Origin of the sequence: Streptomyces sp. 3N207, from assembly GCF_052246355.1 — a bacterium.
GTDB lineage: Bacteria > Actinomycetota > Actinomycetes > Streptomycetales > Streptomycetaceae > Streptomyces.
In genome coordinates this window covers 228,183-285,853 of the sequence record NZ_JBQQBV010000004.1, presented here as the reverse complement: position 1 = coordinate 285,853, position 57,671 = coordinate 228,183, and the positions used below count along the sequence as shown (strand labels likewise).

The following is a 57,671-nucleotide window of genomic DNA, read 5'->3' as shown; positions in this document are numbered from 1 at the left end:
GCCGTGCTCTACGAGCTGCACATCGGCACCTTCACAGCCGAGGGCACCTTCGAGGCGGCGAGCGAACACCTCGGCCACCTGGCGGAGCTGGGCATCACCCACGTCGAACTGATGCCCGTCTGCCCGTTCCCCGGCACTCACGGCTGGGGCTACGACGGTGTGGCGCTGTGGGCGGTGCACGAGCCCTACGGCGGGCCGGACGGGCTGAAGGCGTTCGTGGACGCCGCGCACGGACACGGGCTCGGGGTCGTTCTCGATGTCGTCCACAACCATCTGGGCCCGTGGGGGAACCAACTGCCCGCGTTCGGGCCTTACTTCACCGACCGCCACCAGACGCCCTGGGGTGCGGCCGTCAACCTGGATGCGCCCGGCTCGGACGAGGTACGCGCCCACCTCATCGGCAGCGCTCTCGCCTTTCTGCGCGACTACCACCTCGACGGGCTGCGGCTGGACGCCGTCCACGCACTGGCCGACAACCGCGCCGAGCACTTCCTGGCCCAGCTGTCCGAAGCGGTCGACACCCTCGCCGCGCACACCGGGCGCCCGCTGTTCCTGATCGCCGAGTCCGAGCTGAACGACCCCCGCACCACAGCGCCGCGCAGCGCCAACGGCCACGGCATGCACGCCCAGTGGAACGACGACTTCCATCACGCCCTGCACACCGCGCTCACCGGCGAAACCCACGGCTACTACGCCGACTTCGCCCACGCCCCGCTCGCCGCCCTCGCCAAGACCCTGACCGGCGCGTTCTTCCACGACGGTACGTACTCCAGCTTCCGCGGCCGCAGCCACGGCCGGCCCGTACGCCGCCCCGGCGCAGCGCAGACCCCGGCACACCGCTTCCTGGCCTACGCACAGACCCACGACCAGATCGGCAACCGCGCGCTGGGCGACCGGCTCTCCGCGCTCGCCTCTCCCGGGCTGCTGGCCTGCGCCGCCGCGTTGGTGCTGCTCGCACCCGGGACGCCGATGCTGTTCATGGGCGAGGAATGGGGCGCCCGCACCCCCTGGCAGTACTTCACCGACCACCAGGACGCCGCGCTGGCCGAGGCCGTACGGCAGGGGCGACGACGGGAGTTCGCGCGCCATGGGTGGGACGCCGATGACATCCCCGACCCGCAGGATCCGGCCACACGTGGGCGCTCGTGCCTGGACTGGGACGAGCCCTCCGAGACGCCGCACGCCCGGCTCCTCGACTGGCACCGCACGCTGCTCGGGATACGCCACGCGCACCCCGTGCTGGCCCACTTGCCACTGGGCGAGGCCGACGTCCGCTACGCGGAAGGCGACAGCAACCGGTGGCTACTGCTGCGCAACGGGCCCCTGTACATCGCGGTGAACCTCTCCGCCGACGGTACGGCGCGGGTCCCGCTACCCACGGCCCAGCCCGCCCCGCTCGCCGCCTGGGACTCGGAGACCCGGGTGGTGGAGGGTGCGTTACGGCTGCCGCCGGAGTCAGCGGCGGTGCTGCGCTAGGTTCTGCCCTGTCCGGAGAGGGGGTGGCTCTGCGCGAAGTATGCGGGCTGCATGAATGAGTTGTCTGATGTCTTCAGTGGTCGATAGGCGATCAGGGATCGTTTGACGTTGGCGTTGGCGTGGGTGGTCCAGTTGCGCCAGATACCGGCGGCCAGGGGCGAGGAGCCGTTGGCCGACGCGGGCGAAGACCCCGGCCGGTTTCGACCGCCGTGTTGTTCGAGGGTCAGCCGGCCTTTGAGGGTGCCGAAGACGGCTTCGATCCACTGACGGCAGCGAGCACGGCGCCCGTGCCGGACAGGTTCGTCCTTGCGGTCGGCCGCACCAGGTGCACTCCCGGCCGTTGTGTACGGAACTCCCCGAACTCCCGGCCGGCGAAGCCCATGTCGGCCAGGATCACCTGGCCCGCATGTACCAGGTGGTGGTCGCGTTCCAGCAGTGCGGTCACCACCTCCCGCTCGCCGAGTTCCGGGGTCGCCCGATCCGGCGACGAAGGGCCACATGGTCGTCGGTGAACACGTACCGTGCCGCCAGGAGGGCGTCCAGGTCGGAAGTCACACTCAGGCCACCGGGCGCCCTTCGCATGGCCGCGGCCGGCCCAAATACCGGACTCATTCATCCAGGACCGCAGTCCTGGGCTGCTGTGGTCATGCCGTGGCTCTGGAGGAGATCGCCATCGACTGATCGATGCCGCGACCATGCCCGCGCTCTCGTGCAACAACTGATTTCGGGCGTCCAGGCTTCGTGCCGGTCCGAGGGATCGGGGAACGTCGGCTCCCCCTTGGCCAGCGAGATGTAGATCCGTCCGGGCGGTGGGGTGACGGCCACCCGAACGCTCCGGCGAAGCCCTGGCCGAGTTCTCTCTCGGAGATGCCCATGAAGTATTCGGGACGGAAGAGGCCGATGCTGAATCGCACGCTGACGGCCCGCCAGTTCAGCTAGCAATTATCCCAGAACGCATGGATGAGTAGTTCGCGCGACCCGTTACGTGATCAATTTTGAGGAGTCGCTGTAGCAGCAGACGGCTGCCGTCGCGGCCCGAGACTGCGTAATGGGGACAAACGCCCGCTCCCAAGCATCAGTCGCCCAGCCGGAGTTCGGCTCTTGGTGGGTGACAGGGTGACAGACCCTGTCACCCGCGCGGCCACGCCCCTTCAGCACGGGGTCCGCTCTGGGGTCGGCACCTCGGTTACCGGCGGGTTGGGACCGGTCTCGGGTGGTGTCCTTTAGCGTCACGGCGGACCTAGAGACCAGGACTTGTCGTGCCGCGCCCAGCGGGTGAGTGGGGTGGCGCGCTTTGTCCAGCCGTGAGGAGGCGCCGCGTATGCATCTACGGAGAGTCCCGGATCCACCTGGCCGTCCCCAGCAAGGGGAGGCAGGTTCGGGTTCGGGTCATGCCTTTTTGGTGCTGGTCAGGAACTTTCAGTTGGCCAACGCGGTCGCTGTGGGGACGAAGTCGCAGTTGGCTGCGGCCGGCGTCGATGTGCCGGTGCTCGTACCGCCGGTCTACGGGGAGGAGTTCGCCGCGCCGGATGCGGTGTGGCGGCTGCAGACGTGGTGGGATCGGCAGCGTACGGGTGTGGAGCTGTCCGCTGCTGTGGTGCTGATCGTCGATGTCGAGGAACTCGCGGGTCTGGGGCGGGTTTCGTACATGGCGGTGCAGCCGGGGGAGGCGACGCGGCCCCGTTCGTATCAGCGCGGTGGTGCGGTGGTCGAGGTGCCGGTGACCACGGTGGGTGAGCTGACGGACGCCGTGGTGTCGGGCACGCTCGGTGGCGGTGAGGCCGGTGTGCCGTCGGAGGGGGTGCGGTCGGCGTTCTCGTCGGCGCGTTCGGAGCGGCACTCGAAGCCGTTGTGGGACCGCCAGAAGGTTCGGACTGCGATGCTGACCGGGGCGCTGGGGTTCGGTGCCTGGCTGCTCTCGGCGGTCTCCCAGCCGGGCCTGGCACAGGCCGCGGACATGCACCAGCGCCCTCACCATCAGCAGCAGTACGGCAGCGAGGAGGAGCCGACGCCGCCTCCTCCGTCGAATGAGCCGGCGCCGTCTACGGAGCCCCCGCAGGATGGAGGGGCGGAGCCCGGCGCGGTTCCGGCACCGCCGCCCGGGACACCCCTGGGCGACTTCATTTCCGGGCAGTGGGCCGACGACGGCACCCCGGCATCGCCGTACGACCAGTTTTACGGCACTGTGCCGGCGCCGTCCTCGGAATCCGGGGTTGGGGATCCGGAGGAGAAGTTGGGACCGCCGGTCCCCGTTCCCGGCCCACCCAAGGACGCTCCCTCGGGCGAGGCCGCGCCACCATCTGAGGGCGGTCCGGCTGCTGAGGATGGTGCTCGGTCCGATGAGCCGGTGGTCAACTCCCGCGCGAACGAGCCCGCTCCCGGCCCCGAGTGGAACTGGGGGGACTTTTTGGGGCGCACGTTCGACGGTGCCCACACCGGCTTCGTCATGCCTGATCAGCTCGCAGACTCTATTGAGGGCTACAGGGACCCGGAAAAAGTCCGCCCGCTGCCTGAACCTGAGGGCGAAGATGATGCAGACAAGGAGCCAAAAGGGATCCTCAAGCGCGTTCCAATTGCCACGGCTGTCCTAGGCGGCCTGTGGAACGCGAGTGCTTACACCGACGAGCACGCCTCGCCCGAGTACAAGAGGGCTATACGTGAGATGGACGGCGGGATTCCGCCGGACCCGTCGCAGGACCCGCTCAACCCGGCGTTCCAACCCACTCGGGGAGAGGTCTCCGCGGGTGTCGCCAAACCACCCGGCCAAGAGAACGGCCCACCCCCGTATATCCCCGGACTGGTCAACAACGGCCTAGTTGGTGTGCCTTTGGGGGAAATCTCGGAGATGGAGCCGCCGCCCGTGCCGACTGGTTCGTCACCTTCGGAGCTGGCGCGTGCGGAGGAGGCGCGCGGAGAACAGGCGCGGGCGGAGAGGCAGGCGTCACAGCAACCGCCGCCGCCTGGGGCGGCTCAGGTGCCAGGGGCGCCGGTCGGTCCGCCTCCGGCTGCCGAGCCGCCTCCGGCTCCTGGCCCTGAGGGTGGTCCGCCTCCGGCTCCGGGGGCTCCTGCCCTGCCGCCTGAGGGCGGGGCCCCGGCCCCGTCGGCTCCGCCGACACCTGAGGGTGAGGCACCTGTCCCATCTACGCCCGAGCAGGAGACTCCCGCTCCGGACGCCCCGCCTGCTCCGCCTGTGCCTGAGGGTGGGACTCCGGCTCCGGCGCCTGTGGGTGGGGCTCCGGATCCAGCGGCTCCGCCTGGGCCTGCACAAGCGCCTGAGGCTCCCGCTCCGCCTACGACTGAGGGTGGGATTCCGGATCCGGCGCCTGCGCCTGCGCCCACACCGGCGCCCACGGCGGACCCCGAGCCCGATCCCACGCCGGATCCTGCACCGGAACCCACGGAGGGACCGGAGGCGCAGCCCACGCCGGACCCCGCACCGGAACCCACGGAGGAGCCTGAGGCGCAGCCCACGCCGGACCCCGCACCGGAACCCACGGAGGAGCCTGAGGCGCAGCCCACGCCGGACCCCGCACCGGAACCCTCAGAGGAGCCTGAGGCGCAGCCCACACCGGACCCCGCACCGGAACCCACGGAGGAGCCTGAGGCGCAGCCCACACCGGACCCCGCACCGGAACCCTCAGAGGAGCCTGAGGCGCAGCCCACACCGGACCCCGCACCGGAACCCTCAGAGGAGCCTGAGGCGCAGCCCACACCGGACCCCGCACCGGAACCCACGGAGGAGCCTGAGGCGCAGCCCACACCGGACCCCGCACCGGAACCCTCAGAGGAGCCTGAGGCGCAGCCCACACCGGACCCCGCACCGGAACCCTCAGAGGAGCCTGAGGCGCAGCCCACACCGGACCCCGCACCGGAACCCTCAGAGGAACCCGAGGCGCAGCCCACACCAGACCCCGCACCGGAACCCTCAGAGGAACCCGAGGCGGAACCCACACCAGACCCCGCACCGGATCCTGCGCCCGAGCCTGCACCGGCTCCCGCGCCCGAGCCGGCGCCGGCGCCGGCTCCCGCGCCGTAATCCGCCGTCCCGCTGCCGCCCGAGCCCCCGGGCGGCAGCGGGCCATTCCCATGTAGGAGTTCGTTCGGACGCTTGGAGCGATGGTCATGTCAGTCCAGAGGAACGGGGACGGCCTGCGCCGGGACCCGTCACGTCAGGAAGCGGCTGGCGTGGTCCCGAGCAACCGGGACGAGTACGAGAGTGGGGAGGCAGGGACGATGACGCTGGCGCCGCCGCGGCCACCGAGCAAGGTGAACCTGCTGCCGCAGGATTACGGGAGCCTGTCTCGCGGTATTCCGCCCGCGCAGCCCGGCACGCTGTTCGTCATGGGCGTCAACGGCGGCATGAGCATGGCCCCCGACGCCGCTTTCCCTCTCGTGTTCGGCCGCAACGAACCCGAAGTCCATGTCTGCATCGCACCGCACGACACACACGTCAGCCGCAAGCACGGCTACATCACACGGGAGCACTCGCGATGGGTGCTCAACAACTCCGGACGCCTGCCCATCCGGCTCCCCGGGGCACGCCTGGTCCTGGGCGGCGACCGGGTCGAGCTCCCGTCCGGATTCACCCCGCTGTTCATCGTCGGCCCCAAACGCGAGCACCTGCTGGAGGTCCGTATCGCCACGCCCGCACCCGGCGTGGGGGATGACGGGGTACGCGAGGCCGCCACGCACGAGGGCGAGGTGTGGGACCTGACCGCGACCGAGAAGCTGGTCCTGATCTGCCTCGCCCAGCGCTACCTGCGCAACGACCCCCAGCCCCAACCCCTCACCTGGGCCGAGGCCGCAGCCGAACTGGGCGAACTGCGCCCCGCGGAGAACTGGACCAGAAAGCGGGCGGCACGCATCATCGCCGGCGTACGGACCAGACTCAGCCGCACAGTGCCCGGGCTCATGGAAGACGAAATCCCCCAGCCCGTCGGCAACGCCCTCAACCACAACCTGATCACCGAACTCCTCGTCACCACAACCCTCGTCAAACCCGACCTGACCGCCTTGGAAGGCGACGGACAACACTGAGGGCCCTGCGCGCCGTCCGCGAAGGCTCAACTCCTCGCCGGACTCGAACTGAAACGGGCCATGAAGCCAGGCCCGAGAAATGCCCGCCGCAGGAGGACTCCGTCCAGTGGACGATGTTGTCGTGTCTCGAACGACCATCTCCCAGAACGAGGTCCTGACCAGGCAAGAGGCCGTCTCGCGTGTGACCGGTCAGCGATCGGACCGCATTCGACTTCGGCGGCGGGGGGCAAGCACCTCGCGCTGCAAGCGCTCAACAGGGCAACGTCACCGCAGGTCAAGGGCTACTCCGTTGTCTTTCGGCGAGTATTACCGGGGCCCTCTGTTAGACCCCCACATCCCATGGCCGGGTGAGATACGGCTTCTCAGAGTTCGCGAAATTGCGGACCGGTAATGCAGCGGCGGACCGGATTGTCCGCCTGGCCTCTGGCCCGACCCGGAGCGCCTGCGGGTCTCCGAGCAGATCCGGGTGCACCTGCGGGAGGTGCTGCGGCTGTTCATCGCCCCCCGGCCTGGCACCCGTGGAGTCCTCGCCGTCTCGCCGACACCGGGACAGCCGATGCACGCACTGGGCCTGTGCGAGGCACTCGGCCTGCCCATGCTTCCAGCCTGGTCAGCCGCGGCGTCCGCACCGAAAGCGACGGATACCGCCGGGCGATCACATGCATGCCCCCAACCACCGGATCAAAATGCAAGCCCCCAACTCCCGCACGCCCGTCTGCGGAGGTTGGTCACGTGAGTGCCAAGAGCGCAGCACGAGGCGGCCGGGGCATGATGCTTTGCGTGGCGGCGACCACCAAATTCCCGCCATATCCTTCGAGGCATGAACCCTGGTTCCGTTGCTGTGGTCGTCACTGAGGACATCGGAGTCCCCTCATGGGATCTGTACGAGTTGAGCATCCCCTGCACCGTCTTCGGGAAGCCGCAGCCCGACCTGGCCGACCCTTGGTACGACTTGCGGCTGTGCAGTACGCGGGAGCATCAGCAGGACAGCTCTCCGACCGAGACCGGGCTGTCACTGCGGACCCGCTACGGGCTCGATGACCTTGTTGGCGCCGACACGGTCATCGTGCCCTCGGTGCCCGACCGCTGCGTAGACGAGGGCAGACCGCTGCCGCAGTCACTGATCTCGGCACTGCGCCATGCCTACGACGTAGTCGCCCGCATGGTCTCCCTGTGCACCGGCGCCTTCGCACTGGCCGAGGCGGGGCTGCTCGACGGTCGACGCGCCACCGCGCATTGGATGCACACCGCTCAACTCGCCGAGCGCTACCCGAAGGTACAAGTTGATGACTCGGTGCTGTACGTGGATGACGGCGATGTGCTCACCAGCGCCGGGCTGACCGCCGGACTCGACCTTTGCCTCCATCTCGTACGCCGTGACCTGGGCGCACACGTCGCCAACCAGTTGGCCCGTCGGATGGTGGTGCCCGCCCATCGGTCCGGCGGCCAGGCACAGTTCATCGACCTGTCCATCCCCACCACCGACGACGGGAGTCTGGGGCCCGTCCTGGACTGGGCCCGTACACACTTGGACCAGCCCCTGACGGTCGAGGACCTGGCACAGCGGGCAGCGATGAGCCCGCGGACCCTCCACCGCCGACTCCAGGCAGCCACCGGGACAACCCCACTTCAGTGGCTCCTCAATCAGCGCCTGGCTCGGGCCCAAGACCTGCTGGAATCGACGGACTTGCCCATCGAGAAGGTCGGCGAGCTGAGCGGCCTTGGCACGGCGAACAACCTCCGCCACCATTTCCTCAAACAAGTCGGGGTGTCGCCGAGCAGCTACCGACGGGCATTCTCCCGGACGATGCCCGAGTCATCGGAATGACCGCGGCGCTTCCGGTGCCCGGGCGACGCCAATGATCGACGGGGCAAGACGATTCGCCTCAAACAGAGAGCAACGCGCGAATCATCTTTGGGGATCTCCGAATCGAACCCGAGCGATTCAGACTGGCCTGTTCCCGTTCGGGGTTGCCCGGTCTGCCCCTCACCTGGATGAGGACGTTTCCGATGGACTCGCCCAGGTATACGCAATTTCATCGAGACAGACCGGGCGCGCCTGGCGCGGTTGATCGATGAGCACCGGGCAACCGTGCCTATAAGCCAAGTGATGCTGCCGAAGCGCCCCGGCAGCGGGGTTCGGGATCGGTTGCGGCGTCCCTGGGACTGCGAGATCAGCGCATCCCCGTAACGGCAACCCCGATGTCGGACCCGTGATCGAGGCCCCATTCGGCCAAGGCGTGGACGGCGGCGTTGAGTGAAGCGCCGGCCGCGGTCACTGTGTATTCCACCCTGGACGGCACTTCATCAAACACATCGCGCCGTATCAGGCCGTCCGCCTCCATCGCCCGGAGTTGTTCGAAGAGAACCTTCTCGCTGATGCCGGGGATACGCCTTCGCAATTCACCGAAGCGCACCGGTCGGTCATGCACCTCCCAGAGGATTGTTGCCTTCCATTTGCCGGAAATGGCCGCCAAAGCGACACCAAGGCCGCAAGCCGCAGGGTGTTGCCGCGTCATCACCCTCTCCTCCTGACCATCAGGTAGGCGCTTACAGTAAAGTCAGTACTTGTCGGTCACTTCGGCGCCTCTCTAGTCTTCATCACGAACGATGAACGACCGAGAAAGGCGTATCAAGATGAACAAGGTGTTCTGGTTCGACGTGCCGGTACGCGATATAGACCGCGCATCGGAGTGGTACCACCAGGTATTCGGTTGGGATGTTCAGCCCAGGCACCCGAAGGACGGGAACGATGCGCTCAGCTTCCGGATGGCCTTCACGAGCGAAACGGGCGAGAACTGGACTCCGTTGAAGCCCGGTTCGGTCAACGGCGGCGTGGTGACGCGTGACATCGGCATCTCGCAGCCGACCATTCTCATCGAAGTCGACAGCATCGACGAGAAGATCGAGCAGTTGGTCAAGGCAGGGGGCGGCATCGTGGCCGAGAAGGTTCACCTGCCCCTCGCCGTGGGCTATTTCGCCTATGTGACCGACCCCGACGGCAACGTCCTCGGGCTCTACGAGTGGGAGAAGTAGCCGGCTGGCCAAGTGAATCACCAGCACACGAGGCTCCCGTCAGATGCGTTGCCTTCAGAGGCAACAGAACTCTCCAGGAGCTTCGCGTGCTGCCCGATAGCTCTCCTTCACACCCTTACGAGCAGCACACAAAGAGCCGGTCACCTCGGGACTCCTCCCGCTGACCTGCGGCGCTGTCCTCAGCGGATGGCTCCATCCCACTGCCAGCCGTCTCTGCGGATATGGCCTGGAAGATCGGCGCGCCAGTGCACCACAGGAGTGTGCCGGCCGCGTCATGGCCGTCCGGAGCCTCCGGGAAGAGCCGTCGTACCGCGTGGGTACATAGCTGCTCCGGCGGTCTCCAGCCGAGCCCGAGGCCGCGGGCGATGTCGTCACTGTGGACGAGCAACTCGACGATTCCCATGGCGGCGAATCCCGGGCCGTCGGAGTGGCCCCATGGATGCCATGCGCGTACGTCGCTGTCGGCCTCACGTACCGCGGACGCCAGAATGCTCGCCGCGATCCCGACCCCCTCGAGGCACTCGGGAATGGAAGCCTGCGCATCGAGCGAGGCGAAAAGAGTGATGTACCGGTCGGCCGGACGGGCGATGAGGAGCCCGGCGTAGCCGACGATGCCCAGCGCGAGATGGTCGAGCGTGGTCCGGCAACTCCACTCCAGCCCCGCGGCGTTACGTGACCAGTCCAGCTCGGCACCCTTCTCCAGGATCGAGGTGCATTCGTCCGCCGCCTCGACGACGAGGTCGGGCCACGATGGGGCGCTCATCCGACGGCCCTCCTGAAATGGTTGATGATGCGGGACACGAGGTTGCTCAGGACTCGCCCGGACAACCCCGATTCAGCCGGTGCCCGCAGCTTGCGCCGGCAGTGTTGTCCCGCACGTAGTCGATCACCAGCTGAGCAGCGGTGACGGCGACGTTGCTCGTCGGGGCTTCGCTCGTGCCTGCCTCGGCCAATGGCCCTGCTCTGCCTGACGTGCGGTTCCCGACGGTCGTCGGATGGCCGGCGTTCACGAAGACGCCTGCCAGTGCCCCGCCCCATCAACCCCATACCAAGGACGGTGACCGGTGTGGCTGTCACGTCTTGTCTCCCTGTCCGTTTCCCCTGTGGTAGGCGACCACGATGACAGCGCCACAACGCCGGCCGATACTGACAAGAGTGCCGATCGTCACCAAATTCCTGCCATAGGGAGGTACTCGTGGGAGAGCGTTCCGTGGGATTCGCCGAGGCGGGGACGACACCCCGTCCGATAGCTGACGCCCTGTCAAAATTAATCAACAGCCCGCACATCCAGCTTCTGCGTCCCGAACGCCCCCATGGGAACGCCCTGAGCTCACCGCAATGGCTGAACGCCCCGGACACCTGGGATGCCCTCATGTTCTGGCAGTTCGACAGGTTCGTGCGATGCGTCTCAGACTTCGCCGAGATGATCAAGTGGTGTCAGTCGCGCGACAAGAATCTGGTCTCCGCCACAGAGACCATCGACATCCGTTCGCCCATTGGCCGCGTGATCGCCTACATCGTCTCCGCCTTCGCCGAAACGGAAGCGGAAGCCACCCGGGAGCGCGTCATCGGCTCACACGACTATCTCCGTCGGAATGGCCGCTGGGGCGGCGGGCTGGCGCCGCACGGCTACCAAGCCGAGCCGATTCCCGGTGGGAAGGGGGTGCGACTCGTCGAGGACCCCGACGCTGCACCGATTGTCAACGAGATTGTACGACGGTCAGTCTGCGCAGCGCACACAGACAGGCTCGGCCACCATGCCTCCAGCGGCCGGATCGGACGTCACCGCACATCCAACCGTCACCATCACCAAACCGGCGAACCCATGCGGTCACAGCACCAGCAAGCGCCAGACGTTGATCGGAGAAACAGCGCCCAATGCCGCATCAAGCAACGTCGCGCCTGTTGGCTGCCGACCATCCTGTCCGCCGCCACCCGACCGTGACCTTCGGGCTACCCGCGTTTGATCCGGCCTCGGACAGCGAGCGCTGCAAGTCCGAGCAGCACCGGCTCACTGAAGCGGGAAGCCATCTCAATGTAGTTACCCCAGGTGGTGAGGTGCTGTTCGCTCGAGCGGAAGACAACCGAGTTGAGGACGATGCGCAGGGAATCCTCGAACCGTTTGGTGGTAAGGCGCTCGTCGACGGACAGAGTGAGTTCGGGTTCCTGCTTGGCGATGATCGTCCGTGTCCTGTCATCGTTCCGGACGCGCTTGATCTCCTGTCCGGGCGAGTTGTCGGGCAGCCCGAGGCCCATCATGAGCGCGACAGTGATGGTCATCGCGGCGGTGAGCCAGGCCAGGGCGCGAGAGGCGCGCAGGCCGTAGCCGGAGACCGCCCAGTACAACGTGAGTAATACCCGCTCACCGAGAGGGCGGTGGCGGTCGTAGCGGCGCATCTCCATTTCGCCGTAGTAGAAGTCCGCTGCATCCGGCTCGTTCTTGCCGTCCTCGAAGGATTTACGCAACTGGCGGTAGACGGGCGCGAGTACCTCAGGCCCCACCGGAGTGGCCTCCTCCGGTGCCGGCATCCACCCGGGCGCGCCGCGGCTGGTGCGCCAATGGTGCTCCTCGGCGAGGGTGTGGCGCGGCGACCAGCGCATCGCGCGCCAGCCCTTGCGGTGCACGCCCTCGGGAGCGGCCGCGAAGATGCAGCGCCCTCCCATGCCGAGTTGGTCGAGGTGGATGGTGCGGGTGAAGCGGCATTCGCTGAGGTCGACGTCGGTGAGGACGAGATGGGCGGCATCCATGCCGCTGAGGGAGGTTATCCGTGCGGGGCCGGTGGGCGCGTTGCGGTGCCTGTCCTCGTCTTCGTACCCGCCCGCGTGCACACTGCCGTGTCCCTTGTGGGTGGTAACGCTGAGTGGGTACTCCAGGACCGCGTCACTCAAGTCGAGGGCGGCGCCGCGCAGTCGTAAGGCCCCAGTGGACGCCCACCGCGTCCAGCGGCAGGACACACGCGCGGCGGCGGCCGTGACCGTCATCGGCGCTCCGAATGTCGCGCCCCACAGGTCCAGCGTCCCCGGACAGGCAATCGGCCCCAGCTGAGACGCCATATCGAAGGTGGCGCTGCCGAACAAGGCGTCTCCAGCGACCGCCACTCTCTCGAACCGGGCCATACGGTGGAACCTCACCCGGCTGAACCGCGCGTCTCCGGAGAAGGCCGCCTCCCCAAACCGCGCGTCTCCGGAGAAGACCGCCCAGTCGAACCGGGCATCCTCCAAGAACCGCGCCCCGCTGAACCAGGCGGTTTCGGAGAATGTCGCGTGTCCGAATACGGCGCGATCGTGGAACAGCGCACCACCGAACCGTGCTTCCCCGGAAAAGCTGGCCCCACCGAAGCGGGATTCACTCGTGAATGAGGCCCTCTCAAACCATGCGGCACCGAATGACGCCCGGCTGAACCGGGCCGCCCCGGCGAAGTGTGCCCCTACGAATCGTGCTTCTCCGGAAAAGTGCGTCCCGTTGAACCGGGCTTCCTCGGGGAACGACGCCTCCTCGAACCAGGCATCACCCAGGTGTGGCCGGCCGGTTGCGGGGTCATGGAGCGCGCGGAGGAGCGCATCGAGCAGACTGCTCGTCAGGCGCGTACCGCGGTGGTCCACCTCGCTCCCGGGCGCCAGGCCGGCCAAGTAGTCGGCGCGGCTGGTCTCGGGCAGGTGCGCGAGACACCGGTCGTGTGGATGCACGGGGCGACCACGGCATCCGAACCTGTCCGCGGCACCGGCACGATATCTACAACGTGGCCACGGGGGCCGTGTAGCCGAGCGGGTAGGAGCGCCATCAGTCGCGATGTCCCGCAGATGACCGGGATCTCGATCAGTTCCTGGCCTCGGGGAATGTCCGGGCACGAACGGGTCCTCCACTTCCTCGGAGCCTCCGGGGAGGGACAGAAGCAGGATTCCACGGCCCGAGTGAGCGCTCAATCGTCGCAGCTCTCTGCGCCCCCGTCTCGTGCAGGCGGGTGGCGGCGAAGGATACGGCGGTGGCAGGGGAAGGGCTTGCGCTTCAGGAACCCATGCGCCCCAGCGCCGGTTGGCCTCTTCGTCGCATACGGCAGCCGGACTGTCCCCCTCCAGCAGCGCCGGGTGAACGTTTCGACCTAGTGCTCCAGTGCGGTTTCACGATCTATTCATCAGGTTCGTCGGTGGATCGTCGTCAGTAGTGGCTGTGTCGGGCTGTTGCCTGGTGGCGTCTGCGCCAGTTGGACCAGTACAGCAGTCTGGCCGCGGACCTGGCCGGAGGGTTGAATACGGCGGGGAGCAGGTGGCGGATTTCCGGGACGGTCAGCGTGATCGGATCGCTGCTGTGGGCCGGGTGGTGCGGATCGGCGGGCTGGTCCGTACCTGTGCTGGCGGCGACGGCGGCCAGGAAGGCCAGCGAGCATGGCGAGTGTGTTGTGACGGTGCCAAGAGGTCCAGTGCCGGACCTGGTAGTGGTCCAGGCCGACCTGGCCCTTGGCGGCCTGGGCGCTTTCGGTTGGTCTCGGATGTGTGATCCGCAGCGCGGACTGGCAGGGTTCCCGCACACACCGCGTGCGCAACCGCTCGGGAAATCCAAGTACAAGTGAGACGGGAGAGTCCGCCAACCACGGGGCTATGGACAGTCAATACCTCCCCCGATGCGTGGCTACGCGCGGCCTGCGATCTGAAGGACCTCATCAGACGAGCCGGTGGAGAGGTCGTCGCCTGAAACGGAGCTCGACGACTTCGGCCCCCCCCCCACGAGATCAGCCCTCCGACCCCGCGCGGGTGGAGAGCAACAGGAAGCACACGCCCTTGCGGTGTCCAGCCTCGGCGCCCGCGGAGGCGCCCGATGGGCCTCACAGCCCTACGGGTCCACTGATGAGCCTCCGCGGAGGTGGTCTGCGGCTGGCTTCGGCGGGGATGTCCGACTCGGGGTTGTCTCCGCCGGCGCAGAGGTGCTCCGTCGGCCAGGGCGGACGTACCAACCATACGCACTCGATGGTGGCGGGCGGCTACTTGATCAGAACTGCACGAACCACTACGGCTCATAGGAGCCACCAAACGGTTCCGAAACGGGTCGCCCGGCTGCGGCGTGGCTGGTGACCGATCTCCTTGCCTCCGAGCGAACGGCCGTCTCAAGGTCCGCTCCGAGCCAATGGTTCCAGGGCCGACTCGGCCCGCTTACAGGCGTGCAAGCCTGTATGCCTCTTCAATTACGCTCTTCAATTACGGCGAGGGCCCCAGGTTTGTACTGGATTCTGCCGTTTCCCATCTGTGGCGTGCCCTGCCGGGGATTCCAACTTGCGGCGAACCTGGGGTCTTCGCCTGATCCGTGGCCGAAGTAGGGCGCGGAAGGAGGCAGGAGCCAAGCTTCCGGGACGCCTCATAGCTTGTCGTTCAAGGTCCGGGAGGCACTTCGAACTGCCCCGGGTGGCCAGTTGGTAGCGAGATGTCGCGTCGTGCCGCTGTGTAGAACCTCTCGCGGGCCACGCGTTGATTTCCGAGCAACGTTGACCACGCATCCGGATCATGGACCTCACCCCACACGAACATCTCGGCGACTGTCCTCGCCCATGCGTGTGCCACGTCCACAACCTCCGGGGCTGCCAGCAGCAGCATTGTCTCCCACGCCTGGTCACGGGCCTCAGAGGCACTGGCCAGCCGCGGAGACGCCTCAGCCGGTGTCAAAGGATGCGGGTGCGGGTCATTGCCGAAGTGAGCCGAGACCCTGAAAACCACACTGATCATTGCCTTGAGTGATCCGGCGTAGTCCGTATAGGCGGTCAGTCGCCGATCCTCCCACCGGGCCATCTGCTCCCGGCGGAAACGCGCTCGATCGCTGAGAATGACAGCCAGACAGGAACCGAGGGCGCCGACGACCACGCCGATCAGCGCCGGAAGTTGCTGGAGGAAGGCCGACACCGCGGCACCGTATCGGCAACGGCCGAGCCGTGTCGCCTCAACGTCGAAGCCTTCAGCTCGCCCGTAAGCCCCCACGGCGTGGCTTGGTGCCCTTCTTGTGGTGGGCCGGGCGGCCGTATGCCTCGCCGGTGGCGAGGACTCGTCCCACGTCGTGACGTGGTGCCGGACGGCGGTTCTTCGAACCCCTTGGCCGACCAGGGCCGGGACGGGACGGTTTCGGTGCACCGGCTGGCGAGCCGGCCTTCGCGTGCAGGTTTCTGAACCCTCTGTGGACGCGGGCGGGTGTCAATTTGTTCGACTCGGTCGGCTTCTCCCAGGGCCCTGCGGAGGTCGATGGCCAGCAGGCGGGCGAGCCGGAGCTGGGCAGCTTCTCCACGACAGGCGGATGACGGTGCCCTCGATGATGGGCAGCGGCCCGTCGTGGTCGAGCCAGGCCGCCCGGCGGGTCAGCCTCGGGTGCAGACGGTCCCACGCTTGCGCGGTCGCCTTCCCATTGAGGCGGGTGTCCGTGGCCGTCACCGCCTGCTCGGTGCCCCAGGTTTCCGCGTCGCCGAAGATGAACTCGCCACCGTGCTTGGGTGATCGGCCACCCCTTGGGGTCGTAGACTCGCGGCGGTGTCGGCCGCCGCATCACGCGGTCCGAACGGAGTCGGCCGAGGATCTCGACGGGCAGGCCATCCGCCGCCCTCGGTAACAGCACCCCCGCCAGGGCGCGACCCAGCCGGGCCACATCGATCCGGCACTGATTCAGCCGCCATACAGAGCGCCGTGACCACGGCGGTGTTCAGGCGCGAGCGCGAGATCAACCAGGGTCCGCACCGGCCCGTTCGTGCATAACAGCGCGTCGCACGACTCGAACAACGCGTCTCCCCGCGCAGTCAGACGCGCGTACAACTCCGACCGGAATCGTGACACTTCCGCGAACGCATCCCGTAGGACGCCCTGATGCACTGCACCAAACTCACGATCACGGCCTTCGCGCTGATCCACTCTGTGACGGAGCACAGGATCGGACGAAGGCCGCCTACGTGTCCGCTGAACTGCGCAAACGCTGACCAGGTTCGAGTCGTGATCGGCTCCGGGCCTCAAATGACAAGCATAGGGCCTGTTGCGAAGTGGATCGTCTGTCAGACCTGCCTGGGATGCTCCGAGGATGGAGATGACAGTGCAGTTGACGATCGACTGCTCCGATCCGCAGAGAATGGTGACCTTCTGGGCCGCGGCTCTGGGCTACGTGCCTGAGCCTCCGCCGGGCGGGCACGCCACGTGGCGTGCTTACTGGGTGGCGGTGGGGGTGCCCGAGGCAGAGTTGCCGGTCGGTGCCGGGGATATTCCGGAGTCGATCATCGATCCCGCGGGACGTGGACCGAGAGTGTGGTTCCAGCAGGTTCCGGAGCCGAAGGTCGCCAAGAACCGGTGGCACTTCGACCTGAAGGTCGGTGGGGGCCGTGACGTCCCACTGGACGTCCGCACACAACGGGTCAAGGCCACGGTGGAAGGGCTGGTCAAAGCTGGTGCCACCGTGCTGCGGATCAAGGATGAGCCGGACATGGGGCTCTACGCCGCCGCCATGCAGGACCCTGAGGGCAACGAATTCGACGTCGTCTGAGGGCCGTTGCCACGGTACTGGTCACAGCCGCTCGTTCACGGCTGCGACCAGCACAATCGCCTCGTAGCGGACGGAGAGCTTGCGTACCTCGTGGCCACTGCCCTGGCCTTTTAAGTCCTTGGACCCGCACTCGACCGCATGGCGCTTCCGGTAATCCACCGCATCGATTCACCCGCTCGTCCGCTTGTGGAGGTGCTGGTGCCGTCGGTGCTCGGTCTGCTGCAGGCCCGGAAGAGGTTGCGCGGTCGCGGAAGGAGGCCGAGCGGGTGCGGGTGGCGCTCGTCGAGGCGGAGGGCAGGCTGGCGCGGCCGGCCGATGCCCGGGGGACGAGGTGCCGGCCGAGCCGCCTTGCGTACCACAGCGCCGCCACTGGCACATCTCCGTTCCAGGCCAGCCGCCGGGTCGCCGCCAGCGGCTCTCCGTTATGGACATCCTCCCAGGAAGGAGCCCTGATCTCGAATGACCGACGAACCGGATCGAGCCCAGCCGCTCCTCTCAATTCAGAAAATTGATCGACTGGGTCCCTGGTGTTTGTTCCCCTCAAAGGGGCGATGAGCGTGCGTCTGCACGCATGCGGCCACTTCGCCTGCATCAGTCACTACCCCTCTAAGGGGGCCTATCACCGCCGATGATATTGGCTTGCCCCAGGGCGGGTGAGTTCGCTCCGCAGTTACCTCCGCTGCGCCTTCATCACCTGTCGTGGTGAAGGCGAAGCGGACGCATAGATTTTGCTGGAGAAGACGCCCCACACTCACACAGTCGAGAAGAGGTGGGGAAGTAATGGATCAGCTCACCGGCTTGTTCATTGCACTGGCTGCCAGCGCTGCTCGGGGGCTTGGCCGTGAGATATGGGGGAGCTCAACTTCGTTGAGACAGGACACAAACGTCGACAAACGTTGCCGGCTCTCGACTCCTAAACCACAAGTGGTGCCTCTTGTGGTGTGCAGGGTGAGGGTTGGAGGTGCCTGTGTGCAGGGGTGTGGTAACGGGGTCGGAGTCGGCTCTACAGCCGCGTCGGCTCTACGGCCGCGTCGGCTCTACGGCCGCGTCGGCTCTGCGGCGGCGGTGCTCGGCTCCTTGATCACGAGCGGGTGCAGCTCCCACGCGTCGACCGCGTAGCCGAAGCGCGTACCCGATGTGCTGCGGGCCTGCAGTCGCCACGGGCCCTGCCCTGTGGGGTAGCAGCGCAGGGTGAGGACCTGGCCGGTGGTGGTCAGGAAGATTTCGGCGATGGAGTGGTCGACGATCACGCGCAGGTCGAGGGGCCGACCGGCGGGGCAGGGCATCCGGTAGGAGCCGCCGTGGGCCCGGGCGTCCAGTGAGGCGTGGTCGCGGTCGACGACTAGTTCGCCCGCGTCGGCATCAAGGCGGATGTCGAGGTACTCGGAGCCGTCCGGGGTGGTGAGCAGCCGCAGGCCGGCGTTTGCGGTCGGCTCCAGACGGGCTGTCAGGTCGAAGGCGTGGCCCACGTTGCCGAGGTCCACCGGCTGCGGGCCCTGCGTCGCGCCTGCGGCGTGAATGCTGTGCCTGCCGCGCAGGGCGAGCAGTTCGGTGACGGGCTGCTGGCGCAGCGTTCCGTCGTCATCGACATGGATTTCGCGGGGCAGGGTGAGGACGCCGGCCCATCCGTCCGCGACCGCCCAGGTTTCGTCGCGGGCTTCCCATGACCAGCCCCACAGCAGCCATCGGTTGCCCGGTGCGCGCAGGAGGGCGGGCGCGTAGCAGTCGGGGCCGTGGTCGGCGGGTATCGCTGGACCGGCCTTGAAGTAGCCGTCGTGCTCTTCGCCGATCAGGGCTGCGACGCTCTGCGGGCCGTCCTGTCTGTTCCATGCGCTGATGATGAGGGCGCCGCGTCCGTCGGCTGCCGGGAGGTATTGGGGGCACTCCCAGCCCTCGCCGGTGAGCAGGTCGGTTCCGCTGATCGGCTCCTTCTCGCGGGCTGCGAAGGGCCTGCGGTAGGTCCAGTTCTCCAGGTCGGGTGAGTCGTAGAGAAGGGCGGCGGCGCGGCCGTCCGCGAGGGCGGCGCCGACCAGCATCCGCCAGCCGTCGCCGTCCTGCCAGACGTACGGGTCGCGGTACATGGTGCAGCCCTCGGGCAGCTCGGGGATGAGCAGTTCGCCGTGCGGGCGGAAGCTTCCGCCGTCGTCGTGGGAGACGGCGCAGGTGACCGGCTGGTGCTGGGGCGAGCGGTCCTCGCGGTGCGCGGAGTAGAAGGCGACGAGACGGTCGCCGTTGGTGACGGCGTTGCCGGAGAAGCAGCCGTCGGCGTCCACGCCACCGGCGGTCGGGGCAAGGGCGATCGGCAGCGACTCCCAGGTCAGCAGGTCGGGGCTGCGGAAGTGGCCCCAGCGCATGTTCGCATGGGTCGCTCCGTACGGGTTGTACTGGTAGAAGACGTGGTAGTGGCCGTCGTGGAAGACCAGCCCGTTGGGGTCGTTGATCCAGTTGGCGGGCGGGCGTAGGTGCACGACGGGATAGTGCGGATCGCGGGGTGTGGTGGACACACGCGTGCCTTTCGGTATGTCAGACAGGTGCCTGCCCAGTGGTGCCGAGGGGCGCTGGGCGGTGGTCTTCAGGCCCGGATGCGGAATCCTGCGCTCAGCTGCTGCTCCCGCCGTGAGCTGGGGCCGACGCGAAGTGCGAACTCACCTGGTTCGACCACTCGGCGGTTGTCGGCTGTGACGAGTGTGCACTGCGCGGCAGGGATGCCGATGCGGACGTCCAGGCTTTCGCCGGGAGGGATTTCGACCTGGGTGAAACCCTTCAGCTCCTGCTCGGCCCAGGTGACGCTGGTGGTCAGATCGCTGATGTATGCCTGGACCGTTTCCAGGGCCGGACGGCTGCCGCTGTTGGTGAGTCGTACCGTGGCGCTGACGGTGCCGTCAGCGGGGACGTCCGGGTCGTGCACCACAAGGCCGGAGTAGGTGACGGTGGTGTAGGTGAGGCCCTCGCCGAACGCGAACAGGGGGTCCTGCGTGAGATCCGCGTAGCGGCTCCCGTGCTGGCCTCGCACCTGGTTGTAGAAGACCGGTTGCTGCCCGACGTGGCGTGCGAAGGAGACCGGGAGCCGGCCGCTGGGTTCGATGAGCCCGAGCAGGAGCTCGGCGATGGCGCGCCCACCGCGCATGCCCGGGTTGAACGCCTCGACGAGCGCTGCCGCGTTCAGTGCTGAGCCCGGGAGGGTGCTCGGCTTGGACTGGGCGAGTACGACGATCATCGGTGTCCCGGTGGCAGCAACCGCGTCCAGCAGCGCGGTCTGGCCTCCTTGAACGTCGAGCGTGGCCGTGGAACGCACCTCGCCGGTGAGGGCGATGGTGTCCCCCACGACCACCACGGCGTAGTCGGCGGCCTCCGCTGCGGCGGTGGCCTCCCGAAGTTGTGCCTGGTCGACCGGGGCGGAGGTGAAAACGGGGGGCTGTGGTTGGCCGTCGGGTCCCACGCACCACTCAAGGCTGGAGGCGGGGCTTGCGATGTCGGCTCCGCGGGCGTACGTGATGGTCCAATCGGCGGGTGCGACGGCGCGCAGACCGTCGAGCACCGTCTCCACCGACTCGCTTGGATGTCCTTCGGGCATCCAGGGAACCTGACCCGTGGCACCCGCCCAGTCGCCGAGCATGGCTTCCGTGCTGTCGGCGTTGGGGCCGATGACCGCGATGGTCCGCGGTGCGCCCTGGCTTGCGGCGCGGCCGGTTCCGTTCGAGGTCAGCCCGCCTTCGAGGGGCAGGATGCCGTCGTTGCGCAGCAACACCAGGGAACGTCGGGCGGTCTCAAGGTTGAGGTCGGCGTGTGCGCGGCAGCCGATCACCTGTGCCTGCCGCTCGGGGTCAGGGGTGCGGGGGTCCTCGAAGAGCCCGAGCTCGAACTTCAGCCGCAGAACCCGCCGTACGGCGTCATCGATCTGTTTCTCCTCGACCAGGCCGCGGGCCACCGCCTCCTGCGCGCCCTCGAAAAACTGCGGCGTGGCCATGATGAGGTCGTTCCCGGAGTTGACGGCGACCGCCGCCGCCTCGGCGTAGTCGGCGCAGGTCCGTTGGTCGTAGACCATCCGGCCGACGTTGTCCCAGTCGGTCACCAGCGTGCCGGTGAAGCCCCACTCGCCCTTGAGCACGTCGTTGATCAGCCACTGGTTCGCGGTGATGGGCACCCCGTCGATCGACTGGTAGCCGAGCATGAAGGCGCGGCAGCCGGCCCGCGCCACCTGCTCGAACGGGGGCAGGAACCACGAGCGCAGCTTGCGTGGGCTGAGCTCGGCTTCGCTCGCGTCGCGCCCGCCCAGGGTTTCGGAGTAGCCCGCGAAGTGCTTGGCGTACGCCAGCACGGCTGTCGGGTCGCTGAGGCCCTCACCCTGATAGCCGCGCACCATCGCCGCCCCGAGTTCACCGATCAGGAACGGGTCCTCGCCGAACGTCTCGTTGATCCGGCCCCAGCGCAGGTCCCGGGTGATGCACAGCACCGGGGAGAACGTCCCGTGGATTCCGGTCGCCGCGATTTCGATCGCGGCCACGCGGGCGACCCGCCGGAGCAGAGAGGGGTCCCAGGTGCAGGCCATGGCCAGCTGGGTCGGGAAGATGGTTGCGGCCGGCCAGAACGAGTGGCCGTGGATGCCGTCGTCGGCCGTCAGCAACGGAATGCCGAGTCGTGTCCGCCGGGCCAGTTCCATGGCTTCCGGCATCAGCGTGGGAGACACGTGCAGGACCGATCCGGCCAGCTTGGCCGACACGATGTCCGCCAGGTCACCGTGTTGTGCGTCGAGCATCAGCAACTGCCCGACTTTCTCCGGCAGGGTCATCCGTGACAGCAAGTCCTCGATTCTTGCTTCCACGGACGCTTCCGGATCCAGGTATGCGGCAGGGCGGACCGGCTGTCCCACTGTGTTCTCCAAGTGATGAGTCATACGGGGTCGGGGAGTTGACTGCCGATGGTGGGGCATCGGTGTGTCACTTCAGGCCGGTGGTGGCGATGCCGGCCACGAAGTGGCGCTGGAAGAGGACGAAGACGATCACCACCGGGAGCAGGACGACGACGCTGCCGGCGAGGAGGATGCCGAAGCGGGTGAAGTCCGATCCGGTGCTGACCAGGGCGAGGCCGACCGGGAGCGTGTACTGGTCCTCGTTCTGGGCCACCACCAGCGGCCACAGGAAGTTGTTCCACGAGGCGAGGAAGGTGATGATCCCCAGGGTGGCGAGGGCCGGCTTGGTCAGCGGCAGGATGATCTTCCAGAAGATCGCCAGCTCACGGCAGCCGTCGACGCGGGCGGCGGCGATGAGTTCGTCGGGCAGTGTGGAGATGAACTGCCGCATCAGGAACACCCCGAGAGGCGTGACCGCGTACGGCAGGATCAGCCCGAGCAGGGAGCCGGTCAGTCCCAGATTGGCCATCACTACGTACAGCGGTACGAAATAGACCAGGGGCGGCACCGTGAGAGTGGCCATGACCAGGACGAAGATGCTGCTTCGGCCGCGGAACTCCAGCTTGGCCAGGGCGTATCCCAGCATCGAGCAGAAGATGAGGTTCCCGGCGGTGACGGCTACGGCTACGATCACGGAATTGGCGAACATGACGGTGAAGTCGAGGCTGCTGAACAGTTCTTTGTAGTTGACGGTGGTGGGCTCGGAGGGGATCAGGACGGGGGGCACCTTGCGGATGTCGGCCTCGGGCTTGAAAGAGCCGGACAGCATCCACAAGAACGGCGCGATCATCAGCAGCAGGACGCCGGTGAGCGGCAGATACAGCCACGGATGGCCCCATGTCCGCCGGACGCGGCGGCGCCGCAGGGCCCGGTCCGTGCCCGGGTGTCCCGTCGCGGGGCTGGAGAGCGTGCTCATCGGCGTCAGTCCTTGTCTCGCAGCAGCCGGAACTGCAGCACGGTCAGGGCCACGATGAGGACGAAGACGACATAGCCGGCGGCCGCGGCCACGTCGTAGTTGCCGTGGCCGAACTCCTGATAGGCGTACATCGTGGCCGACATGGTCGAGTCCAGCGGTCCGCCCTGGGTCATCACGAACGGCTCGTCGAAGAACTGCAGATAGCCCACGCCCATGAGCACGGCGTTCAGCAGCAGAGCGGGCCGCAGGAGCGGGAAAGTGACCCGCCAGAACCGCTGCCAGGCACCGGCCCCGTCCAGCTCGGCCGCCTCCGTCAGAGAACGGGGCACGGACTGCAGACCGGCCAGCATGATGATCATGACCGTGCCGAGGTTCCGCCACACAGCCATCACGATCATGACGGGCAGGGCGAAGCGGGTGTCGGCCAGCCACGCGGGCCCGTCGATCCCGAACCAGCCCAGGACGGTGTTCACCAGTCCCACGCGGGGTTCGAGGAGCGTCTTCCACACCACCGCGATGGCCACGATGCTGGTGATCACGGGGAAGTAGAAGCCCACCCTGAAGACAGCCTGGAAGCGGCGGATGCCGCTGTTGAGGAGGACCGCCGCGGCGAGCCCGGCGGCCAGCGTCAGCGGCAGGCCCACCAGGGTGAACACGCCGGTGTTGCGCAGGGCCGTGAGGAACTGCTCGTCCTGGAAGAGGCGTGCGTAGTTCTCGAACCCGGTGAACGACACGTTCAGCGGCGTCCGTAGGTCGGCGCTCTTGGTGTCGGTCATGCTCATCAGCAGCGACCAGACCACCGGCAGCAGCATGAAGGACGCGAACAGGGCGAGGAAAGGCGCGGCCAGAGTCCAGGCGGCGCGGGTCTGCCGGCCCCGCGCCGTCCGCCTGAGTGAGGAGGTGCGGCGGTCCGCCGTGCGCTTGGGACTCGGGGGCCGCTGCGCACGCGTGCCGTCCTGCCCCGTGACAGTGTTCGTGGACATGGAGGTCATCCGTCCGTACGAGGGGTGATCACTCGGCGGCGCTCAGCGGCCGGTGCCGATGCTGGTGGCCTTGGACTGCAGCGTCTGCTGCACCTGGGCGACGGTTGCCTTGCCGAGGGCGAGCTTCTCCAGCTCCGACTCGATGGCGGTGGCGACCTGCTGCCAGGTCGAGATGGCGGGCGGCGCCTTGCTGACCTTGAGCTGCTCGGCGAACGCCCGCATCGTCTTGTCGTTGCTCAGCTTCGCCTCGTCCCACGCTTCGGGGGAGGGGGAAGGGCGCCCGTGTCCTTCGCGTAGGCGGCGAGGTTGGCGGGCTCGGTCAGGAACTTGACGAACTTCCACGCGGCGTCGGGGTTGTCGGCGTCCTTGAACACCGCCAGGTCGCTGCCGCCGGCGAACCCGGCGGATTGCTTGCCGGACGGCATCGGCATGGTCTTCCACTTGCCGTCCAGCGCCTTGGCGTCCTTGCGGAGCTTGCCGCCGACCCACGGACGGTCCTGGTGGACGGCGACCACTCCGTCCTGGAAAGCCTGCACGTTGTCGGTCCGGTTGGTCAGCGCCAGGCCCCGCTTGGGGATGCTCGCGTAGTACTTGAGCGCCTTGGCGACCGCGGGCGAGTCGAAGGTGAACTTCCCGGTCTTGGCGTCGTAGATGTCACCGCCCTGCTGCCAGACCAGCGGCAGCCAGAAGATCCAGGAGTTGAAACCGATCGTCAGTCCACTGGCGCGGCTCAGCTTGGCGTTCTGCTTGCCGGCGGTGGCCTGGAGGGCCTTGAGGTCCTTCCGGTAACCGTCCCAGTCCCCGGCCAGGGCGTCCTTGATGCCGGCCTTCTCAGCGAGGTCGGCGCGGTAGTAGACCACCTGGGTGTCCGCGCTGAACGGCACACCGTAGGCGGTGTCCTTGTACTTCGTGGTGTCCCACTGACCCGGGTAGAACGAGGACGCCTTGAACGACTTCGGGGTGGCCTGGAAACCGTTCATACCGGCCAGCTCGGCCATCCACGTACTGCCGATCAAGGACACGTCCGGTGTGTTGCCGCCGGCGATCGCGGTGGTCAGCTTGTCGTGGGCGGAGCTCCACGGCACCGCGGTGATCTGGACGTCGACGTCCGGGTTCTCCCGCTCGAACTTCTTGGCCAGGTCCTTCAGGGTGTTGGTGTCCTCCTCGCCCATCGACCACATGACGACCTTGCCCTTGGCCTTGCCGCCACTGATCTCAGCGGGAGCGTCCTTGCCGGGGCCGGAGTCCGTGTCCCGGCCGCAGCCGGTGGCCAGCAGGGCTGCCGTGACGGTGACGCAGAGGGCTTGGAGGGTTCTGGCGGTGGGAGAGGTGGTGGTACGCATCGTGCGGCTCCTTTTGCCGTTGAGCGACAGAGGACTCGGGGGCGGGGGAAAGAGCTGTTGGGTGACCGGCAGGGTCAGGCCACGGGGTGGAGACCCTCGGTGCCGGAGGCGATGTCGCGCACAGGTCACGGCTGGAGCGTCCGACGCGGAGCCGGTAGCGGCCGGGCGGGTGTGCCAGGCGTGCCGTTGGGTGTCCCGGATCGGGAACGTGCGGGGCGGAAACGTGCACCTCTGCGGGTACGGGTGAACGCGGGTGCAGTCGCTACGGGTTGCGAGGAAGGCGAGGCCGAAGAGGTCCGCCGAAGTCTCAAGGAGACAGGCGCGGTGCGTCACTCACCGGCAACACACCGCCCGACTGCGAGGCGCCAACACCTTGCGCCTCGCGACGACATCCCGTCAGTTCGAGCTCGACTGTGACGTCGAGCCACGGATCACGAGCCTGGTGGGAATGATGCACGAGGGGGCGGCCTTCGGCGATCCGCGCACGTGGTCCAGCAGCAGACGCGCCGCCGCCGACCCCATCTCCCGCATCGGCTGGCGGACGGTGGTCAATGCCGGATAGGTGTACGACGCCATTTCGACGTCATCGAACCCCACCACGGCGACATCCTGCGGAATCCGAAGACCGCCCTCATACAGGGCGGCGAGCACACCGGCCGCCGAGGGGTCGTTGTGTGCGAAGACCGCGTCGAACTCCAGGCCGTCCGCGAGAGCGCGCGCGACCGTGCTCCGGCCGCCGTCGAACTCGAAGTCGCCGCAGATGATGCTGCGCTGGTCGAGCTCGATCCCGGCCTGCGCATAAACATCGACGAAGCCGCCCAGCCGTTCCCGAGTACAGCCGAATGCCTCCGGACCGGTCACCACCAGAGGGCGACGGCGGCCGATGTCCAGCAGGTGGCGCGCCGCCTGCTCACCGCCCTCCCGGTTGGTGGTGGCCACGTAGGGGAATCCCGGCCGCTGGAAGCGGTCGTCGATCAGCACCACCGGCAGTCCGGCGTCGTGCAGTTCCGTGATGGATCCCAAGGCGCCCTCGGGCTCGATCACCAGCAGACCGTCGAACGACTTGGCGGCGACCTGCAGGCCCAGCCTGCGCAGTGACTCCTCACCGTGGTTCCAGGTCAGCATGCGCAGTCCGAAACCCTCGGTCTCCAGCGTTTCGACGACCGACTGCACGATGCCGGACCAGGCCCAGGCCAGATCAGGGACCAGCATGCCGATCATCTGTGTCGTGCCACGGGCGAGCCCCACAGCCCCGGAGCTCGGCACATAGCCGAGCTCCGCGATCGCCTTGCGGACCTTCGAGACGGTGTTCTCGTGGATCTCGCCTTTGCCGTTCAGCACGCGCGAGACCGTCGTCTTGCTGACCCCGGCATGCGCGGCCACGTCAGCGATGGTGACTCCCATGTCACCTCCTCTCTCCACGCAGAAGCGGAAGACATCCTCCCTGCACCAAAGGATCGCTTGTGCAGAGGGTCGTGGAACCGCTTCCGGAACCGGTTTCGGTACCGGTTCCGGCAGTGAAGCACCGAGAGGCTCGACCGGTCGATACCCGGGAGGCGACTCGCGCACTGGCCGATCTCGGCCTCGACGAGGTCGCGGAAGCCTGCTGTTCTGCCACCCAGGTCGCCGCCCTGACCTGCTCAGTTGCCGACCAGAGCCCGCCACGGCAGGAGTAATGGGCGCAGTTCGCGACCGCCGGCACCGTCCGCCGACCCGTCGGACCGAACCGGAGCAATCGCGCCCGCACCGTTGACGCACTGGCCGCCGATCAGTAGCCCGCTTCCGCGAAGCGGTCCGGACCCGTCCTCCTGGCCGGTGACCATCTGGACCGGCGCACTGCGCGTGCTCTCCTGCACGGCACCCGGCGAACGCCCGGGGACAGGTGGTCCCGCACGCCGCCGGCGTCCCGTCTGCCCCACCCACCAGGTGTGCGCGCACGCCGGCGCGAGGGCCGATCCGTGGTGAGCAGTCCGACGTAACCGGCGCGGCCCGGGAGGTGCTGCTCCTCGTAGACACGATCCGTCGCTGAGAGCTCAGCACGCGAGACCCACGACCGAGGTAAGAGGTCGAACCTATCGGCGAAGAGGAAACTCGTCTTTGTAAACGACGGACGAATGCGGCTTGACTTCACCTTTGACGGCATGCCACCGACGCGCTCAGCCGCACCCGCGGCATCGGCTCACCCCGGATGGAAGCGATGCTGCACGCCCGTCTCTCGCGCGCCCACGCCCGCGCCGACGACGGTCAGCTTGCGCTGCTCAGCCGACCGTCCCTCCGCCCTGTGGATAACCCGCACCCTGTGGATAACCCGCCGCGCGCTTGTCACCGCCCCGCCTACGTTCTTCCTTGTCCTACGAGGAGGTAGCCATGGACGAGGAAAGCACCGGCGTGAACTGGAGCCGGTGGGCGGTGCTGGTCGCTCTCGTGCAGCTGGCGGTCGACCTGGCGGAAGCATGGCGGTGAAATCACAGCTTGGTGGGCCCGCTCGTACTCCCCTCCGCCAATCCAGTCGATCAGGTGCGCGTCATCACCGAGCCGGACGCACTTGCGCTCCAAGCTGCCGAGGATCAGGCCGCGGGCTACGACGCGCCGACCTCGGCGTCACGCGGGGCCGTACGCCGTGTGCCGCCGGGCGGGCGGGGCGCGTCCAGCCACCCCGTCTCGCCCGCCGGGCCGTGAAGTCCGGCTCGATCTCAGCCCGGCGGGCATCGGTCAGGCGTCTGTCAGCCGATGTGCTCGAATCGCCACTGGTAGAAGCCGGTGGTGGCCTTCAGTGTTGCGCCGAGCTTGTTCGGGCTGGGCTGGAGCGTGCCGTTGAGGTCCGGGGTGACGATCTGGCCTCTGAGGAACTTCCAGTTTGCCGTGGGGGGTGCGCCGATCTCAGGGTCGCAGGGAAACTCCGTGACATCCTCGGACGGGCCCACGTACCGGGTGACGCAATAGCCGTCTTTGAAGGAGAGCAGATACTGGCCGGGCTTGGCGCCGTAGAGCACCTGGACCTCCTCCCTCTCGCTGCCGGAGGGCTTCTTCAAGAGCGGTCGCGACTGGGTGCCGTCGGGGTCCTCATCCGCGAGAACGGCGCCGTCCAGGTGCCGGGGGAAGACGCGGTAGGTCTCTCCCGGCACGGGAGCGGCGCAGTCCTCTGCGCTCGGCGAGGACGGAGCGGCCCCGGTGTCGCGAGGCGTGAGCGGCGTACCCGCCTCGCCGGTGCCGGGCTGCGGCGGCGTACCGGCGTCAGCGACGCCTGTGCCTGTCTCCGCGCCCGTTCCCGTGCCGGTGCCCGTGTCGGTGCCGGACTGCGGCGGGGACGCGGCTTCGGCACCGAGAGCGGCACGCTCCCCCTCCTGCTTCTGCTGCGCCGCGTGGTGCTCGTCGGGCTTCTGCTCCTGGGCTGAGCGCGCACCGAGCTGTCGGCCGCAGTTCGGATTGAGGTGGTAGCGCACGTACGCGTTGTGGTCGGAGTTGGTCCCCCTGCGTTCGGCGTTCATGGTGGAGTTGTTCTGGTCGTTCATGTAGGCGAAGTCGAGTTCGCCTCCGCCTTGGTGGGTGGGCTGGTTCGTGCGGATGATGTGGTTCTGCAGATTCGTCCTCATCCGGCCGGGGTTGCGGTTGAAGTCGGCCAGTACCGCCCAGCTTCCGCCCGGGTGGCGGCGCGCCATGAACTGACGTGCCGTCTCGATGATGTCGTCGGCGTCATTGGGGCTGGTGGGGCCGTTCGACAGCGCGTGGGCGTTGAAGTACCAGGTCTCGCCGATCTGCACGCCCATCATCGGGCGGGAGTTGAACCGGCCGCCGACGGGGAGCTGGACGGCGTTGCGGACGTTCTCCCGGGTGGCGATCGCCAGGCCGTTGCGCTGCTGACCGGTGTCGGCCCAGTAGATGTGCACGATGTCCGGGCGGGACTCCGTGCCGATGTTGTAGAGGTGTTCGGTGACGCCGGGCTCGGGGAAGCGCCGGTCGGTCTGATGGGACTGGGGCGGCGGTTCGCTGCCCGCCTCCTGGAGGGAGGCGACATCCACGCCGTCCTCGTTCAGCATCTGCCGCAGTTGGGTGAGCCAACGCGACTCCGGCGTCCCGCCGACACCGTCCCGCTGGCCGTTCATGTTCCACTGCGCCGTGACCAGGTCATCGCCCGCCGCGTGGGCGGACTGCGGGCTGGTCCACTCGGCGGCCGTCAAGCCGGTGGCCAGAATGCCCGCCGTGACGAGCACCGCCCCCCAGCGGTGCTTTCTGTTGTGGTGCCGGGCCGATAACGCGGCACGAAAGGATCGAATCAAGATGAACCCCGCATCTGTGTTGTTTACCGGTGAAGCCGAAGCCTTCGAAGGACCTCTTGTCCTCCAAGGCCGCTTTGCCTGCAAGGGGTGACCAAGCGGCCATGGACCGCTGCGGCCCCGCGCTCCGTGTCATCCGTGCAGCCAGCTCGCTTCACCAGAAGGGCACGGCAGGAACACGCGCCTACGGGCAGGACTGGTTGCAGGAGGCGCCCGCGAGGGCGGCGGCCCAGCCGTGCCTGGGTGCCAGCAGGGCGGCTCTTGCGCCCATGGTAGGAGACGGCGCCCACGTGCGGGGCGGAGTTCAACGGAGCCAGGCCGTGCGCCGCCGCCTCGGGGACGAGCCGCTCAATGCAGGCGCCCGCTTCGACGTTCGCGGTGCGGGGCTCACGGTCGACACGGACAACGGCCATCCGCCGGGTGGCGACCAGCAGGCGGCCCTCGACACCTGCCTTCAGAAGGTCCGCCACACCGACCGATGAGCGCCGCTTGACCTAGACGCATTGACAAGTTCGCCGGTGGCAGAGGGGAAAACCCCGCGGAAGGGCTGGTGCACTGCCCCAAGCCATGCCAACGTACAACGCCCTGCCCGAAGATCTGGCTACACGGCCGACAGCGGCCCCGGGACGCCGCTTCGGCGGGGCGCGGAAACCGCGGTCGACTGCGGCCCATGACGGCGGATTCCGGGGACGACCGCCAGCCCCATAACTGACGCTCCGTCAAAATCAACCAGCGCACATCCAGCGACCGTACGTGTAGCGGCAGGTGACGACGTATCAGTTTCACCAGCGACCAACCAGCGACCGGAATCCCAGCAGGGTGGACCCGAAAACGGGTCCACCCTGCCTGACCTGCTAGTTTGACTAATCGCGGACGATCAGTTATCCACGCACGCTACACATTGACCCGGAACTCCACCACATCGACGACGAGTCACTCCTCCTCCGGCACCAACCGCAGCGAGACCGAGTTGATGCAGTACCGCTGGTCGGTCGGGGTCGAGTAGCCCTCGCCCTCGAAGACATGGCCGAGGTGGGAGCCGCAGCGGGCGCAGCGGACCTCGGTGCGGACCATGCCCATGGAGCGGTCGGTCAGCAGCTCGACCGCGTCCGAGCCGGCCGGGTCGTAGAAGCTGGGCCAGCCGCAGTGGGAGGCGAACTTGGTGTCCGAGCGGAACAGCTCGGCGCCGCAGGCACGGCACTCGTAGACGCCGGTGGTCCTGGTGTCGGTGTACTCGCCGGTGAACGGGCGCTCCGTACCGGCCTCGCGCAGCACGTGGTACTCCTCGGGCGTCAGCTCCGCGCGCCACTGCTCCTCGGTCTTGTCGATCTCGTAGGACATCTCGGCTCCTCGGTCCTCGGTTCCTCGAGCGCTGGTTCGGGCACGGAAGGGTGCGGGCGGTACGGGCGGTACGGGCCGCCGATCACTCCGCGAGCCGGGCGAGGATCCTGGGGCCCAGTTCCGTGACGTCACCCGCGCCCATGGTGAGAACGAGATCGCCGGGCTCCGCCATTCCCACCACCGCATCCACGGCCTCGGCGGGGGTGTCCATGGCACGTACGGCGGCGCCTGCCGCCTGTGCGGCGTCCGTGATCAGCGCGCTGGTCACGCCCGGGATCGGGTCCTCGCGGGCCGGGTAGATCGGCAGCACCACCGAGCCGTCGGCCAGCGCAAGGGCCTCCCCCATCTCCTTGCCCAGCTCCTGGGTGCGGCTGAAGAGGTGCGGCTGGAAGACCACCAGTACCCGGCCGTTCTCCGCGCCGCCCCTGATGGCCTCCAGGTCGGCGGTCATCTCGGTGGGGTGATGGGCGTAGGAGTCGATCACCTGCACGCCGCGGGTCAGCCCCTTGAGCTGGAGGCGGCGCTTGACGCCGGTGTACGAGCCGAGCCCACGCCCCAGCTCCCCGGCGGACACCCCCAGCGCCACGCCCGCGGTGAGCGCGGCCACCGCGTTGAGGGCGTAGTGGTTGCCGGGCACCGAGACGTCGAAGGTCAGCTCCGCGCCGTCGAGGACGACGGTGACCTCGCTGGTCAGCCCCTTCGGAGTGATCTTGAGAACCCGTACGTCGGCGTCCTCGGCCACCCCGTACGTACGGATGGTGAGCGCGTGGTCGCGCGGAGCGGCACGCAGCCTGCGGGTCAGCTCCCGCGCGCCCTCGTGGTCCGCGGAGATCACCAGGGTGCCGCCGTCCACGATGCGTCCGACGAACGTCTCGAAGGACTCGTAGATCTCTTCCAGCGAGGCGTAGTTGGCGTGGTGGTCGAGCTCCACATTGAGGACGATGGCGACCTCGGGCGCGTACTTGTGGAAGCTCCGGTCGCTCTCGTCGGCCTCCGCCACGAAGATCTCCCCGGTGCCCTGGTGCGCGTTGGAGCCGGGGCCCTCCAGGTCGCCGCCGATCGCGTACGAGGGGTCCAGGCCCAGGTCGGCCAGGCTGACGGCGAGCATCGAGGTGGTCGTCGTCTTGCCGTGCGTACCGGCGACCGCCAGCGGCCGCAGCCCCTCCATCAGCGCGGCCAGCGCATCGGCCCGGTGCAGCACCGGCAGGCCGCGCCGGTTCGCCTCGACCAACTCCGGGTTGTCCTCGCGGATGGCGCTGGAGACGACCACCGCGGTCGCGTCGGACGCCAGATGTGCGGTGTCGTGACCGATGTGGACGGTCACTCCGAAGCCGCGCAGCGCGTCGGCCGTCGCCGACTCCCGGGCGTCGCTGCCCGCGACCCGGGCGCCGCGCACCGCCAGGATCTTCGCGATGCCGGACATCCCCGCGCCACCGATCCCGACGAAGTGCGGCCGCTCCATGGCGGAGGGGAGGGAGGGAGTGGCGGCAGCCGTCATACGGACTTCTCCTGCTGGCTCGGTCGGGCACCTCCCGGCCCAGGACCGGGGAGGACGAGGAACGGCGCAAGCTTATGCGGTGCGACCCCTCACCTGACGTGAGCCCTCACCTCACCTGAGCCCTCGCCCTCCCCGCCCCTCCTCCACTACTCGTTATGCGCACTGCATCCACCCCGGGGCAACCCCCCGGACCCCCGGCCGGGAGGAGAGGGCCGCCCCCCACTGCACGACTACTCGTTATGCGCGAACAGCTTCAGTACCGGGACCCCCACCTTGTGCCGGGCGCGGGAGGCCCAGTCGCGGTGGAAGAACTCTTCGACCAGGTGGGGGGCGGTCATGACGATGACCTCGTCGGCGCGGGTCTGTTCCGCGACCGACTTCAGGACGTCGAGGGGGTGCTGCTCGATGATCTGGCCGACAGCCTCGCAGCCCGCGTCTCTGAGGCGCTTCAGGGAGAGCTCCAGGGCCTGCTCCGCGGGGCCGACCGCCTCACCGCCCTCGGGCTCCTCGGCCTCGCGCACCACCTGGTCCAGTTCGCCGAGCGCCACATCGTCCAGCGCTCGCAGCAGCCGGTCCTGGTCGCCGCGCGGCTGCATAAGGACGACGAAGGAGACGGGCTCCTCGCCGTGCAGCGTCGTCACCATCTCCGCGTCGGCGGACACCAGCGGCTTCTCGATCATCAGCACTGTCGTGATCACGACGGGCGCCCCTTCTCCGGTCGAACGGTCGGAAAGAAACCCTGCTGCCGTGTTCCCACGGTTCCTGCGGTTGTCAGTCTGCCCAGCGCCAGGTAACCGGAACGTCTCATTCCGCAACGGTTCGCAACCGACGGTAACGCGTGAAGAGGAACCCCTCCTCTTCGAGCACCCCCTCGAGCGTGTACTCGTCGGGGTCGGGCAGAACGGGCCCGTTCATGATCCGCGGCGCCGATCCCGCGACGATCCGGGGGGAGATGGACAGACACAGCTCGTCGAGTACCCCCGCATCGGCGAATTCCCCCAGCAATGTCGGACCCCCCTCGGTCAGCTGCCGCCGCAGCCCCCGCTCGGCCAGCAGTCGGGGCACCCGTGCGGGGTCCGCGGCACTGCCCTCACCTGCGAAGACCACGTCCGCGCCGGCCTCCTTGGCCCGTGCCACCCGGTCGGCCGGGGCGCCGCTGCCGGTGAGCAGCAGGGTGGGGACGACGGGCTCGGTGAACAGCGGCGCCGCGAAGTCCAGCTCCAGGCTGGCGCTGACCACGGCGATCGCGGGCACCGGCGACTGCCCGGCGGCGGCGCGGCGGTCGGCGAAACCGCTGCGCCGTTTGGCGGGCCGGTAGCCCTCCTGGCGTACGGTCCGGGCGCCGACGACCACCACGTCGGCGAGCGCCCGCAGCACTCCGAAGATCCACATGTCGGCCTTTGAGGAGAGCGGCTGGGAGCGCCCGCCGTGGTGGATGGCACCGTCCAGGGAGGCCACCATGTTGCCGCGCAGCCACCGGTCGGCTTCGTCGGCGCCCTCGCCGACGGGCGGGTAGGCGTACTCCTCGGCGATCTCCTCGATGCTCCACTCCGGGGCCGGCCTGTTCGGCGCGGGGGCGTCCGGGGCGGATACGGGGGCTGTACTCGAAGGGAACAGGCGTCGCATGCGCGCAGTGTGGCACGGCGCACGCCTGGTGGGCCGCACGCCCGCGGCCGCCGGGCGACTAGCATGACAATCGTGTCAACGACCGAAGCGCACATATCCGGGACCGGCTCCGACGCGACCGGCGACCTCGGCGACGCACCCGTCGCGCCCGGCACGCCCGTCGCACTCACCGCTCGGGAGCCACACGTTCCGGCCGACCAGCTGGTGGCCGAGATGGTGCCGCCTCCGCGCTTCGACAGCGTGCGCTTCGCCACCTACATACCCGACCCCGCCCAGCCGAGCCAGACCGAGGCGGTACGGGTGCTCGGCTCGTTCGCGGACGGCCTCGGCGCCGCCCAGCGGCCCGGCGGCAGCGACGGCGGGCCGAAGCGCTGGTTCCGCCGGGTACCGAAGCAGTCGCGCGGGGCGGCTCCCGCCGGCCCGCGCGGGGTGTACCTGGACGGCGGCTACGGCGTCGGCAAGACGCATCTGCTCGCCTCCCTGTGGCACGCGGCACCGGCAGCGCCGGAGCGCAAGGCGTTCGGCACCTTCGTCGAGCTGACCAACCTCGTGGGGGCGCTGGGCTTCCAGCAGACGGTACGCACCCTCGGCGGCCACCAGCTGCTGTGCATCGACGAGTTCGAGCTGGACGATCCGGGCGACACGGTGCTCGTCTCCAGCCTGCTGGCCAGGCTGGTGGAGAACGGCGTGGCACTGGCGGCGACCTCGAACACGCTGCCGGGCAAGCTGGGCGAAGGGCGGTTCGCCGCGGCGGACTTCCTGCGGGAGATCCAGGGCCTGTCCGCGCACTTCCGCACCCTGCGCATCGACGGCGAGGACTACCGCCACCGCGGGCTGCCCGCGGCGCCCGAGCCGTACGCCGCGGAGGACGTCACCCGCGCGGCGCACCGGATACCCGGCGCCTCGTTGGACGACTTCCCCGCGCTGCTGGGCCACCTCTCACGCGTCCACCCCAGCCGCTACGGCGCACTGGTCAGGGGCGTGCAGGCGGTCTGTCTGACCGGGCTGACGCCGGTCCCCGACCAGTCCACGGCGCTGCGCCTGGTGGTGCTCGCCGACCGGCTCTACGACCGCGAGGTGCCCGTACTGGCCTCGGGGGTGCCCTTCGACAAGCTGTTCAGCGAGGACATGCTCGAGGGCGGTTACCGGAAGAAGTACTTCCGGGCGATCTCCCGGCTGACCGCGCTCGCCCGGGACGGCGGCGCGCTGGTCACGACCCCGTCGAGCTGATCGGGTCGCAGGTTCACGTCGGTTGCGTCCTGATCGCTGTGCGCACGCTGGTGCGCGTGGTACACACGCTTGGTCACCTGTCCGCCACCAGGGGAGATGCCCGATGTCCACGACCCGACGCCAAGTGCTGGCAAGAACCGGAGCCGCCGGGGCCGCAGTCGCCTTCAGCGGCGCGCTCTCGGAATTGTTCACGGGAACCGCCGCCGCCCAGGCCACCGGCGGCAGCGCGGGCTACGGCCCGCTGGTCCCCGACCCCGACGGGCTGCTCGATCTGCCCAAGGGCTTCCGCTACAAGGTGCTCTCCCGTGAGGGCGACCCGCTTCGCTCCGGCGAGGGCAAGGTGCCCAGCAACAGCGACGGCATGGCCGCCTTCGAGGGGAGCCGGGGCCGCACCTGGCTGGTGCGCAACCACGAGAACCGGATGGACGGCCGGGTGCCCGTCCCCACCGTGGAGGGCCTGACCTACGACCCCGCCGCCAAGGGCGGTTGCACCGTCATCGAAGTGGACCGCGACAACAAGGTGTTGACCGAACGCGTCGGCATCGCGGGCACCTCCACCAACTGCGCGGGCGGGCCGAGCCTCTGGGACACCTGGCTGACCTGCGAGGAGACCGAGTTCAAGGCCGGTGAGGAGGGCTACACCAAGGACCACGGCTTCATCTTCGAAGTCGGCTTCGACCGCCGCCGTCCCACCTCCGTCGAACCGCTGAAGGCGATGGGCCGCTTCCAGCACGAGGCGGTCGCCTTCGACCCTGGCACAGGCGTCGTGTACGAGACCGAGGACGCCTTCGAGAAGCCGTTCGGCCTCTTCTACCGCTTCCTGCCCAAGAAGCCCAAGGGCGGGTACGGTTCGCTGCACGTGGGCGGCAAGCTGGAGGCCATGCGAGTGCCGGGCGTGCCGGACCTCTCCGCCGTCACCGAGACGGGCACCTCCTTCGACGGCATCGAATGGGTCGAGGTCCCCGATCCGCTGGCCAAGGAAACCCCCATCCGGTTCCAGGACTTCGGCAAGGGCGGCATCACCCACGCGCAGAAGCTGGAGGGGTGCTACTGGGGCGGTTCGAGCGTCTACTTCGTCTCCAGCTACGCGCGCAGCGCGGAGGGCTCGCAGCGGGATCACTTCGGTCAGATCTGGCGCTACGACCCGCGGCGCCGCCGCCTCACCCTCGTCATCGTCTTCGGCCCGGACACCGATGTGCAACTGCCGGGCGAGGAGCCGGACAACATCTGCCTCGCCCCCAGCGGCGGTCTGATGGTGTGCGAGGACGGTGAGGGCGCCCAGCACGTCTTCGGTCTCACCCGGCAGGGCAAGGTCTACCCGATGGCGCGGGGCGCCCAGAACATCGGCACCCCCGAGGAGCCGGAGTGGGGCGAGTTCGCGGGCGTGACCTTCGCTCCCGACGGCCGCACCATGTACGTCAACTGCTACAAGCCCGGCACTACCTTCGCGATTACGGGGCCCTGGAAGCACTGAGCCCGCACCCCGGAGAGAGGGCGCCCCCGGAGAGGGGGCGCCCGCTCACTCGCGACGGGCAGCCACGGCGCACGCCGCGGCAGCAGCCAGGCCCGCCACCGCCACAGCGCCCAGCAGCGGCGCCCACGGGATGTGTACGACCCCCTGGCTGGAGCCGCGGACCAAGCCGGTCACCGCCGCATTGGCCGGCGAGGCCCCCAGCGCGAGGGCCGCAACGCTCCCCAGCAGCGTCGCGCTCACCGCGTACCCTGGCGAGCGGATCAGCGGCCGGTTGCCCAGGGCCCCGACGGCGGCCCCCATCAGCACACACGCCAGCACCCCGCACAGCCCCGCGCCCACGGCAGGCAGCACCGGAACGGCAGCGGTCCCGTCGGTACTCCGCGGGGCACTCACCCCGATCACCACTCCCGCCCCCGCGCATCCGAACAGCAGGGCCGCCGCTCCCCCGGCGAGGACGCCCGCGAGGTGCACCCGCCAGGCCCCGGCGGCAGCCGCCGCACAGTGCCGGGCAGCCTGGGGCTCGGCCGTCACACAGGTACGCACCAGCCAGGCGGCTGCGGGCAGCAGCGTGGCGGCGGCGATCCCGAGCGAGTCCAGCAGCGGCTGCCCGGCCCGTACGCCGACGGCCAGCAGCCCGGCGTACAGCAGCAGCGGCGCCGGCCACCGCTGCGAGCGCACCAGCAGGGCGAGTTGGTAGCGGGTCAGTGCCAGCGTCGCTCTCATGCGAAGTCCCCTTCCCGCTCCCCCAGCGGCCGTACGGAGCGGACGTGCCAGCCGGGCCGGGCGGCCAACAGCACCCGCAGCGCCGTGTCGGAAGCGGCACTGGGCAGCGTCAGCAACAGCCGGCCGTCGAGCGCGAGCCTCCACCGCGCGCTTCCCGGCAAGCCCTCAGGGACCCCGGCGCCGGGCGCTCCCAGTGCTTCGATGCGCGTCATCGTGGGCCGCTGTGCGCCGTTCCCGGGCCGGGCCACCGCCGCGCCCGCCTCGGCGACCGCCACCCGGCCACCGGCCGCGACCCGCACGGTGACGTCCTGAGCCCCGGCGAGCCGCGCCGGGTCGTGGTCGACGAACGCCACGGCGCCGCCCTCGGCGACCCGTTCCCGCACCACACTGTCGAGGACCTCGCGCGCGGGCCGGTCGAGGCCGGTCCACGCCTCGTCGAGCACCAGCAGACCGGGGCGGCCGACGAGGGCCTGCGCGACGGCCACCTTCTGGGCGCTGCCCTTGGACAGCTCCCGCATCCTGGTGGCGGCGTACTGCTGGGCGCCGAACCGCTCCAGCCAGGCGGCGCCCTCCCGGGCGGCCTCGCGGCTGCTCAGGCCGCGGACCCGGCCCAGGTGGGTGAGGTAGCCGAGAGCCGTCAACGGCAGTGCGGCGGGGAAGCGTTCGGGAACATAGCCGCGGGTCCGGGGGCGCCCGCGGACCCGCCCCGCGCTGGGCGCGTCGATCCCGGCGACCAGCCGCAGCAGCGTGGACTTGCCGCTTCCGTTGCCGCCTTCCACCCGCACCAGGGTGCCCGCCCGCACTTCGAGGTCCACCCCGCGCAGGACCCAGGGCCCGCCCGTCCGGTAGCGCCGTCCCACCCTCTCCAGCCTCACGGGCCAGAGCATAGGTGGGACACCGGCCGCTGGCAGACTGAACCGGTGACCGTTTCAGACCCCGCGGCCCCGCAGCCCGCCGAACCCGAGCGCTTCGTCCTGCCCCTCGTCGTCCGGATCGAGCGCGCAGCACCGCCCGCCCGTACGGATGCGCTGGAGACTGCGGCCCGCGCGGTGCTCACGCTGCTTGCCGACCCGCGCACGGTCGAGGAGACCGGCGAGTGGCACAAGCGGGTGCGGCTGTGGGAGGAGCGTCAGATCCGCAAGGTCGTCCGGCGGGCACGGGGTGCGGAGTGGCGGCGTACGGAGCCGCTGTCGGGGATCACCGTGGCGGGGCGTACGGCCGAGGTGCGGGTCTTCCCACCGGTCCCGCTGGACGGCTGGCCCAAGGAGCTGGCACGGCTCCAGGTGTCGGGTACGGAGCTGGACGATCCGGAGCCGCCGGCCGCGCCCGCCGCCGGTACGCCGGTGCTCTGGCTGAATCCCGAGGTGGAGATGTCGGCGGGCAAGGCAATGGCGCAAGCCGGGCACGCCGCACAACTGGCCTGGTGGCAGCTGGACGCCGCGGGGCGGACGGCCTGGCACCGGGCGGGCTTCCCACTCGCCGTGCGTCCGGCCCGCCATGCGGCGCACTGGACGGAGCTGACCACCAGCAGCCTCCCCGTGGTGCGGGACGCCGGATTCACCGAGGTCGCACCCGGCTCCTGCACGGTCGTCGCGGAACACCCGGCACTGCGCGCTGCCCGCTAGGGCCGGCCTTCGAGAAGGCATTCCCCGACAAGAAGGGCAAGCACCGGATCGTCGCGGACGAGGAGCTGCGTGCCCGGCGGCAGCGGCTTCCTCTCGTTCCTGAACAACGGCAACCCGCGCAACAAGGCGGTACCGATCCTGCGGCTGACGCGGCGCAAACGCGCGGAGTTCGTCGAGGTCTCGGCCCCCCCCACGGCGCCCCGCGTGCCCGCGAAGCTCAAGTTCAGCTCTGAGGTGTCCGGCGCCGGGAATGAACCCGCGCCGAGAGAGCAGGAGTGCTCTTGCAGTCATGGGGCCGCGGCCACGGGATGCGGCCATGGGGGAGGAGCGGGAGATGGAGAGGCTGGGCACCGGGATCGGCTGGCGGCCGGAGATCGCGGACGGCATCGAGGCGCTGCCGGGCATCGACTGGGTGGAGGTCGTCGCGGAGAACATCTGCCCCGGCCGGCTGCCCGAGCCGCTGCTGCGGCTGCGGGAGCGCGGCACGGTCGTGGTGCCGCACGGGGTGGCGCTCGGCCTCGGGGGCGCCGAGCGCCCCGACCCGGGCAGGCTCGCGGCGCTCGCGGAGTGCGCCGAGGCGCTGGGCACTCCCCTGGTGACGGAGCACATCGCGTTCGTCCGGGGCGGCGGCGGCGACACCGGAGTGCCCCGGATGGAGGCCGGTCACCTGCTGCCGGTGCCCCGCACCCGGGACGCGCTGGACGTGCTGTGCGAGAACATTCGCATCGCCCAGGAAGCGCTGCCGGTGCCGCTCGCCGTGGAGAACATCGCGGCGCTCATCAGCTGGCCGGACGAGGAGCTGAGCGAGGGCGAATTCCTCGCAGAGCTGGTCGAGCGCACCGGGGTGGGCCTGCTGATCGACGTCGCCAATCTGCACACCAACCGGGTGAACCGCGGCGAGGACCCGGTGGCCGCGCTGGACCGGCTGCCGCTGGAGGCGCTCGCGTACGTCCATGTGGCGGGCGGCGTCGAACGCGACGGCGTCTGGCACGACAGCCACGGGCATCCCGTGACCCGGCCCGTGCTGGACGTCCTGGCCGAGCTGTGCGCCAGGACGGTGCCGCCCGGGGTGCTGCTGGAGCGGGACGAGAACTTCCCGCCGGTCGCCGAGCTCGCCGGGGAACTGGAGCAGATCAGCGCGGTGGTGCACGCCGCGCGTGAGGAGGCCACCGGTGTCCGATGAAGCGGGTCCACCGGTGTCCGATGAAGCGCGGGCCCGGCTGGCCCTGGCACAGGCCACGCTGCTGTCGGCGCTGGTCGCCGACGCGCCCGCGCCGCCCGGCTTCGACCGGGACCGGCTGGAGATCCAGGCCAGGGCGCTGCGGGCCAAGCGCGCCGACATCGTCGCCAAGGTGGCGCCGGAGCTGCCGGAGCTCCTCGGCGAGGCGGAGTACCGCAGCCTGTTCCTCGCGTATGCCACGGGGCGGCCCATGGACGCCAACTACCGCTGGGACGCCCTGAACTTCGCGGCGTACGTGCTCGAGGAGGCCCGGCTTCCGCGCCGTCCGCGCAGGGAGCTCAAGCGCTGGTACAAGCACCGCACCGGACCTGCCCCGCGCTGAGCCGGCCCGGCGGGGAGGCAGGCGCTCAGCCCATCCGAGGGGTGTTCCGCGACACCGCGAGGGGATGCTTTACATCTGCGTATGAGCCGCTGAGCATCCAATATGAACGGCGGTGCCCCGGGCATGGCTGACGGAGCGACAGCGAGACCAGCGGGAGCCTCAATGCGCGCAGCAGCGATCCCCTCCACAGTCGGTGCCCTTGCCCTCACGCTGGCCTCTGCCCCCGCGGCGGCCTCGGCCGCTCCACACGGAGCGCTCCCTCCCACCTACAGCGGGCCGGAAGCGGCCGGCGTCCGGGCGGCGGCCAGGGACGCCGCGGCCCGGGGCATCCGGTGGCAGCCCTGCCCCGCCGCCGAGCAGCTGCCCGTATCCGCCGAGTGCGGCACCGTCCGGGTCCCGGTGGACTACACGCGGCCGGACGGCGAGCACATCTCCCTCACCGTCAGCAGGGCCCGGGCCACCGGGAACCCCGCCGAGTACCAGGGCCCGCTGGTCTACAACCCGGGTGGGCCGGGTGGCAACGCGATGAACTTCCCCCTCTACCCGAAGCTCGGCGGACTGTGGAAGCGCCTCAACGCACGCTACGACTTCATCGGCTATGCGCCCCGCGGCGTGGGCCGCTCCGACCCGCTCTCCTGCCAGCACCCGGAAGCGTTCCTCAAGGGACCCAACCACGCAGCGCAGCACCCCACTTGGGCCGTCAAGCAGGCCATGAACCGGAAGGCCGCCGCCTACGCCGCCGGGTGTGCCAAGGCGCAGCCCGACCGGCTGCGGCACTACACGACGCCGAACAACGCCCGCGACCTGGACGTACTGCGCGCCGCTCTGGGGCAGCGCGGGCTCAACTTCATGGGCGTCTCCTACGGCACGTACATCGGCTCCGTCTACGCGACGCTCTTCCCCGGGCACGTCCGCCGCCTCGTACTGGACAGCATCGTCAACCCGGCCCCCGACAACGTGTGGTACCAGGCCAACCTCGACCAGAACGTCGCCTTCGAGCGGCGCTGGGAGGACTGGAAGACCTGGGTCGCCCGGCACGACGACACCTACCGGCTGGGGCGTACGGCCCGGCAGGTGCAGGCGTCGTTCGACGCGGTGCGGGAGGCCGTGGACCGTGAGCCCGCCGGCGGGACGGTCGGCTCCAAGGAACTGGTGGCCGCGTTCCTGGACACCGGGTACGCGGATGCGACCTGGGCCCCGTACGCGCGGGCCCTCTCCGACTTCCGCAAGGGCGAGCCCGGGCCGCTGATCAAGGTGGCGGCGCCGGACATGAAGAAGGCGAAGAAGGAGGAGAACGGCAACGCCGTCTACAACGCGGTCGAGTGCCAGGACGCACCCTGGCCACGCGACTGGCCGCGCTGGGACCGGGACAACACCGTCACGGCGGCGGTGGCGCCGTTCAACACCTGGTCGAACGCCTGGATGAATCTGCCGTGCGCCTACTGGAAGACGGAGTCGGCCACGCCGCTGGATGTGCGCACCGCCGTGGGACAGCTCCCTCCCGTGCTGCTGGTGGCCGCCACCCGGGACGGGGCCACCCCGTACACGGGCGCCCTGGAGACCCGGCGCCGGCTGGCGGGCTCCTCGCTCGTGACCGAGCGCGGCGCGGGCAACCACGGGGTGAGCGGCGGCAACCGCTGCATGGACGCACATATCGAGCGGTACCTCTTCGAGGGCAGAACGCCGGGCACCGACGCGGAGTGCGCTGCGCGGCCCGCACCGAAGCCGGGTGCCCGGCAACAGCCGCTGCCCGCCCCCGGCATGCGGGCCGCCCGCTAGCGTTCGCCGCGTTACGCCAGCCCCGCGACCAGCTCGCCCAGCGGCTTGCGGCGGCCCGTGAAGAAGGGGATCTCCTCCCGCACATGCCTCCGCGCTTCCGAACCGCGAAGGTGCCGCATCAGGTCGACGATGCGGTACAGCTCGTCGGCCTCGAAGGCGAGGATCCACTCGTAGTCGCCCAGCGAGAAGGCGGGCACGGTGTTGGCCCGTACGTCGGGGAAGCCGCGGGCCATCTTGCCGTGGTCGGCGAGCATCCGGCGGCGGTCCTCGTCGGGCAGCAGGTACCACTCGTAGCTGCGCACGAAGGGGTAGACGCTCACATAGGCGCGTGGCTCCTCGTCGGCGAGGAAGGCCGGGATGTGCGACTTGTTGAACTCGGCGGGACGGTGCAGCGCCATGTTCGACCAGACGGGCTCCAGCGCGCGGCCCAGCTTGGTGCGGCGGAAGCGGTTGTAGGCGTCCTGGAGGGCGTCGGAGTCCTCCGAGTGCCACCAGATCATCACGTCGGCGTCGGCCCGCAGCCCGGAGACGTCGTACGTACCGCGGACGACCACGTCCTTGGCGGCGAGCTGGCCGAACAGCTCCTCCACCTCGTCCGCGTACCCGGAACGGTCCTCGGGGAGCACGTCGCGCAGCCGGAAGACCGACCAGAGGGTGTAGCGGATGACCTCGTTGAGGTCCTTGGCCTTCTTGCCCGCGTTGGGGGACTTCTGCGGTTCCTCACTCATGACGTGTCTTCTCACTGTTCTCGTTGGCTGACTCAGCTGATGCGGCTGCTTCCAGTACGTGCCGGGCCGCGCGCTGTCCACTGGCGACGCAGGCCGGGATGCCCACGCCCTCGTAGACGGCGCCGGCCACCGCAAGTCCCGGCAGCGCGTCTGTGGCTGCCCGGACGGCGGCGACGCGCTGGAGGTGTCCGACCGGGTACTGCGGCAGGCCGCTGTCCCAGCGGGAGACGAGGGAGTCGACGGGGCGCGCGTCCAGCCCGGTGGCGGCGCGCAGATCGCGCAGCGACAGCTCCACCAGTTCGGCGTCGTCCCGCTCGAGCATCTGCTCCTCGCCGTAGCGGCCCAGCGAGGTACGCAGCACGAACAGGGAGGGGTCCTGGGCAGCGACCCAGCTCCACTTGTGCGCGGAGAAGGTGGCGGCCTTGATGGCGCGGCCGTCCACGGGGGGCGCCAGGAAGCCGCTGCTGTCCGGGATGCGGTCCGCCTCGGACCTGCGGAAGGCCAGGGTGACCAGCGCCATCGAGGCGTACTCGACCTCGTCGAGCACCGTGGCGGCTGCCGGGGCGTGCGGGGCGAGTAGCCGCGCGGAAGCTGGTGCGGGGGTGGCCAGCACGACGGCGTCGGCGCTCAGCGCCTCGTGCTCGGTGACGGCGAGCCAGCCGGGCCCGCCGTCGGAGGGCGTACGGCGCAGCTCGCGCACCGGTGTGCTCAGCCGGATCTCGGCGCCCTTGGCAGTGCACGCCTCGGCCACGGCCTGGGGCAGCCGTCCGATGCCGCCCTCGATGCCCATGAAGACGGGGCTGTGGGGCGCGGGCCGGGCGGCGGCCCGGTCCTGCACGGCGCGCACCGCGGCCAGCAGGGAGCGCTCGCCGCGTGCTGCCTCGTACAGCTGCGGGACGGCGGCGCGCATCGAGATCCGGTAGGCGTCACCGGCGTACACCCCGCCCAGCAGGGGTTCGACCAGCCGGTCGACGACCTCGCGGCCGAGCCGCCGGGCGACGTATTCGCCCACGGCCACGTCCTCGCCGATCTCGGTACGCGGCAGCCGCCCGTCCTCGGCGATCCGGGCCCGCCCCTCGGGCGAGAGCACCCCGCCGAGCGCGGCCGGGTCGCCGGGGACGCCCATCAGATGGCCCTTGGGCATGGGCCGTACGGCGCCGCGCGTCCAGATGGCGCCCCCGGCGACGGACGGCGGCTGGAGCCGTTCGCCGAGCCCGACGGCGCGCGCCAGCTCCACGGCCTCGGGGCGGCGGGCCAGCATGGATTCGGCGCCCAGGTCGACGGCGGCCGTCCCGGCGACGCTGCCCGCACGCAGCTTGCCGCCGAGCCGGGCACCGGCCTCCAGCACGGTCACCCGGGCGCCGGACGCCAGCAGTTGGTGCGCAGCGGCCAGCCCGGAGATTCCGCCCCCGATGACAAGTACGTGCATATGGGCAAGTCTCGCAGAACGGCACCCGGCGCATAGCGTGGGCCCTGTCAGTGGCAGCACGTCCGGTGGGCGGCAGCGCCCGTACGGCGAAAGGAGCGTCCGCGATGGCGGCAGCGGAGCGGATGGTGGTCATCGGTGGCGATGCGACGGGGATGTCGGCCGCGGCGCAGGCCCGCCGGCTCAAGAGCCCTGACGAGCTGGAGATCGTGGCGTTCGAGCGGGGCGGCTTCTCCTCGTACTCCGCCTGTGGCATCCCGTACTGGGTGGCTGGTGATGTCGCCGAGCGCGACAAGCTGATCGCCCGCTCCCCCGAGGAGCACCGCTCGCGCGGAATCGACCTGCGGATGCGTACCGAGGCTCTTGAGCTGGACGTGGACGGGCAGCGGGTCCGGGTGCGGGAGCAGGAGGGCACCGAGCGCTGGGTGGGGTACGACCAGCTCGTGCTGGCCACCGGCGCCGTCCCGGTGCGCCCGCCGCTGCCCGGGATCGACGCCGAGGGCGTGTACGGGGTGCAGACGCTGGACGACGGCCAGCAGCTGCTGGACGCGCTGGAGCAGAGGGTGGAGTTCGGGGGGACGGCTGGGGAAGGTGCGGCCCGGCGAAGGGCGGTCGTCGTCGGCGCGGGCTACATCGGCGTCGAGATGGCCGAGGCGTTCGTCAGGCGCGGCTACGCGGTGACGGTGCTGGAGAAGGCCGAGCAGCCGATGTCCACCCTCGACCCGGACATGGGCAAGCTGGTGCATGAGGCGATGTGTTCCATGGACATCGAGACGGTGCTGGGCGCCGCCGTCACCGAGGTCCTCACCGACGAGCGGGGCCGGGCCCGCGCAGTGGCGACCGAGGACGCCGAGTACCCGGCCGACGTGGTCGTGCTCGGCCTCGGTGTGAAACCCGCGACGGCGCTGGCCCGCGAGGCGGGACTGCCGCTGGGCGAGTCCGGCGGACTGCTGACGGACCTGGCGATGCGGGTCCGCGACCGGGAGAACATCTGGGCAGGCGGCGACTGCGTGGAAGTCCTCAACCTCGTCTCGGACCGTGCCCAGCATGTGCCGCTGGGCACGCACGCCAACAAGCACGGCCAGATCATCGGCGCCAACATCGGGGGAAGTTACGCCACCTTCCCCGGAGTGGTGGGCACGGCCGTCAGCAAGGTGTGCGACCTGGAGATCGCCAGGACGGGGCTGCTGGAGGCGCAGGCCGCCGCCGTCGGGCTCCGCTTCGCCAGCGTGGTGATCGAGTCCACCACCCGGGCCGGCTACTACCCCGGTACCCGGCCGATCCACGTCAAGATGATCGCCGAGCGCAGCTCGGGACGGCTGCTCGGCGTCCAGATCGTCGGCCGTGAGAACGCCGGCAAACGCGTCGACATCGCCGCTGTCGCGTTGCACGCAGGCATGACCGTGGAGCAGATGACTTCATTGGATCTCGGCTACGCCCCGCCGTTCAGCCCCGTGTGGGACCCGGTACTCATCGCCGCCCGCAAGGCCGCGGCAGCGGTCCGGGAGGGCTGAGGGCCGCAACAACCGCGTACGGCCTCAGCGCGAGCTGCGCTCATGCACGTACGCCACCAGATCCGTCAGCGCCTGCGGATCCGTCTCCGGCAGCACCCCATGCCCCAGGTTGAAGATGTGCCCCTCCAGCCCGCGTGCGGCCTCCAGGATGCGTGCGGCCTGGCGCTCCACAGCCTCGCGGGGGGCGAAAAGGACGGCCGGATCGAGGTTGCCCTGGATCGCCTTGCCGGGGCCCACCCGGCGTGCGGCCTCGTCCACCGGCACCCGCCAGTCTGCGCCGACCACATCGGCTCCGGCCCCGCCCATGAGACCGAGCAGCTCACCGGTGCCGACGCCGAAGTGGATGCGGGGCACCCCGTATCCGGCGACGGCGTCGAAGACCTTCGTGGAGGCGGGCAGCACGCTGCGCCGGTAGTCCTCCGGAGCGAGCGCGCCCACCCATGAGTCGAACAGCTGCACCGCGCCGGCGCCCGCCTCTATCTGCACCTTCAGGAAGGTTGCGGTGATGTCCGCGAGCCGGTCCAGCAGTTCGGCCCACAGCTGAGGGTCGCCGTACATCAGCGCCTTGGTGCGCTCGTGGTTCTTCGAAGGGCCGCCCTCCACCAGATAACTGGCCAGCGTGAAGGGCGCTCCGGCGAAGCCGATGAGCGGGGTGGCGCCCAGCTCGCGGGTGAGGATGCCGACGGCCTCGGTCACGTACGAAACGTCCCCTGGCTCCAGGGCCCGCAGCCGCTCCAGGTCGGCGCGGGTGCGGATGGGCTTCTCGACGACGGGGCCGACGCCCGGCTTGATGTCGAGGTCCACGCCGATGGCCTTGAGGGGGACGACGATGTCGCTGAAGTAGATCGCGGCGTCCACCTTGTGCCGGCGCACGGGCTGCAAGGTGATCTCGGCGACGAGATCGGGCTGCATGCACGAGTCCAGCATCGCGATGCCCTCGCGCACCTTGCGGTACTCGGGCAGCGAGCGGCCGGCCTGCCGCATGAACCACACCGGAGTGTGCGGCACCGGTTCGCGGCGGCACGCGCGGAGAAACGGTGAATCCGCCGCAGCGCTCGCTGCGACGTCCGGTGTCTGCGTCGGCTGGCCCTCAGGGCGGTCGTCTCCACTCACACCCCGAAGTCTCCCACGGCCTAATGGGGTGTCCCTACCGGCCTGAAGCCCGCCGTCCGCCTACTCTTCGGCCCATGACTGCGGCTCGGGCGGCGAAGGCGGGAGGCTCCGGCGGAGTGGAAGACACCAGCGGGACGGGAGGCTCCGGCGGCGGGGGCGGGGACTCTTCTCCGCCGCCTTTCCGGGCGGCTGTCGCGGCGCTGAGCGAGACCCGCCCGCGCCCCGAGGTCCAGCTCTCCCTGCTCCCCGCGCCCCGGCGGCTGGCGCCGTACTCGTTCGCGCTGGAGGCGACCGTGACGGAGCCGGACGACGAGGAGACCGAGCTGGCCGACGGGCGGTTCGTGCTGCTGCACGACCCGCAGGGCCAGGAGTCGTGGCAGGGCACCTTCCGCGTCGTCACACTGGGCCGGGCCGAGCTGGAGCCGGAGATCGCCGGCGACCCGCTGCTGCCCGAAGTGACCTGGACCTGGCTGACGGGCGCCCTGGAGGCGCGCGGTGCCGGGTACGTGGAGCCGAGCGGGACGGTGACCCGGTCCAGCTCCGCCTTCTTCGGCGGGCTCGCGGAGCGCGCGGCGGAGGAGGTGCTGGAGATCCGGGCGAGCTGGACTCCTGAGGGCACCACCCCGGACGCCGCCGCGCATCTGACGGCCTGGTGCGAACTCCTCTGCCAGTGCGCCGGGTTGCCCCCGGAGACGGGCGAGGGCTCCTCGGTCGTCCAGCTCCCGCAGCGCAGGGGCCCGCACTAGCCCGACGATCCCCGCACCTCAACCCCTTCATCGCCGCACCCGGTGGGAGCCGCTCCCGCCGGGTGCGGCGTTTTGTCTACAAAGACGCCGCACAATTCCGGTCGCGCACCCGGTCCATGAAGACAACGGTCTCTGTGTAGACAAAGGAATCTTTCCGGCTGCGGAAAATGAACCGGGGAAACCGGATTGTGGAAATTCGGGTCACTAATTCGTGATCTTTCTCTAAAGAGCTGTGGAGAAGGTGCCGAAGGAGTCTGTGACCCTTCACGCGGAATACCCGACTCGTTCGGTTCCGTCCCCCACAGCCACTCCCTCAGGAGGCCCGGTGTCTGTTCTCCTTGAGCACCCCACAAGCCTGGTCGCCTACCGCCCGAACAAGCCGACGGCCATGGTCGTCGTGGCCGACCCCCGAGTCCGTTCCACCGTGACCCGCCACCTGTGGGCTCTCGGCGTGCGGGACGTGATCGAGGCGTCGTCCATCGCGGAGGCCCGCCCCCGAATCGGCAACCCACGCGACATCTGCGTGGCCGACGTCCACCTGCCCGACGGCTCCGGGCTCAGCCTGCTGTCCGAGACCAGAGCGGCGGGCTGGCCCAACGGCCTGGCGCTCTCCGCCGCCGACGACATCGGCGCCGTACGCAACGCACTGGCCGGCGGCGTCAAGGGCTACGTCGTCACCGGCACCCGCACCAACCTGGGCGGTCCGCTGCCCACCCGGCACGGTGCCGCACCCATCGGCGCCGCCGCCGCTGCGCGGATGCACCGCAGGCCGGGCGGCGGCCCCGGCGGTCCGGGCCACCCGGGCGGCTACCGGGAGCTGTCCGGCCGCGAGGTCGAGGTGTTGCGCCTGGTCGCCGAGGGCCAGTCCAACAAGGCCATCGGCGTTTCCATGGGCCTCTCGGCGCTCACCGTCAAGAGCCACCTCGCCCGGATCGCCCGCAAGCTGGGCACCGGCGACCGCGCGGGCATGGTCGCCGTCGCTCTGCGGACGGGCATCATCCACTGACCCCGGCCCCTACTCCCCGGTACTCCCCCGTCCTCCCCCCACGCTTCCGCTTTCCGGGCGCCCGTCGACGTAACGTTCCGTCGGCGGGCGCTCGCCATTGGGTGCGCGCGGATACCCTTTACTGGTGACCGACGCCCAAGAGACCGCATCAGCATCCGCAGCTCAGGCCCCCCTCCAGGACTCCGCCCCGGCGCCGGTCCCCCTCCTGGAACCACGCGAGGGGATCCCGCCCGTCACCGTGACGGCCGCGGAGCTGGCCGAGGTGACCGACGCCTTCGCATCGGGCGGCGGCCCGGTGGCCGTCGATGCCGAGCGCGCGTCGGGGTACAGGTACGGACAGCGGGCCTATCTGGTTCAGCTGCGCCGCGAGGGAGCGGGCACCGCGCTGATCGACCCGGTCGCCTGCCCCGATCTTTCGGGCCTGGACGCGGCACTGGCGGGCACCGAGTGGGTACTGCACGCCGCCAGCCAGGATCTGCCGTGTCTGCGGGAAATAGGTATGCGGCCCACCCGGCTCTTCGACACCGAGCTGGCCGGGCGGCTCGCCGGGTTCGCACGGGTGGGCCTCGGCGCGATGGTGGAGAACGTGCTCGGATACGCCCTGGAGAAGGGGCACTCCGCCGTCGACTGGTCCACCCGTCCGCTGCCCGACCCCTGGCTGCGGTACGCGGCGCTCGATGTGGAGCTGCTGGTGGACCTTCGGGACGCGCTGGAGCAGGAGCTGTCTCGGCAGGGGAAGCTGGAGTGGGCCCAGGAGGAGTTCGCGTTCATCGCCGCCGCTCCGGCCCCGCCGCCGCGCAAGGACCCCTGGCGGCGCACCTCGGGCATGCACAAGGTGCGCCGGCGCCGGCAGATGGCCGTCGTACGGGAGCTGTGGCAGGCGCGGGACGCGGTGGCGCGCAAGCGGGACATCTCACCGGGCAAGGTGCTGTCCGACGCGGCGATCGTGGAGGCGGCGCTGGCCATGCCCCCGAACGCCAGGACGCTGGCAGCGCTGCCCGGCTTCGGCCAGCGGGTGGGCCGCAAACAGCTCGACCAGTGGATGGCGGCCGTCGAGCGGGCCCGTGCGCTGCCGGAGGAGGAGCTGCCGCAGCAGTCGCAGGCCACCAACGGTCCGCCGCCGCCCCGCTCCTGGGCCGACAAGGACCCGGCTGCGGCAGCGCGGCTGACGGCGGCCCGGGCGGCTGTCACCCAGCACGCGGAGGAGCTGAACCTGCCGCAGGAGAACCTGCTGACCCCGGACACGGTGCGGCGGCTGTGCTGGGAGCCGCCGGCCGAGGTGTCCGTGGAGTCGGTCTCCGGCGCGCTGCGCACGCTGGGTGCGCGCGAGTGGCAGATCGCGCAGACGGCAGAGCTGCTGCGCGCCGCACTGACCGTCTCCGGGTGACGTACGCGCACACCCGGATGTGACGTGTGCCCCTCGGCCAGGTCGCCCCTTGCCAGGTGGTTACCGGCAAGTAGCATGGGGGGTGACCGACCCCTGGCCGCACCTGGAGGAGAGCCAACGTGCCTCGTACCGCAAGGGACGTCGTCTTCGTCGACGGCGTTCGCACACCGTTCGGCAAGGCGGGCCCCAAGGGCATCTATCACGAGACCCGCGCCGACGACCTGGTCGTCAAGTGCATCCGTGAGCTGCTGCGCCGCAACCCCGACCTGCCTCCGGAGCGCATCGACGAGGTCGCCGTCGCCGCGACCACCCAGATCGGTGATCAGGGGCTGACCCTGGGCCGCACCGCCGGAATCCTCGCGGGGCTGCCGAAGACCGTCCCCGGCTACTCCATCGACCGGATGTGCGCGGGCGCGATGACGGCCGTGACGACGACCTCCGGCTCGATCGCCTTCGGCGCCTACGACATCGTCGTCGCCGGCGGTGTCGAGCACATGGGCCGGCACCCGATGGGCGAGGGCGTGGACCCCAACCCGCGCTTCGTCTCGGAGAAGCTGGTCGACGAGTCGGCGATGTTCATGGGGATGACCGCCGAGAACCTGCACGACCGCTTCCCGCACCTGACCAAGGAGCGGGCCGACGCCTTCGCGATGCGCAGCCAGGAGAAGGCGGCCAAGGCGTACGCCAACGACAAGATCCAGCCCGACCTGGTGCCGATCTCGATCCGGCGCACCTCCCCCGAGGGCGGGGAGACCGGCTGGGGCCTGGCCACTGCCGACGAGCCGATGCGGCCGGGGACGACGCTGGAGAACCTCGCCGGGCTCAAGACCCCCTTCCGCGCGCACGGCCGGGTCACCCCAGGCAACGCCGCGGGCCTGAACGACGGTGCGACCGCCTCCCTCATCGCCGCCGAGGACGTGGCCCAGGAGCTCGGGCTGCCGGTGAAGATGCGGCTGGTCTCCTACGCGTTCGCCGGTGTCGAGCCGGAGGTGATGGGCGTCGGCCCGGTTCCGGCCACCGAGAAGGCGCTGGCCAAGGCCGGGCTGTCGATCGACGACATCGGACTGTTCGAGATCAACGAGGCGTTCGCCGTCCAGGTGCTGGCGCTGCTGGACCACTACGGCATCGCCGACGACGACCCGCGCGTCAACCAGTACGGCGGCGCCATCGCCTTCGGCCACCCGCTGGCCTCCTCCGGCGTACGGCTGATGACCCAGCTCGCCCGCCAGTTCGAGGAGCAGCCGCACGTCCGCTACGGCCTGACGACCATGTGCGTCGGCTTCGGCATGGGCGGGACCGTCATCTGGGAGAACCCCCACTGGGAGGGCAAGTAAGAATGAGCACCGCTGAGCTGCTGAAGGGTGCGGCCGAGCTGTTCCCGGACGAGGTCGTCACCCAGGCGCACGTACGCCACCTCGACCTGCCGTACGGAGCGGGTCGGTTCGCCCTCATCACGCTGGACAACGGGCTGGACCACACCAAGCCCACCACCTTCGGGCCGCAGTCGCTGGCCAACCTGAACGCGGCCATCGACCAGGTCGAGAAGGAGGCCGCGGACGGCGAGATCAAGGGCATCGGCCTCACCGGCAAGCCCTTCATCTTCGCCGTCGGCGCCGATCTCAAGGGCGTCGAGCTGCTGAAGCGGCACGAGGACGCGGTCGCCATCGGCAAGGGCGGCCACGACGTCTTCGTCCGGCTCGCCAACCTGGCCGTGCCGACGTTCGCGTACTACAACGGCGCGGCGATGGGTGGCGGCGTCGAGGTGGGGCTGCACTGCACCTACCGCACCGTCTCCGCCGCGCTGCCCGCCTTCTCGCTGCCCGAGGTCTTCCTGGGCCTCGTCCCCGGCTGGGGCGGCTGCGCGCTGCTTCCGAACCTGATCGGCGCCGACCGCGCGGTCAGCGTCATCATCGAGAACTCGCTCAACCAGAACCGCCAGCTCAAGGGCAAGCAGGTCTACGAACTGGGCATCGCCGACGCCCTGTTCGAGGGCGCCGACTTCCTGGAGGAGTCGCTGCGCTGGACCGCGGGCGTCCTCAAGGGCGAGATCGAGGTCGTACGCCCCGAGGTGGACCGCGGGGAGGCGTGGGACGCGGCCGTCGAGCGCGGCAAGCAGATCGCCGACAGCAAGGTGCACGGCGCGGCCCCGGCCGCCTACCGCGCCCTGGACATCATCGCCGCCGCCAAGAACGGTGACCTGCGCAAGGGCTTCGAGGCCGAGACCCAGGCGCTCGCCGACCTGATCATGGGTGGCGAACTGCGCAGCGGCATCTACGCCTTCAACCTGGTGCAGAAGCGTGCCAAGCGCCCGGCGGGCGCCCCGTCCAAGGACCTGGCGCGTCCGGTCACCAAGGTCGGTGTCGTGGGCGCCGGTCTGATGGCGTCGCAGCTCGGCCTGCTGTTCGCACGCCGGCTGGAGGTGCCGGTCGTACTGACCGACATCGACCAGGAGCGGGTCGACAAGGGTGTGGCCTACTGCCACGAGGAGATCGACAAGCTGCTGCTCAAGGGCCGCGTCAACCAGGACAAGGCCAACCGGCTCAAGGCCCTGGTGACCGGCTCCCTGGACAAGGCCGCCGCGTTCGCCGACGCCGACTTCGTCATCGAGGCCGTCTTCGAGGAGATGGGCGTCAAGCAGCAGGTGTTCGCCGAGGTCGAGGCAGCCGTGCCGGAGCACGCCATCCTGGCGACCAATACCTCCTCGCTGTCCGTCAGCGAAATGGCCTCCCAGCTCAAGCACCCCGAGCGGGTCGTGGGCTTCCACTTCTTCAACCCGGTGGCCATCCTCCCGCTGCTGGAGATCGTGCGGGGCGAGAAGACCGACGACGCCGCGCTGGCCACCGCATTCGGTGTCGCCAAGAAGCTGAAGAAGTCCGCCGTACTCGTCAAGGACGCGCCCGCGTTCGTCGTCAACCGGGTGCTGACCCGGTTCCTCGGCGAGGTGCTGCGCTCCATCGACGAGGGCACGCCGGTCGAGGTCGCCGACCGGGCACTGGCGCCGCTGGGCCTGCCCATGTCGCCGATCCAGCTGCTGGAGCTGGTGGGCCCGGCTGTTGCGCACCATGTCGCGGGCACGCTGCACGACGCGTTCCCCGACCGGTTCGCCGTCTCGGAGAACCTGGGCCGGGTCGTGGAGGCCGGGAAGCGGAACCTGTACGTTCCGGGCACCCAGGAGCTGGACCCGGAGGTCGCCTCGCTGTTCCAGGTCGGGGATGTCTCCCTGACGGAGGAGCAGGTGCGGGAGCGGGCGCTGAACGCCATCGCCGAGGAGGTCCGGCTGATGCTGGACGAGGGTGTGGTGGCCGAGGCCCAGGACATCGACCTGTGTCTGATCACCGGTGCCGGGTGGCCGTTCCACCTCGGTGGTGTGACGCCCTACCTCGACCGCGAGGGCGTCAGCGAGCGCGTCGCAGGCCGCCGCTTCCTGGCTCCCGGCCTCGCCAGCGTCCCGGAATGATGCGGTAGCCCCTGCTCTCCCCCCGATTCTTTTGGCTTTGCGCCCGGTTTCGGTAAGGGGAGAGCAGGGGCTTTTTCACTTCGGATGGGGCTCGCGGCCTTCAAAGGCGTTGCCCTGCGGCCCGATGGCCAGGTACTTGGACTTGATGTCGTCGGCGAGGTCTCCGGTCACATCTGGACCGTTCCCGTACTTCTCCAGGTATTTCTCCGCGGTCCCCCCGAGATCCCGCTCGCCGCGGGCGAAGAACTGATCCTTGTTCTCGGGCGGATCAGGAAGTTCGGGCCCGCCGAAGACCACGTCGTTGTGGAAGAGTTTCGAGAATTCCAGGCCGCCGCCGGCGACGATCGGAATCACCACGCCCCAAGGCCCGCTCTTACCCAGCAGGCTGAGCACCCCGCTGGTCAGCGCGGGTGCCGCAGAGCTCATACCGACGCGGGTCCAGGAGCCGGATTCGCGGTAAGCCTGCTGGGCGGCGGCGCTGTCGGCCGTGTACTGCGCCTCGATCTGCTGGACCCGCGAATGGTCCAGCGTCCCCCGAGCTTCGGCCTCCGTCAGCAGCACCCGTCGCCCCGTGGCCCAGCTCTCGTCGCTCTCGGACGGCGGGTTCTGGGCCAACCGGTCGAGGGTGTAGAGGTGTTCGGCCTGGTTCATGATGCCGTGCGAGGTCTCGTTCTGGCCCAGGACGCTGAGGAAGTCCACGGCCTGGTCGCGGCTCAGCTCGGCCGCGCCCCGATAGGCGGGCGGAAAGGCTCCGTTGCTGTGCAGCGAGTCGCCCACGCCGGAGACGGAACGGTTGATGTCGTCCACGTAGGCGCCGCCCATCGCGCCCAGGCTCGCGGCGATGGCGGGCTGGTCGTGCAGCAGCTTGGGGCCCTTCTCGCCGCCGTAGACGTGGACGACCTGCTCCATGACACCGGCGGTTGCGGCGGTGCGCCGGTCGCCGCCGTGTTCGAAGAGTTCGGGATTCTTCCCGGTCAGCGCGGGATCGTCCCAGGCGTAGCCGGTGGTGGCCGCGGTGAGCGCATGACCGAGCGCCTCGTGTCCCGGCAGCTTGCGCGGGCCCGCCTGGGTGTTGCCGTCGAAGATCCAGTTGCGGTCCTGGGTCAGGTACTTGAACTTGTCGTTGAGTTCGGAGTCCCGGTCCACGACGCCCTTGACATCGGCGGGCTGGCCGAAGAACTCGGTGGAGGCGCCCGGATTGTGCCCCAGGGCGTCCAGGAAACCGACCATCGCGTCGTGCCCGGTGTCACCGGGTATGCCGCGCGCGGTGAGGCTGTCGGTGTCGCCGGTGTTGGACCAATAGGCGTAATTGTCGTGGGTGTTGAGCTTCTTGTCCCAGGCGACGAGCCGGTCACCGTAACGGTTCAGAAAGCCGCTGTCGTACTTGCCCGAGTGCATCAGATTGCTCATGAGCTGGAAGCCGAACGGGTGGGTGGAGCCGCCGCTGCTTTCCAGACGTTTGTCGCCCAGGGCGATCATGTCGTTCTGCCACTGGCGCATTTCCGGTGTGTTGGAGTGCGAGGCCAGTGCGAGGGTGTTGCTCAGCGATTCCTGGAGCGTCTTGGCCGACTTCAGCCCCCACCCGTCGATCTTTGTGTCGGGGTGGTCGAGGTTGCGCGGGTGAGTGGCGTTGTACCAGAGCTTCAGCGTGCGCTCGGCGCCGAGCTTCGTGGTGAACTCTTCGGCGAACTGCGGGTCCTGGCTGTGCCGGGTGATCAGCGCGGTGAGCCGCTCGAACTGGCGGGCGCTCATCCTGCCGTTCTCGGTCTTCGCCAGGTGCAGAGCCTCCTTGAGGTCCTGGGCGGCATGCTCGCGGGCGGCCTTGAGGCTGTTGTACGCGTGGTCGTTGAAGCCGCGTTCGGTGCCGTTGACATCGGTGGTCAGCGCCCGGGCCAGGTCCTGGTCGGCCTGGTCGGCGCTGTCGAGGGCGGCGCGGGTGCGGTCCCGATAGCCGGCGATGGCCTCGCTGTACGACTTGGTGTAGGCGCTGCGGTGCTTCTCCTCGGCGTCGGTGAGCTCGAGGCCGACCGAGCCGTCCTGCTTGTTGAGCTTGAGGTGCTTATGGCCCTCCAGCTCGTCCTCGATGGCCTTGAGCTCCTTCTGCGCGGCGCGGAACTTGCCCAGCGCCTGGGACAGCACCGTGTGCACCCGCCGGGACTCCTCCTGCGCGGCGAGCAGTTGGGCCTTGACCCCGCGGAACTTGCGCCATGCGGCTTCGGCCGTCTCGCCCTCGAAGTCGGAGTTCGCCAGGCCCTTGATGACGTCGGTGTTGAAGTTGGTGGCCACCTGCTGGAACTTGCCGGGCGCGTTCTTCCACTTGCCGACGGCCTCGTCCAGCGGGGTGAGGTCGGCGTGCCGTACGTCGGTGTAGCTGAGCTGGTCACTCATCAGCGGCTGCCCCCGCTCGTGGCATGGGCGCCCTGCCGCGTGTCCGCGCCGTGGCTGTCCTTGGTGCCCGCCACCGCGTCGATGTCCCGCTTGCGCCGGTGGTCCTCGGTGGTGAACGCGCCCGCGGCGGAGCGCAGTGCGGATGCCGTTCCGGTGAACTGCTGCTTGACGTAGGACATCTGGTCGCGCCAGCGCTCTTGGAAGGTGGCGATCGCCGCGTCGGTACGGAAGCCCTTGAGGGCGCCGGTGATCTGTCCCGTCTCGCGCGTGACCTCGTCGTCCGCCTTGAGGAACTGGCTCCGTACGGTCTCGGCGTGGCCCGCGCGGCCCCGCAGTACGTGAGCCGTCACATGGAGCCGCTTCTGCCCGTTCGCTCCGCTTCCGGCCCCGCCGACAACGGTGCCGCCCCCGTGTGTGCCGGTCCCGGCGAGCCGCATATGCACCGTCGTCTCGGGCGCGTACGCGGCCTTGAGCCCGGCCCACTCCTGCTCGAACGACAAGCTGTCCTCCCGTTCCCTGCGTCGTACGAATTGCTCCACGCGCGACGGCCTGACGCACGCGGGGCGGCGAACCTAACTTCCGCAGGGAAACAGCAGACGATCAACGGGAGAGCAGCAACTGGACGGACAGCAGCGGCCTGCAACAACAATGGGAAACTAATCGGAAAGAGAGCGCAAAGGCCGGGCCGGTCAGCGGGGCAGGGGCGCCCCGCCCGCCCGGGAGGAGCGGATCTCCGGGCGGGTGCGCAGATAGAACGAGGACCCGTCGATGGTGGCGACCTTCTCGTAGTGACGGGCGAGATGCCGACGCAGCGTGGGGATCTGCTGGACGCCGTACCCCTTGCCGCGCGAGTCGTCGACGATCAGCTCGGGCGGGCGCCGCCGCAGCTCGCGCTCGAAGTGCGGCCAGGCACCCTCCATCGCGTACCGCTCGCCCACCCGCGTCTCGCCCCGGCCGCCGCTGAAGTTGGTGAGGAACCCGGCGGTCAGATAGCGGGAGGCGGGAGAGCGTTTGGCCAGCCAGTAGCCCTCCGGGTGCATGCCCCACAGCAGCACCCGGTCCTTGCGGTCGGTGTAGGAGCGCACGGTGTCGGCCATCCGGCGCGCGTGGTCGACCTCGGTTCGGCTGTCGGTGAAGCCCCAGCCGACGAACACACACGCCAGGAACGCGGTGGCGGCCAGCGCCACGGTGGCGGCCCGCGCGGTCAGCTCCTGCAGCGCGGCGGCACCCAGCAGCGCGAGGGGCGGGACGAGTTGGAGGAAGTAGTGACCGAAGAACTGGAACCCGACGGTGGCGGCGCCGAGCGAGGCGGCGAGCCAGATCCATAGGTCCGCGGTGCCGTCGAGCGGGGCGCGGCCGGCGGACCGTACGGCGGTACGGGAGCGGGCGACGCGGACGAGGGCGACGACGAGCGGGAGGGCGGCGAGCGTCAGCAGCCCGACGCCTGCCAGTGCACGCAGCAGCGGCTTGAATCCGGCTCCGTCGGCGGAGAGATACGAACCGGAGCCGGTGGCGATCCAGTACAGGAAGCGGCCCGGATCGAAGGCGAGAGCAGCGCTCACCACCGGGAGCGCTGCTC

At 69.6% G+C, this 57,671-nt stretch carries 43 protein-coding genes and 4 pseudogenes (2 of these 47 cut by a window edge); 19 read left to right on the top strand and 28 right to left on the bottom strand.

Translation table 11 applies throughout. The annotated features are described in order from the left end of the window. Positions 1-1,476 carry the 3' portion of a malto-oligosyltrehalose trehalohydrolase gene (treZ, locus tag ACTWP9_RS08975; RefSeq protein WP_443245467.1) on the top strand. Its footprint begins 282 nt before the window's first position, so 1,476 of the gene's 1,758 nt are visible here — the last part of the coding sequence; the start codon falls outside the window, past its left edge; the stop codon is at positions 1,474-1,476. Between the two features lie 83 nt (positions 1,477-1,559). On the opposite strand, the pseudogene ACTWP9_RS08970 reads toward treZ, so the two are convergent. Next, positions 1,560-1,951: pseudogene (locus tag ACTWP9_RS08970) on the bottom strand (IS982 family transposase); the annotation flags it as partial. 1,214 nt (positions 1,952-3,165) lie between these two features. After that, positions 3,166-3,435, bottom strand: a complete 270-nt coding sequence (locus ACTWP9_RS08965; RefSeq protein ID WP_443245466.1) for a hypothetical protein — start codon at positions 3,433-3,435, stop codon at positions 3,166-3,168. 2,226 nt (positions 3,436-5,661) lie between these two features. On the opposite strand from ACTWP9_RS08965, the gene ACTWP9_RS08960 reads away from it, so the two are divergent. Continuing rightward, entirely contained in the window at positions 5,662-6,513 is an 852-nt protein-coding gene (locus tag ACTWP9_RS08960) for a hypothetical protein (protein WP_443245465.1), read from the top strand. An 841-nt stretch (positions 6,514-7,354) separates the two neighbouring features. Continuing rightward, the gene (locus ACTWP9_RS08955) at positions 7,355-8,341 is read left to right on the top strand and encodes a GlxA family transcriptional regulator (RefSeq protein ID WP_443245598.1); all 987 of its coding nucleotides are present in this window, start codon (positions 7,355-7,357) and stop codon (positions 8,339-8,341) included. Positions 8,342-8,687: 346 nt separating this feature from the next. Here ACTWP9_RS08955 and ACTWP9_RS08950 read toward each other — a convergent pair whose 3' ends face one another. Continuing rightward, the gene (locus ACTWP9_RS08950; RefSeq protein WP_443245464.1) at positions 8,688-9,032 is read right to left on the bottom strand and encodes a winged helix-turn-helix transcriptional regulator; all 345 of its coding nucleotides are present in this window, start codon (positions 9,030-9,032) and stop codon (positions 8,688-8,690) included. 118 nt (positions 9,033-9,150) lie between these two features. On the opposite strand from ACTWP9_RS08950, the gene ACTWP9_RS08945 reads away from it, so the two are divergent. Beyond that, the gene (locus ACTWP9_RS08945; protein WP_443245463.1) at positions 9,151-9,549 is read left to right on the top strand and encodes a VOC family protein; all 399 of its coding nucleotides are present in this window, start codon (positions 9,151-9,153) and stop codon (positions 9,547-9,549) included. A 115-nt stretch (positions 9,550-9,664) separates the two neighbouring features. On the opposite strand, the gene ACTWP9_RS08940 is transcribed toward ACTWP9_RS08945, so the two are convergent. Continuing rightward, a complete protein-coding gene (locus ACTWP9_RS08940; RefSeq protein ID WP_443245462.1) occupies positions 9,665-10,312 on the bottom strand; it encodes a maleylpyruvate isomerase N-terminal domain-containing protein in 648 nt (215 codons plus the stop codon). Between the two features lie 432 nt (positions 10,313-10,744). On the opposite strand from ACTWP9_RS08940, the gene ACTWP9_RS08935 reads away from it, so the two are divergent. Next, the gene (locus ACTWP9_RS08935; protein ID WP_443245461.1) at positions 10,745-11,494 is read left to right on the top strand and encodes a recombinase family protein; all 750 of its coding nucleotides are present in this window, start codon (positions 10,745-10,747) and stop codon (positions 11,492-11,494) included. 8 nt (positions 11,495-11,502) lie between these two features. Here the strand turns inward: ACTWP9_RS08935 and ACTWP9_RS08930 are convergent, their stop codons facing one another. The 4 genes and pseudogenes from ACTWP9_RS08930 to ACTWP9_RS08915 form a co-directional block, all read right to left on the bottom strand. Further along, positions 11,503-13,152 (bottom strand): pentapeptide repeat-containing protein, encoded by a 1,650-nt coding sequence (locus tag ACTWP9_RS08930; RefSeq protein ID WP_443245597.1) that lies wholly within the window; start codon positions 13,150-13,152, stop codon positions 11,503-11,505. Positions 13,153-13,705: 553 nt separating this feature from the next. After that, positions 13,706-14,015, bottom strand: a pseudogene (locus ACTWP9_RS08925) (IS701 family transposase); the annotation flags it as partial. A gap of 895 nt (positions 14,016-14,910) precedes the next feature. Beyond that, the gene (locus ACTWP9_RS08920) at positions 14,911-15,435 is read right to left on the bottom strand and encodes a hypothetical protein (RefSeq protein ID WP_443245460.1); all 525 of its coding nucleotides are present in this window, start codon (positions 15,433-15,435) and stop codon (positions 14,911-14,913) included. A gap of 52 nt (positions 15,436-15,487) precedes the next feature. After that, positions 15,488-16,141, bottom strand: a pseudogene (locus ACTWP9_RS08915) (transposase); the annotation flags it as partial. A 447-nt stretch (positions 16,142-16,588) separates the two neighbouring features. Between ACTWP9_RS08915 and ACTWP9_RS08910 the strand changes: the two are divergent. After that, positions 16,589-17,044, top strand: coding sequence for a VOC family protein (locus ACTWP9_RS08910; RefSeq protein WP_443245459.1), 456 nt, complete (start codon positions 16,589-16,591; stop codon positions 17,042-17,044). 1,037 nt (positions 17,045-18,081) lie between these two features. Here ACTWP9_RS08910 and ACTWP9_RS08905 read toward each other — a convergent pair. The 7 genes from ACTWP9_RS08905 to ACTWP9_RS08875 form a co-directional block, all read right to left on the bottom strand. Further along, a complete protein-coding gene (locus ACTWP9_RS08905; protein ID WP_443245458.1) occupies positions 18,082-19,548 on the bottom strand; it encodes a glycoside hydrolase family 32 protein in 1,467 nt (488 codons plus the stop codon). A 68-nt stretch (positions 19,549-19,616) separates the two neighbouring features. Then, positions 19,617-21,938 (bottom strand): glycoside hydrolase family 3 N-terminal domain-containing protein, encoded by a 2,322-nt coding sequence (locus tag ACTWP9_RS08900; protein WP_443245457.1) that lies wholly within the window; start codon positions 21,936-21,938, stop codon positions 19,617-19,619. A 43-nt stretch (positions 21,939-21,981) separates the two neighbouring features. Continuing rightward, positions 21,982-22,869 carry a carbohydrate ABC transporter permease gene (locus ACTWP9_RS08895; protein ID WP_443245456.1) on the bottom strand — a complete coding sequence of 296 codons (888 nt, stop codon included), beginning with the start codon at positions 22,867-22,869 and terminating at the stop codon, positions 21,982-21,984. Positions 22,870-22,874: 5 nt separating this feature from the next. Then, on the bottom strand, positions 22,875-23,861 hold the full coding sequence (locus ACTWP9_RS08890; RefSeq protein ID WP_443245455.1) for a carbohydrate ABC transporter permease: 987 nt from the start codon (positions 23,859-23,861) through the stop codon (positions 22,875-22,877). A 33-nt stretch (positions 23,862-23,894) separates the two neighbouring features. Further along, positions 23,895-24,074: a hypothetical protein gene (locus ACTWP9_RS08885; RefSeq protein ID WP_443245454.1), complete on the bottom strand. Its 180-nt coding sequence runs from the start codon at positions 24,072-24,074 to the stop codon at positions 23,895-23,897. A gap of 14 nt (positions 24,075-24,088) precedes the next feature. Then, positions 24,089-25,195 carry an extracellular solute-binding protein gene (locus ACTWP9_RS08880; RefSeq protein WP_443245453.1) on the bottom strand — a complete coding sequence of 369 codons (1,107 nt, stop codon included), beginning with the start codon at positions 25,193-25,195 and terminating at the stop codon, positions 24,089-24,091. A 396-nt stretch (positions 25,196-25,591) separates the two neighbouring features. Continuing rightward, complete coding sequence (locus ACTWP9_RS08875; RefSeq protein WP_443245452.1) at positions 25,592-26,599, bottom strand: LacI family DNA-binding transcriptional regulator; 1,008 nt, start codon at positions 26,597-26,599, stop codon at positions 25,592-25,594. Positions 26,600-27,712: 1,113 nt separating this feature from the next. On the opposite strand from ACTWP9_RS08875, the gene ACTWP9_RS08870 reads away from it, so the two are divergent. After that, positions 27,713-27,874, top strand: a complete 162-nt coding sequence (locus tag ACTWP9_RS08870) for a hypothetical protein (protein ID WP_443245451.1) — start codon at positions 27,713-27,715, stop codon at positions 27,872-27,874. A gap of 44 nt (positions 27,875-27,918) precedes the next feature. Here the strand turns inward: ACTWP9_RS08870 and ACTWP9_RS08865 are convergent, their stop codons facing one another. Further along, positions 27,919-29,472 (bottom strand): endonuclease/exonuclease/phosphatase family protein, encoded by a 1,554-nt coding sequence (locus ACTWP9_RS08865; RefSeq protein WP_443245450.1) that lies wholly within the window; start codon positions 29,470-29,472, stop codon positions 27,919-27,921. Between the two features lie 317 nt (positions 29,473-29,789). On the opposite strand from ACTWP9_RS08865, the gene ACTWP9_RS08860 reads away from it, so the two are divergent. Next, a complete protein-coding gene (locus ACTWP9_RS08860) occupies positions 29,790-29,951 on the top strand; it encodes a hypothetical protein (protein WP_443245449.1) in 162 nt (53 codons plus the stop codon). Positions 29,952-30,402: 451 nt separating this feature from the next. Here ACTWP9_RS08860 and msrB read toward each other — a convergent pair whose 3' ends face one another. The 4 genes from msrB to ACTWP9_RS08840 form a co-directional block, all read right to left on the bottom strand. Beyond that, a complete protein-coding gene (gene msrB / locus ACTWP9_RS08855) occupies positions 30,403-30,810 on the bottom strand; it encodes a peptide-methionine (R)-S-oxide reductase MsrB (RefSeq protein WP_443245448.1) in 408 nt (135 codons plus the stop codon). A gap of 82 nt (positions 30,811-30,892) precedes the next feature. Further along, positions 30,893-32,308, bottom strand: coding sequence for a UDP-N-acetylmuramate--L-alanine ligase (murC, locus tag ACTWP9_RS08850; protein WP_443245447.1), 1,416 nt, complete (start codon positions 32,306-32,308; stop codon positions 30,893-30,895). Between the two features lie 230 nt (positions 32,309-32,538). Further along, on the bottom strand, positions 32,539-33,006 hold the full coding sequence (locus ACTWP9_RS08845) for an indole-3-glycerol phosphate synthase (protein ID WP_443245446.1): 468 nt from the start codon (positions 33,004-33,006) through the stop codon (positions 32,539-32,541). A gap of 106 nt (positions 33,007-33,112) precedes the next feature. Further along, positions 33,113-33,934, bottom strand: coding sequence for a pyrimidine reductase family protein (locus tag ACTWP9_RS08840; protein ID WP_443245445.1), 822 nt, complete (start codon positions 33,932-33,934; stop codon positions 33,113-33,115). Between the two features lie 63 nt (positions 33,935-33,997). Between ACTWP9_RS08840 and zapE the strand changes: the two genes are divergently transcribed. Continuing rightward, the gene (gene zapE / locus ACTWP9_RS08835; protein WP_443245444.1) at positions 33,998-35,164 is read left to right on the top strand and encodes a cell division protein ZapE; all 1,167 of its coding nucleotides are present in this window, start codon (positions 33,998-34,000) and stop codon (positions 35,162-35,164) included. Between the two features lie 103 nt (positions 35,165-35,267). Further along, the gene (locus tag ACTWP9_RS08830) at positions 35,268-36,638 is read left to right on the top strand and encodes an alkaline phosphatase PhoX (protein WP_443245443.1); all 1,371 of its coding nucleotides are present in this window, start codon (positions 35,268-35,270) and stop codon (positions 36,636-36,638) included. Positions 36,639-36,683: 45 nt separating this feature from the next. Here the strand turns inward: ACTWP9_RS08830 and ACTWP9_RS08825 are convergent, their stop codons facing one another. After that, entirely contained in the window at positions 36,684-37,361 is a 678-nt protein-coding gene (locus ACTWP9_RS08825) for an ABC transporter (RefSeq protein WP_443245442.1), read from the bottom strand. Next, on the bottom strand, positions 37,358-38,236 hold the full coding sequence (locus tag ACTWP9_RS08820; protein WP_443245441.1) for an ABC transporter ATP-binding protein: 879 nt from the start codon (positions 38,234-38,236) through the stop codon (positions 37,358-37,360). Before ACTWP9_RS08820 ends, ACTWP9_RS08825 begins: the two co-directional genes overlap by 4 nt. Before the next feature lie 45 nt (positions 38,237-38,281). Here ACTWP9_RS08820 and ACTWP9_RS08815 point away from each other — a divergent pair, with 45 nt between their 5' ends. The 3 genes and pseudogenes from ACTWP9_RS08815 to ACTWP9_RS08805 all read left to right on the top strand — a co-directional run bounded on the left by ACTWP9_RS08815 (position 38,282) and on the right by ACTWP9_RS08805 (position 42,327). Beyond that, a complete protein-coding gene (locus ACTWP9_RS08815) occupies positions 38,282-38,986 on the top strand; it encodes a peptidyl-tRNA hydrolase (protein WP_443245440.1) in 705 nt (234 codons plus the stop codon). 334 nt (positions 38,987-39,320) lie between these two features. Further along, positions 39,321-40,548 (top strand): annotated as a pseudogene (locus tag ACTWP9_RS08810) (DUF692 domain-containing protein). Positions 40,549-40,710: 162 nt separating this feature from the next. After that, positions 40,711-42,327, top strand: coding sequence for an alpha/beta hydrolase (locus ACTWP9_RS08805; RefSeq protein WP_443245439.1), 1,617 nt, complete (start codon positions 40,711-40,713; stop codon positions 42,325-42,327). 11 nt (positions 42,328-42,338) lie between these two features. Here ACTWP9_RS08805 and hemQ read toward each other — a convergent pair whose 3' ends face one another. Next, positions 42,339-43,055 carry a hydrogen peroxide-dependent heme synthase gene (hemQ, locus tag ACTWP9_RS08800; protein ID WP_443245438.1) on the bottom strand — a complete coding sequence of 239 codons (717 nt, stop codon included), beginning with the start codon at positions 43,053-43,055 and terminating at the stop codon, positions 42,339-42,341. Beyond that, positions 43,048-44,484 carry a protoporphyrinogen oxidase gene (gene hemG, locus ACTWP9_RS08795; RefSeq protein WP_443245437.1) on the bottom strand — a complete coding sequence of 479 codons (1,437 nt, stop codon included), beginning with the start codon at positions 44,482-44,484 and terminating at the stop codon, positions 43,048-43,050. The genes hemQ and hemG overlap by 8 nt, the downstream gene beginning before the upstream one ends. Before the next feature lie 104 nt (positions 44,485-44,588). Between hemG and ACTWP9_RS08790 the strand changes: the two genes are divergently transcribed. After that, positions 44,589-45,995: an FAD-dependent oxidoreductase gene (locus ACTWP9_RS08790; RefSeq protein WP_443245436.1), complete on the top strand. Its 1,407-nt coding sequence runs from the start codon at positions 44,589-44,591 to the stop codon at positions 45,993-45,995. A gap of 24 nt (positions 45,996-46,019) precedes the next feature. Here the strand turns inward: ACTWP9_RS08790 and hemE are convergent, their stop codons facing one another. Continuing rightward, positions 46,020-47,108: a uroporphyrinogen decarboxylase gene (hemE, locus tag ACTWP9_RS08785; protein ID WP_443245435.1), complete on the bottom strand. Its 1,089-nt coding sequence runs from the start codon at positions 47,106-47,108 to the stop codon at positions 46,020-46,022. 74 nt (positions 47,109-47,182) lie between these two features. On the opposite strand from hemE, the gene ACTWP9_RS08780 reads away from it, so the two are divergent. The 5 genes from ACTWP9_RS08780 to ACTWP9_RS08760 all read left to right on the top strand — a co-directional run bounded on the left by ACTWP9_RS08780 (position 47,183) and on the right by ACTWP9_RS08760 (position 53,704). After that, complete coding sequence (locus tag ACTWP9_RS08780) at positions 47,183-47,854, top strand: DUF3000 domain-containing protein (RefSeq protein WP_443245434.1); 672 nt, start codon at positions 47,183-47,185, stop codon at positions 47,852-47,854. 325 nt (positions 47,855-48,179) lie between these two features. Continuing rightward, complete coding sequence (locus ACTWP9_RS08775; RefSeq protein ID WP_099884917.1) at positions 48,180-48,860, top strand: response regulator transcription factor; 681 nt, start codon at positions 48,180-48,182, stop codon at positions 48,858-48,860. A gap of 124 nt (positions 48,861-48,984) precedes the next feature. Further along, a complete protein-coding gene (locus ACTWP9_RS08770; RefSeq protein ID WP_443245433.1) occupies positions 48,985-50,247 on the top strand; it encodes a ribonuclease D in 1,263 nt (420 codons plus the stop codon). 119 nt (positions 50,248-50,366) lie between these two features. Continuing rightward, complete coding sequence (locus ACTWP9_RS08765) at positions 50,367-51,581, top strand: thiolase family protein (protein ID WP_443245432.1); 1,215 nt, start codon at positions 50,367-50,369, stop codon at positions 51,579-51,581. Positions 51,582-51,583: 2 nt separating this feature from the next. Further along, on the top strand, positions 51,584-53,704 hold the full coding sequence (locus tag ACTWP9_RS08760; RefSeq protein WP_443245431.1) for a 3-hydroxyacyl-CoA dehydrogenase NAD-binding domain-containing protein: 2,121 nt from the start codon (positions 51,584-51,586) through the stop codon (positions 53,702-53,704). A gap of 75 nt (positions 53,705-53,779) precedes the next feature. On the opposite strand, the gene ACTWP9_RS08755 is transcribed toward ACTWP9_RS08760, so the two are convergent. From ACTWP9_RS08755 to ACTWP9_RS08745, 3 genes are all read right to left on the bottom strand, one after another. Further along, the gene (locus ACTWP9_RS08755; protein ID WP_443245430.1) at positions 53,780-56,092 is read right to left on the bottom strand and encodes a hypothetical protein; all 2,313 of its coding nucleotides are present in this window, start codon (positions 56,090-56,092) and stop codon (positions 53,780-53,782) included. After that, a complete protein-coding gene (locus ACTWP9_RS08750; protein WP_443245429.1) occupies positions 56,092-56,592 on the bottom strand; it encodes a hypothetical protein in 501 nt (166 codons plus the stop codon). Before ACTWP9_RS08750 ends, ACTWP9_RS08755 begins: the two co-directional genes overlap by 1 nt. Positions 56,593-56,781: 189 nt before the next feature. Beyond that, positions 56,782-57,671, bottom strand: the 3' portion of a protein-coding gene (locus tag ACTWP9_RS08745) for an ArnT family glycosyltransferase (RefSeq protein ID WP_443245428.1). Its footprint extends 583 nt past the window's final position; only the last 890 of its 1,473 coding nucleotides appear in the window; the start codon falls outside the window, past its right edge; the stop codon is at positions 56,782-56,784.

Bases quoted from the DNA above. Each gene is read 5' to 3' on its own strand.
- ACTWP9_RS08830 (WP_443245443.1), top strand. From the start codon at position 35,268: ATGTCCACGACCCGACGCCAAGTGCTGGCAAGAACCGGAGCCGCCGGG.
- ACTWP9_RS08840 (WP_443245445.1), bottom strand. From the start codon at position 33,934: ATGCGACGCCTGTTCCCTTCGAGTACAGCCCCCGTATCCGCCCCGGAC.
- ACTWP9_RS08910 (WP_443245459.1), top strand. From the start codon at position 16,589: ATGGAGATGACAGTGCAGTTGACGATCGACTGCTCCGATCCGCAGAGA.
- ACTWP9_RS08895 (WP_443245456.1), bottom strand. From the start codon at position 22,869: ATGAGCACGCTCTCCAGCCCCGCGACGGGACACCCGGGCACGGACCGG.
- ACTWP9_RS08825 (WP_443245442.1), bottom strand. From the start codon at position 37,361: ATGAGAGCGACGCTGGCACTGACCCGCTACCAACTCGCCCTGCTGGTG.
- ACTWP9_RS08940 (WP_443245462.1), bottom strand. From the start codon at position 10,312: ATGAGCGCCCCATCGTGGCCCGACCTCGTCGTCGAGGCGGCGGACGAA.
- ACTWP9_RS08890 (WP_443245455.1), bottom strand. From the start codon at position 23,861: ATGACCTCCATGTCCACGAACACTGTCACGGGGCAGGACGGCACGCGT.
- ACTWP9_RS08885 (WP_443245454.1), bottom strand. From the start codon at position 24,074: ATGCGGGCGTTCGCCGAGCAGCTCAAGGTCAGCAAGGCGCCGCCCGCC.
- ACTWP9_RS08965 (WP_443245466.1), bottom strand. From the start codon at position 3,435: ATGTCCGCGGCCTGTGCCAGGCCCGGCTGGGAGACCGCCGAGAGCAGC.
- ACTWP9_RS08755 (WP_443245430.1), bottom strand. From the start codon at position 56,092: ATGAGTGACCAGCTCAGCTACACCGACGTACGGCACGCCGACCTCACC.
- msrB (WP_443245448.1), bottom strand. From the start codon at position 30,810: ATGTCCTACGAGATCGACAAGACCGAGGAGCAGTGGCGCGCGGAGCTG.
- ACTWP9_RS08945 (WP_443245463.1), top strand. From the start codon at position 9,151: ATGAACAAGGTGTTCTGGTTCGACGTGCCGGTACGCGATATAGACCGC.
- ACTWP9_RS08805 (WP_443245439.1), top strand. From the start codon at position 40,711: ATGCGCGCAGCAGCGATCCCCTCCACAGTCGGTGCCCTTGCCCTCACG.
- ACTWP9_RS08790 (WP_443245436.1), top strand. From the start codon at position 44,589: ATGGCGGCAGCGGAGCGGATGGTGGTCATCGGTGGCGATGCGACGGGG.
- zapE (WP_443245444.1), top strand. From the start codon at position 33,998: ATGACAATCGTGTCAACGACCGAAGCGCACATATCCGGGACCGGCTCC.
- ACTWP9_RS08880 (WP_443245453.1), bottom strand. From the start codon at position 25,195: ATGCGTACCACCACCTCTCCCACCGCCAGAACCCTCCAAGCCCTCTGC.
- hemQ (WP_443245438.1), bottom strand. From the start codon at position 43,055: ATGAGTGAGGAACCGCAGAAGTCCCCCAACGCGGGCAAGAAGGCCAAG.
- ACTWP9_RS08950 (WP_443245464.1), bottom strand. From the start codon at position 9,032: ATGACGCGGCAACACCCTGCGGCTTGCGGCCTTGGTGTCGCTTTGGCG.
- ACTWP9_RS08780 (WP_443245434.1), top strand. From the start codon at position 47,183: ATGACTGCGGCTCGGGCGGCGAAGGCGGGAGGCTCCGGCGGAGTGGAA.
- hemG (WP_443245437.1), bottom strand. From the start codon at position 44,484: ATGCACGTACTTGTCATCGGGGGCGGAATCTCCGGGCTGGCCGCTGCG.
- ACTWP9_RS08900 (WP_443245457.1), bottom strand. From the start codon at position 21,938: ATGACTCATCACTTGGAGAACACAGTGGGACAGCCGGTCCGCCCTGCC.
- ACTWP9_RS08875 (WP_443245452.1), bottom strand. From the start codon at position 26,599: ATGGGAGTCACCATCGCTGACGTGGCCGCGCATGCCGGGGTCAGCAAG.
- murC (WP_443245447.1), bottom strand. From the start codon at position 32,308: ATGACGGCTGCCGCCACTCCCTCCCTCCCCTCCGCCATGGAGCGGCCG.
- ACTWP9_RS08760 (WP_443245431.1), top strand. From the start codon at position 51,584: ATGAGCACCGCTGAGCTGCTGAAGGGTGCGGCCGAGCTGTTCCCGGAC.